This is a genomic window from Bacillus sp. 22483 (genome assembly GCF_052044605.1).
Classification (GTDB): domain Bacteria; phylum Bacillota; class Bacilli; order Bacillales; family Bacillaceae; genus Bacillus; species Bacillus altitudinis.
The window spans coordinates 230,687-288,357 of sequence record NZ_JBQENU010000002.1 but is presented as its reverse complement, the minus strand read 5'-3'; the positions used below and the strand labels follow the sequence as shown (position 1 = coordinate 288,357).

Genomic DNA, 57,671 nt, shown 5'->3' with positions numbered 1-57,671 from the left:
AAGATCCAGAGAGCTTTAAACCAGGTAATAAGATGACAGGGACGTACCCTAAACTAAATGACTCAGAAGCAGATGCACTCTACGAGTATTTAAAAGGTCTTAAAATACAGTAAATGCCTTGAGCAGCTTGAAGTTGCGCACATTCAAAAGGGTATACGATCTATGTGAAGTTTTTGTTAAGAGCTCCCGAATAAGTCTCTACATCCAAGAATAAGTCATCTGTCAGATATAGTCTGTTTTTAGAACGTGAAGATAGACATTGATATGAAAAGGGGCAAATGGGAGATAAGAGGGGGATTTCATGGTGAGTACAATAGCTAAAAAGCGGGGGTTTGGCGCTGTCTTATGGGATTACTTAACGACGGTTGACCACAAAAAAATTGCCATACTATATTTAGTGGCAGGGGGATTTTTCTTTTTAATTGGTGGCCTGGAAGCGATGATTATCCGTATTCAGCTAGCCATCCCTGAAAATGATTTTGTGAGTGCAGGGTTTTACAATGAAGTCATGACGATGCATGGAACAACGATGATTTTCCTTGCAGCAATGCCGCTTTTATTTGCATTAATGAATGCGGTTGTACCCATTCAAATTGGTGCACGTGACGTAGCGTTTCCATTTGTGAATTCACTTGGTTTTTGGCTGTTCTTTTTCGGTGGTATTTTCTTAAACCTTGGATGGTTTATGGGCGGGGCACCTGATGCAGGCTGGACTGCCTATGCGTCGCTCACGCTGAATTCAGAAGGGCACGGCATGGATTTCTATATTTTAGGGTTGCAGATAGCGGGTATTGGTACGCTAATTGCCGGAATCAACTTTCTTGCAACGATTATTAATATGAGAGCGCCAGGTATGACGTATATGAGAATGCCGCTCTTTACCTGGACGACGTTTGTGGCATCTGCACTAATTTTATTCGCATTCCCGCCGCTGACAGCAGGACTTGCGATGCTGATGCTTGATCGAATGTTTGATACGAGCTTTTTTAATCCAGAGCTCGGCGGAAATACAATCATCTGGGAGCATTTGTTCTGGATTTTTGGACACCCAGAAGTGTATATCTTGATTTTGCCGGCATTTGGGATTTTCTCTGAGATCATTCCGGTGTTTGCAAGAAAAAGATTGTTTGGTTATTCGTCCATGGTGTTTGCGACTGTATTAATTGGTTTCCTTGGATTCATGGTGTGGGCGCATCACATGTTCACAACAGGACTTGGTCCAATTGCCAATGCGATCTTTGCCGTAGCCACAATGGCGATTGCGGTGCCAACTGGAATTAAAGTATTTAACTGGTTGCTCACCATATGGGGCGGTAATGTGAAGTTTACAACGCCGATGTTATATTCAGTTGCGTTCATTCCGTCATTCTTACTTGGCGGTGTAACCGGCGTCATGCTTGCAGCAGCAGCAGCGGATTATCAGTTCCATGACACGTACTTTGTTGTGGCGCATTTCCACTATGTCATTATCGGTGGTGTGGTCTTCGGTATTTTAGCTGGTGTGCATTATTGGTGGCCGAAGATGTTTGGGAAAATACTGAATGAGAAGCTTGGGAAAATTGGCTTTGTGCTGTTTTTCGTCGGTTTCCATTTAACGTTCTTTATCCAGCATTTTCTCGGTCTTTGGGGCATGCCGCGCCGAGTCTTTACATTCTTGCCAGGTCAGGGTCTAGACCTTGGGAACTTGGTCAGTACGATTGGGGCACTGTTCATGTTTGTAGCAGTTGTGATCATGCTGATTAATATCATCTGGACGACAGCAAAAGGAGAGCGTGTATCGGGCGATCCTTGGGGAGATGGAAGAACGCTTGAATGGGCAGTATCTTCACCTCCGCCAGAATATAACTTTAAGCAGCTGCCTCTTGTACGGGGACTTGATCCATTATGGATTGAGAAAATGGATGGTAAAAAAGGAATGACAGCATCTGAACCGCTCGATGATATTCACATGCCGAATAATTCCATCTTGCCTATCATTATCTCATTCGGTCTATTTGTGTCAGCGTTTGGTTTTATGTATCGTCAAGAACACAGCTGGGGTCTACCGGTGATCTTCATTGGTCTTGGGATCACGTTTGCGACCATGCTCGTTCGCTCTCTTAAAGATGATCATGGATACCATATTCACAAAGAAGATTTGACGGATGACGATGACAAAGGGGTGAAAGCATAATGGAACCACAAAAAATGACAGCGGAAACCTTTCCGGCTTCTCCTGAGAAAGCCACGTTAGAAGGAAAGAATAAGTTCGTCGGGTTCTGGTTGTTTCTTGGGGGAGAAACGGTCCTGTTTGCATCTTTGTTTGCCACTTATTTGGCGCTGAAAAATTCAAATGCAGGCGGCGCAACAACAACTGAAATGTTTGACCTCACACTTGTCTTTATTGCCACAATGCTTCTGTTAACGAGCAGTTTAACGAGTGTGTATGCTATGTATCATATGAAAAACTTTGCCTTTAAAAAAATGCAGCTTTGGCTAGGTGTAACCGTTCTTTTAGGTGCTGGATTTTTAGGGGTAGAAATTTATGAGTTTTATCATTATGTGCATGCGTATGAATTTACCATTACGAGCTCTGCACTTGGCTCTTCCTTCTATACGCTTGTTGGAACACACGGGGCTCACGTCGCATTTGGACTCTGCTGGATCACCGCTCTGATGATTCGGAATATGAGACGCGGACTCGATTTATACAATGCACCAAAATATTATGTGGCAAGCCTTTATTGGCACTTCATTGATGTTGTGTGGGTCTTCATCTTTACCGTTGTATATTTAATGGGAATGGTGGGATAAGAATGGGAAATAAAAACACAAATCAGTCCAAAGTCGATCTTGTCTATCGGAAAAAGAAAAATGCCGAAGAAATGAAGCATCAGCTCATTTCTTTCGGCTTGATGATTGGTTTAACGTTTGTTGCCTTTTTAACAATCGCCTCTGAAGACGTCGGAAATTGGTTCGCTGTCCCTTTTATTTTACTGCTTGCAGTGATTCAGGTCGCTTTTCAGCTTTATTATTTTATGCACATGAACCAAAAAGGGCATGAAACACCCGCGTTGTTTCTTTACTCAGGTGTGTTTGTCGCGTTTATTACCGTTTTAGCCTTTTTGACCATTATTTGGTGGTAAGCTCGCTTTGCCCTTGAAGGAGGCGCAGCAATGGAAAACTTAGAGATATTTGGATTTCGTGCATTATGGAGTCCTTACTATTTGACATGTATTGTAGCAGCAGCCGCTTTTTATCTGCTTCTCGTGACGAAGGGTAAGCACCGTGCGACGGTGAAAGAGAAAACGCTGTTTCTCACGGGGCTTGTGTTGCTTTATGCAGTGAAGGGGAGCCCGATTGATTTAATGGGGCATATTATGTTCAGTGCGCATATGGCGCAAATGGCAGTGCTCTATTTGGTCATCCCGCCCCTTCTTATTACAGGTTTACCTGCGGCGATTTGGGAGCGGATCATTCAAACACGGGGTATTCAGCCGATTTTCCGCTTGTTTTCTAAGCCGTTGATTGCCTTACTCGGTTTTAACGGGTTGTTTTCGCTGTATCATATTCCGCTTGTGTTCGATTTTGTCAAAACAGATCCGTTTTATCACGCATTGATGACGGTTGTCATTTTTATCGCTGCCTTTTTCATGTGGTGGCCGCTTGTCCATAAAGTGCAAAGTCAGCCGCAGATTACAGGCATTTTAAAGCTTGGATATATTATGGCAGATGGGATTTTAATGACACCTGCCTGCGCACTCATTATGTTTAGTGAAGCGCCTATCTATGCCACTTATTCAGATGCCGGCGCATGGATACAAGCACTGCACCTATGCGTACCGAGTGATATGCTTGCTGGTCTTGCGCTTACGGGACCTGACATGTTTCATACATTGCCGCTGCTAGAAGATCAGCAGCTAGGTGCTATTTTGATGAAAATCATTCAGGAGATTGTATACGGATCGATTCTTGCTGTTGTCTTCTTTGACTGGGCGAGAAAAGAAAGAGCGAAAGATGCCGTACCAGATGCGCTCATTCCGAAATATGAATAAATGAAAAGCACAGCCGTAGGGCTGTGCTTCCAGATTGTTGGCAAAGGGCTAAAATGAACTTTATTTTAGCCCTTTGTCTTCTTTTTTTCAGCGTGATAGAAAACCTTTGCAGTCCTAGGAAGGACGAGCACTGGAGCGGAGCGAATTTGGCATTCGTGAGCACCAGCGCACAGGACTGACAACGAATGCGAGGGTTTGTCTACACGCTGAAAGCACAGCCGTAGGGGCTGTGCTTCTTTTATGCTTCAGCAGTTATCGCTTCTAGTTTTTCTTTCAATTGGTTCAGCGTTTTTTTGCTGGATTGAATAAGAGATTTAGGGAAATCTTCGCCTTCTCCATATTCAACACCATGCGGATAATAGTGTTTTCCAAGTAAAGGTGTCAGCAGCTGGATGTGGGCTTTTTTGGAGCCGACATCTCCCTCAGTGGCGTAGCCAGAGATCCGTAAGTAAAACGTCCCCTCTACCATGTTATACTTCCTGTCGTACGTCACACGCTCATAATCCCATTGATCGGCTCGTACAAATCCTTCACTTTCCATAATGAAATCCAATTTATTTAAGTCAGCTGATACCTTTTCAATCCCCGTACCTTCAAACTTCACCCAAAACCCCTCCTTATAAAAATTCCCTTTACTGACAATCATAGTATGAAAGCGTTAAACTTTCAACTGTGAAGGGTATGTTCTTTTATAAGCTGGTTACAGTAATAAAGAAAATAACGGATGGAGGAATCAACGTGAAAACGAAAAAAATCAAAGATATCATGACGAAAAAAGTAGTGACGTTGCAAAAGGACGACAATGCATATGAAGCGGCAGTCAAAATGAAAGATGCTGACATTGGTGCCATTCCAGTAGTCGACGGAGATCAGCTTGTTGGTATTGTCACAGACCGCGACCTTGTACTTAGAGGTATTGCTGAGAAAAAGCCGAACTCACAAGAGGTTGGTGCCCTCATGACGAAGGAAGTTTTGACAGCTGAAGAAGATGCAACCCTAGAAGAAATTGTCCGGTTGATGTCAGAACATCAGCTCCGCCGTATCCCGGTTGTCAAAAACGGGGCACTCACAGGAATCGTAGCCCTTGGGGATTTATCAGTTGAAGATTTATCAAACGATCGTGCAGGTGATGCTCTGACGGAAATCTCTCAACAAGACCAGGATCATGGCCAAGGATTTCTTCATTAGGAGGGGCATATTTTAAATTCGTGTTAAATAGGCTGTATTGTCGTTGATAAATGGAGCAAGTTTTGTTTAAATGACAGTAGAAGGTACTTTTTGTACCTTGCCAATTTAACGGAGGTGTTTATTTGAAAACTGTGCTGAAAACACTCTTCATCCTCCTGATTATATCTGGAACGTACGTTCTGTTTATTCAATATGGATCTTCACCAGAAAAAGAAAACAGCAATGAGCCGAAGGTGTCTAATGAAGAAACATCTAGCGATAAGCCGATCAACATTCCGAAAAAAGGTCTCATGTCCTTTATGGGGAAGTCTTCAAACGAAGTGCTTAAACAGCTAGGGGAACCAGATCGCATTGATCCTTCCGCATATGATTATGACTGGTGGATATACAATCAATCGAAGAAACACTATATTCAAGTAGGGGTAAAGGACAGTAAAGTGGTGACCTTGTTTGCAACAGGGGATGGGCTGAATGTTGAGCCGTTTAAAATCGGTCAAGCCACAAGTGAAGTGTTTAAAAAAACACAAATCGCTCCTTACATTCATGTAGAGGACGAGGGAAATTCATATCGCTTTGAATTCTCAGAAGATGATATGAATACCAGGCCGACGGTGAAAGTGGGAGATGATGTGTATGTCCAGCTCTACATGGATAAGTTTGAAAGCACTCTTTCGAGCATTCGAGCCTTTAACGCAGATACATTTGTCAAACAAAAGCCGTATGAAGTCGTTTATCGAGGTCAATTAATTGAACCTGAGGCGATATCAGGCGAAAAGTGGAAGGATATTGAAGCGTCGAGTCAAAAACAAATTTTTGATATGACCAATATTATCCGCCATAAGTACAAACTGCCGACCTTAAAGTGGGACGATGAAACCTCTGAAGTGGCATTCATGCATAGTGAGGACATGAAGGATCATCATTATTTCTCCCATGAATCTAAAAAATACGGCACGCTGAAAGACCGGTTAGAAAGAGGCGAGGTCGCATTTCAGCTTGCGGGGGAAAACATTGCGTATAATTATGTTGATGGCCCTGCAGCTGTAGAAGGTTGGCTGAATAGCGAAGGTCACCGGAAGGCATTGTTAAATCAAGATTACACGCACCTTGGCGTTGGTGTGAAAGAAAAGTATTATACACAAAACTTCATTAAGAAAACGTCTTAATCCTCTAAACAGCTGCGCACAGATGGCGGCTGTTTTTTTATGAAAAGGGCTCACCAAAATAGACCCAGATGTATATAGTATAGTAGGCATTTGTATGGGGGGTGAGGATATGACAAATAAGCAAAAGCAAACATCCATTGATGAATTTAAACAGTTCGTCAGACGCCATCCGAAATTAATTCAAGAAGTGCAGACGCAAGAAAAAAGCTGGCAAAGTTTATACGAGAATTGGGTCATGTTTGGTGAGGAAGATGACATGTGGTCTCCTTACCGGCAAACACAAACGGAAGAAGCAAAAGAAGAAAAAGCCGCTAAGCAAAGTGAACCGGGAAAAGCAGATTTTATGTCTAAAATGGTTTCTGCAGTGAAAAAAATGGACGCTGATCAAATGAATGAACAAATTAATAAAATGAGCCAGTCTATTTCCTCTTTACAAAGCTTACTCGGTCAATTTTCATCAAATGGCTCAAAGAAGGGTTCATCTGGAGGCAGCCAGCACCCATTCTCCTTCAGGAAAGATTAATTGAAAGGGGATGCTTTTGGTGCGGAGAGAAGTACAAGAGTTTGTCATGGCCGAAGAGGATCGAATCAAATTCATCAGGCAGCGCCCACTCTGGTATAGACAGTTAACGCGGCATCCTGAAAATGTCACTTCGTTTGAATTAGATAAAATGAACTTTTACGAAAAAACCATTCCTCATCGTGTGAGCCAGTTGAGCAATAGTGTCCAAATGGCTGAAATGATGATCCAGATGTTCCAAGCAATGCGCAATCAAAATGGAGCCGGCTGAGGCTTTTTTTGAGTTGATTAAGATGTCTATTTCATGAGCATCCTATGAAAGTAGACGAAAGGAGAATCAGAACATGAAATGGATGCTGTCAATATGCGCATTGCTTTTTCTTCTCACCGGATGTCAAAGTCAACATGATCAAGAGCAAGTAACTAGGCAAGAACCAGCAGTACCAGTCATGCAGCAGACGCAAAGTGAAATGAAGCAGCAAGGCTTTTTAAAATACAAAGTGCAGGGATCTGTTGTGTATATAGAAAGTACACTTCAAGATTTTCACCTTGAACCTTCACCCCTCAAAAAGGATAAGAAGGCGGGGTATTTTACTGTGTATGTAGACGGGAAACGGGCAGGCAATGAGTATACTGCGGCGTTTGTGGTCAAGCACCTTTCAAAAGGAAAGCATAAAATGACCGTTGTGCTAAATTCTCGTCACCCTGAATATAAGCAGAAAAGAGAGACGTGGGATGTATTTGTCACGTAAAAGCATTTTCTGATCCATAGGTTTCGTGGTAAACTATGAATTGGAGGTGCAACATTTATGTATGCGACAATCGAATTCGTGGAGCTCCAAGAGGAAGCAAATCAATTGGCTGCCATGATTCTTCAGTCGGAGGAGGCTGAACATTACCGCAACTGCTTTAAGCGTCTCCAGCAAGACGAAGAAGCCCAACAAATTATTGCCCATTTTACAAAAGTAAAAGAGCAATATGAAGATGTGCAGCGGTTCGGCAAATACCATCCGGACTATAGAACGATCTCAAAAGAAATGCGTGAGGTCAAAAGAAAGCTAGATCTTCACGATACAGTGGTTGATTTCAAAAAAGCAGAAACAGCGATTCAATCCATCTTAGATGAGATTAGTATTGAAATCGGTCAAGCTGTATCAGCATATATTAAAGTTCCAACAGGGAACCCATATTTTGATGGTCTATCATCATGCGGCGGTGGCTGTGGATCAGGAGGCAGCTGTGGCTGTAAAGTATCTTGACGAGACTTGAACGTCTCGTCTTTTACATAATGAACGGAAAGAATTGAAAAGCGGCAGGTGAAAAGATGGATACTAAACGTCAAGGGATGGTCGTTTGGCTGCATTCGTTAAAGCAGTCAAAAGCGCTAAGGAAATTTGGGAATGTTCACTATATTTCAAGGAAAATGAAATATGCAGTGATTTATTGTGATATGAATGATCTTGAGCGCCACATGGCAAAGCTCAGTTCATTGCCATTTGTAAAACGTGTTGAGCCTTCCTATAAACCTTTTATTAAATTAGAGTACGAATCGAAATTGGACAAAGCAAAAGAGTATGATTATAAGGTGGGCTTTTAAAGACACAAAAAAACCCCCGCGGCATCACCCGCGGGGTCCTTCTATTCTTAATGATTCATTAAGGAGAAGGCAAAGGGAGAGGAGAAACCGGAGGAAGAACTTATGGGGAAACGTAAGTCTTCTCCGCGGTTGGCAACAGCACCACATCAGATGCTGTTAACAGTAGTATGACCCTCTCTTTTGTGATCTATACATAGAAAATGAATGGAATTCAGTGCATTGTCCCATGTGGAGTGGATATGGTAAGATAATGTTGAATTTTTTGTCATCAAACAATATTCAATAGATGCAAGCAGAAAAAGTGGTGGAAAAATGAGAGTGATTTCTGGAACAAAAAAAGGCCGCACGCTGAAAGCCGTACCCGGCCAATCAACAAGACCAACAACAGATAAAGTAAAAGAATCCATTTTTAATATGATTGGACCGTATTTTGATGGGGGATGGGCCCTTGATTTATTTGCTGGAAGTGGTGGTTTAGGAATTGAAGCGCTTTCTAGAGGATTCGATCATTGTATATTTGTGGATCGAGATATGAAGGCGATTCAGACGATTAAAGGCAACTTGAATCAATTGTCGCTGATGGATCAAAGTGAAGTGTTTCGAAATGATGCAAACCGTGCACTCGCCGCTGTAGTGAAGCGAGAAGAATCTTTTCAAGCCATCTTCCTTGATCCGCCGTATAAAGATCAAAAGTTGAAAGCACTTCTTGATACGATTGATGAGCATTCCTTATTAGCAGATGATGGCGTCATTGTGTGTGAGCATGATAAAGATGTGACACTGCCAGAGGAAGCAGGACAGCTGCATATCTCAAGGCAGGAAATGTACGGAATGACTGGCATTACGATCTATAGAAAGCGGGGAAATTAAAGCATGGGGAATATAGCCGTTTGTCCGGGTAGCTTCGATCCAGTCACATTGGGCCATTTGGATATTATCAAAAGAGGGGCAAAGATTTTTGATGAAGTATATGTGTGCGTCCTCAATAACTCGTCAAAAAAGCCGTTGTTTACTGTTGAAGAGCGATGTGAACTCATTCGTCAAGCAACAAAGGAGCTACCAAATATCAAAGTGGAATCCTTTCATGGACTGCTCGTTGATTATGCGAAACAAAAAGAGGCGAAAGTCATTTTGCGCGGACTTAGAGCGGTGACGGACTTTGAATACGAAATGCAAGGGACATCAATGAACAAAGTGTTGAATGATGACATTGAAACGTTCTTTATGATGACAAATAATCAATACTCCTTCTTAAGTTCAAGTATTGTTAAAGAAGTAGCGAAGTATCATGGATCAGTCAAAGAGCTTGTACCGCAAGAGGTCGAAGCTGCGCTGAAAGAAAAATTTAATGGATGAGTGCATTGTGCACTCATCCATTTTTTAATTTCTGATAATAGAGCGCAATATACACGATCAGACTGAACAAGGTGATGAGAGGACCAACAGATACAAGTTGATTCCATAAAACGCTGCTAAACATCACGACTTGCTCGCTTGATTCAAATGCCCCTGCTGGAAGCGCCATGTCTGCTTTAGAGACATAAAGGGGTTTGAATAACAAAAAGGCAAAGACGGCTGCGTAAATACCGTGAAGTAAACGGGCGAAGAAAAACGGTTTAAAGCGTATATCGGTTGCTGCCAAAATGCCAGCTACCTGAGCTTGAACGGAGAATCCGCTAAATCCTAAAATAAAGCTGACCACAATTGTTTTAGCGAGCAGGGAAACCTCTTGTGACCCTGTGAGCTGACTTCCTAATGTGATTTCAAATAGACCCGCAATCATGGCTAGATCTAATTCCGGCGGAAGGTGCATCGTTTTCAGTATAGAGCCGATCCCGATAGAGAGAAGATCTGTTACATGAACGACAGCGAGCATTTTACTAAAGACAGAAAATAAAATGATAAAGCCGCCAATCATAAAGAGCGTTTGAACAGATGACATGACAGCGTCACTTAATATTTGGCCAAGTGGTCTTTTTTCTGCGAGTCTTGCCATATGAAGAGCGCTGAATGCTTCTCGAATTGGAGGCAATAAAAATCCTTTTCGGCTTCTGAGGTGCGCATCATGACGTGCTTTATATCCGCGCATCGTCACCCCAACCGCGAGATTTCCTAAATAATGTGCACAGGCTAACACAATGCCTAAAGCTGGATGATGAAAAAATCCTACAGCCACTGCTCCAAAAATGAACAAAGGGTTTGAAGAATTGGTAAACGACACAAGGCGTTCTGCTTCAATTCTTGTCAGCTGTCCTTCCTGCCGAAGTCTTGTCGTCAATTTAGCGCCAGAAGGAAAACCAGAGGCCATTCCCATCGCCAGCACAAATCCGCCGACACCAGGCACCCGAAAGATAGGCCGCATAAATGGCTCTAATAATACGCCGACAAATCTGACAATTCCGAAACTGATTAATAGCTCGGACAAAATAAAAAAAGGTAGCAGCGATGGAAAAACCACTTCCCACCACATTGCAAGTCCATTTTTCGATGCTTGCAAAGAGGCTTGTGGATGTGTAATCACAGTGGCTGTTAAAAAGATAAAAAAAGCAGCGATGAACAGAGTGTTCCATTTTTTCATGGAGATGTCGCCCCTTGCCGTTATAATCTATTGGCGAGCTCGTGATTAAAGAAAAAGAGATGCTAGCCGAGCCTGTCTTCTATTACTATACGATGAGAAGGGGCATGTTTAGACCTATAGATTCGTATATATGCATAGAAAGAGGAGGGTGGATTCATGAAACGACCGATTATCGGGCTTGCGCTGGGCTCCGGGGGTGCCAGAGGGATGGCGCATATCGGGGTTTTATCTAGTCTTGAGAAACAAGGAATTCAGGTGGATATGATCGCAGGAAGCAGTATTGGTGCTCTTGTGGGGAGCTTTTATGCAGCAGGACAAGACGTAGAAAAAATGAAAAAACTTGCACTTGTCTTCAGAAGAAAGTATTATGCTGACTATACACTGCCAAAAATCGGTCTGTTAAAAGGAAATCGAATTTTGCAGCTGATTCACACGTTTACATATGGGAAGAATATTGAAGAAATGCGCATGCCTCTTGCGATTGTCGCCTGTGACCTTCAGACAGGGGAGAAGGTTGTGTTCAAAGAAGGGTCTGTCTCACAAGCAGTCAGGGCAAGCATTAGCATTCCGGGTGTGTTTGTTCCGCATGAAATAGGCGGCAGGCAATTGGTGGATGGAGCGGTAGTGGACCGCATTCCTGTCTCTGTTCTCAAAGAAATGGGGGCAGATCTCATTATCGCCTCTGATGTATCAAGGGTGAAAAAAACAGAAAAGGCAACGAGATTATCGGATGTCATTATGCAAAGTTTGGACATCCTTCAAAATGAATTGGTTCGTCACCAAACCATTCATGCAGATCTCATGATTCGGCCGAAGCTCGAGACCTTTAGCTCTAGTGCGTTTACACAGGTTCAAGAAATGATTGAAGCAGGTGAACTCGCCGCCGACCAACTAAAAGGAAAACTGAAAGATGTCATTGATAAATGGGAGTGTTAATCGAATGAAAAAATTAAATATTCGCTGGCTCAGCTTTTTTGCTGTTGTTCTAGTCTTATTTGGCTTAACTTTTGTGAAACTGCCCTATTACGTCACAAAGCCAGGTGATGCAACAGAAATTGCGCCACACATTCAAGTAGACGGAGGATATGGCGAGAAGGGCAGCTTTTCTCTTATGACCATTAAAGTAGGTCCAGCCAATCCATATACGTATTTGCTTGCAAAAATGAACAAGTATGACGAAATCGTTCCAGAAGAAAATATTAAAGCGGACGGAGAGTCTGATGAGGATTATATGAAACGGCAGCTGCAGCTCATGAAAAGTTCTCAAGAAAATGCGATGATTGCCGCTTATACAAAAGCGGGAAAAAAAGTAGATTATACGTTTAATGGGGTATATGCGAGCTATGTGATGAAAGGAATGCCTGCATATGGGAAGATTGAAGTTGGCGATAAGATCAAAAGCGTCGACGGCCATACATATGAGTCAGCAGATAAAATGGTTTCGTATATCAGCAGTAAAAAAGCAGGCACGACTGTCCGTTTTGTACTTGAACGTAATGGCAAAGAAATCACGCAGAACGTGACGTTAAAACCATTTAAAGAAGAGCCAAAACGCGTGGGAATTGGCGTATCATTATTTACAGACCGTCATGTGAAAGTGTCTCCTTCTGTGAAAGTGGATATTGAAAACATCGGCGGTCCATCGGCTGGTTTAATGATGTCACTTGAAATTTACAATCAGCTGACAAAAGAAGATGAAACACACGGCTATGCGATCGCAGGAACTGGAACGATTGATGCAGATGGTACAGTCGGACCGATTGGCGGAATTGATCAAAAGGTTGTTGCAGCAGACAAAGCAGGAAAAGACATCTTCTTTGCACCGAATGATAAAGGTGACCCAAACTCTGACTACAAAAATGCAGTCAAAACAGCAAAAGATATTAAAAGTGATATGAAAATCGTTCCTGTGGATACCATGCAGGACGCACTAAACTATTTAAACAAATTAAAAGAGAAAGCATCATAAAAAAGAGCAGCCTGCAAATCAGGCTGCTTTTTTTCTATCGAGATGAAAAGAGTCCGCTCTCTTCATCATATCGAATCGGTGATGTTTTAAACTCTGCTTTTGTTAACTCTGTTTGCATGGGTTCAGAGATGGGAAGGCTAAACACCCTTGAAGCGCGAATATCAAGATCAAGGGCGGGATGTGAAAAGGAAGACAGTTTACTCACAAGTGGTACATCCAACTCTTTTTTTACAAGAGACAAGTACTGTTGTCCTTTCCTTGTCATTCCAAGTAAACGAATATAGGGCGCTTTTTTCTCTTCAAGCAGCTCGTGCATCGTCTTTTTCTTCACGTTCATTAATAGATGCGTATTCATCCGCTGTAACCTTGTCCACGTATATCGTTTTGTTTTGACAAGTGATAGATACTCCTCGTAGGAAGATGCATGTGTCATGGCTTTTTGCATGCGGTGTTCAATGCCTTCTTCAATTTCATAGATGCCCTCTAATTCACTCGTATCCATTGTATGAAAAACATGTTTCAGAAAGCGAAAATAGGCTTCTTGCGTATGTAAAAGACCATATGAAGAATGATAGTCGTGTAATTGCTTTAAAGTAGCGTCCGGGAGGTAGGGCGTGACTGCTTGAAATGAGCTCTGTTCTTTTAATGCTTTTCGGATACTTGTGGCGCTTGCGATTTTTTGGTTGTCAGGCAGTTCTTCATCATGATAATCAGATGCAATTCTTTGAGACGTAAAAGGCTGCATGTGAGGAGCTCTCTCTAAGATGGCTTTAACATAATGAAAGCCTAAAATGTTATTTGGTTTGGACAAATCCAGTAAGTGTTCAGAATGAATGGCCTCTTGAAACGCACCTGCTGCTGCTGCGGGATAACTAAGACCTTCTTTCACCTTTTCTTTTGTTAAAAGATCAATCTCTGCCTTTTTTTCATGCCAAGCGTGTGCTGTGCGCTCAAATGCGTTGATCTCTCCATCCTCACTGCCGAAAAAAAGAGAATGGCATTTTAATGCATCGAGGATGGACACAGCGCCATTGGCGAAGGTTTCTGCCTTTTGTACGGCATATATGTATGGAAGCTCACACACAATGTCTACGCCGTTTTGCAGTGCCATTTTTGTACGTGCCCATTTTGAGACGATGGCAGGCTCCCCGCGCTGGAGGAAAGAACCGCTCATGACGGCAATGGCAACATCTGAGGAGGTTTGTTTTTTCGCCTGATTCACATGATAGGCATGCCCATAATGAAATGGATTGTACTCGACAACGACTCCCACTGCTTTCAATAGATGTTCCGCCTTTCTTGCTATGGTTAAATGGTCTGTGCTACAGTAGCATAAGGGAAAAATGAAGACCATTTTTTTCAGTGTAGGCATTCCGAGAACTGATGTCAAACAGCCCTTTGACATCATGAAGGACTGTAAAGAAAAAATATTGACAAATAGCATGATGAAAGCTATAATCATGTTTGTTGCTCTTAGAGGTGATACAATTGAAATGGACAGTTTATCAGTTACATCAAAAAGCTAAAAACAGCTTCGATTTTCATGAGACGGTTGACTTAAATGAACTTACTAGCCTTCATTCAGATATACGTCGTATTTCACCAGTAGAGGTGAAAGGGACTGGAGTGATCGAATCAAAGCAAGTCGCATTTGATTTAACCATCACAGGTGAAATGACATTGCCTTGTTCAAGAACGCTTGTTGATGTAAATTATCCATTTGCGATTTCAACAAAAGAACTATTTGTACTTCATAAGACAGACGACATAGAAGATGAAGACGTATCTGTTGTAGAAGACGATATCATCGACTTAACGCCTATAGTCAAGGAAGAAATTCTTCTTGAAGTGCCCATGCAAATCTTTTGCGACCAAGCTGACGTAAAAGGTGCTGCACCACAGGAAGGGAATGACTGGGCGGTCATTTCGGAAGATGCACATCAAAACCGAATTGATCCTCGTCTAGAAGGCTTGAAAAAGCTCTTAGAAGAAAATAATGAATCTTAACTCTTTAAGGAGGTGGGAATAATGGCTGTACCTTTTAGAAGAACTTCTAAAATGAAAAAAAGATTGCGTCGTACGCATTTCAAACTACAAGTACCTGGTATGGTAGCTTGCCCAGAATGCGGTGAAATGAAAATTTCTCATCGTGTCTGCAAATCTTGCGGAACATACAAAGGCAAAGACGTAAAAAGCAACTAATGCTTGATAAAAAAACGTGAGGGAATCTTCCCTTGCGTTTTTTTATTGATCTATTTTTTAGGTTTCTCTCCTGCAAATAGTCTATCTACTCTAGTAAGCGCATATGATGTGGTATTCAGATTCAGGGGGGATGATGAGTTGACGATTACACGGCAGGACGCATGGACACAAGATGAAGATTTACTTTTAGCAGAAGTTGTCTTAAGGCATATCCGAGATGGCGGTACCCAGCTTTCAGCATTTGAAGAGGTTGGAAAAGCATTGTCAAGAACAGCAGCAGCATGTGGATTCAGGTGGAATTCTTACGTCAGAAAGCAGTACCAGGCAGGCATTGAGCTTGCCAAAAAACAGCGAAAAGAACTGCGTAAAAAAATTGGTATCCATTCTTCGGGTTTACCGCAGCATGCGTTCACCATAGAGGAGAAGGCATCTTCTGATCAGACTGAACTGACGCTTCGAGAAGTAATTCGGTTTCTAGAGCAGCTTGAGAAAGAACCATCTGGTCCAGCTTATTTACGGGAGGAGCTTAAAGATGCACAGCATCAATTAAAATCACTCACCGAAGAAAATGAACAGCTGAAGCGTCAATTAAAAATGACAGAAGAAGATTACCGGGCACTTATTGGTATTGTTGAAAGAGTCAAACAGAATATCAGCTTAAAAGATTACGCAAAATAAGAAAACGCCCCTCACAGATGGAAAGAGGGGCGTTTTCTTATTGATTAAAATGATTAAGCGGACTCACCTGTGTTCTTTTGAATATGTGCAGGCTCCCAAATGAGTGGGTTTTCTCCTTTATCGCGTTCCATATCATATTTCACCGCTTCAAAGCCCATTTTATCCCAAAAACCGGCAGATTTGACGCGTGGATTCGTTCGAATTGGAAGGCCGAAAGATTTTGCGAAATCAACAAGCGCTTCGCCGTATCCTTTACGCTGATATCCTGGCAGCACTTCTAGCTTCCACAGCTCTAGATAATCATGATTATGGTCAAAATACGTCGTCGTCGAGCCATCTACTTGATAGAGGCTCATACGTGCCACAAGCTTATCTCCAAAGTAAATCCCATAAAATGGAGAGTTGCTGTCATTTTCAATCATATTACTTTCTAGGTCTTCAAGCATGGAAAGTTCTTGTATGCCATATTCCTTAAATTGTTTAAATTCTTCTAATGTTTTGTAGTTAATCAGAAGACGTTTTACTTGTGTCATGTGATCTTCCCCCTTACACACATAATGTCGACAGTGATGTCATTGAAGGCGTTTTCATCCCATCCGCCTAAAAAAGTTTTTACACTTATTATTATAGTTTTTTAATTAAAAAAATTCAATCATAGCGCGTTATCTGCTTTTTGCATCGTAGCACGAAACTGGTAAAATAGTTGATAACATGAAGTAAACAGAAAAAGGGAAGTGCGGCAATTGAAAATTGGAATCATTGGCGGTGGTGCGATTGGTCTGCTTTGTGCCAGTTATTTATCAGAGCATCATGACATCACCCTCTTTACAAGAAGAAAACAGCAGGCAGAAGAAATTCGAGCATTAGGCATTGAACGAATGGTAAGAGGGGAAACCATTCAATCAGCTGTTTGGGCCGATACGGGAGTCAAAGGAATATTTGATTTGCTGATTGTGACAGTGAAGTATCATCACCTGCAAGATGTTCTAAGTGAATTATCAGGACTGCCTCGTCAGCGGATCTTATTTTTGCAGAACGGAATGGCCCACTTATTCGATTTAAAGAACTGGAAAGCGGCACATCAGTTATATATTGGTGTAGTAGAGCATGGCGCAATGAAGGTGTCTGATCGCGCAGTAAATCATACAGGAATTGGTGTCATCAAGTGGGGAGCATTTCTGCATGAGGAAAAAGGACCTATGAGTAGTGAACTGTCAACGGGCGATTTTCAAATGGTTTATACAGATGAATGGAAGAAAGTACTGGAGGAAAAACTGCTCGTCAATGTGTGTATTAATCCGTTGACGGCTTTATTACATGTGAATAATGGGGAATTGGTATCGAACCCGTCATATGAACATATGATGACATGTGCATTTGAAGAAGCGGTTTCCATTCTAGGGTTGCTTGAGAAAGATCGTCTATGGGCTCATGTGAAATCAATTTGTCATCAAACGGCTGCCAATCAATCGTCGATGCTGCAAGATATCGTCAAAGGCCGCCAAACTGAAAGAAAAGCAATCATTGGCTACCTTTTAAAAAAAGCTCAAGGTCAAGGGATGACGCCGCCATTCCTCACTTTCTTGAATAGAAGCTTGGAAGTATTGGAAAAAAAGCAAACAAAATCTTTTGAGTGAGCTCATTTACATGCTATACTTTTTCGGGAAACTAACTATTTATTGAAGAAAGGAAGTTCTAAACATGCAATTGACTGAACTTTCCATCCGAAGTCAGAATTTATTCATACGTGATTATATAGAAGAAAAAAAAGAGATGACTGCTTTTTTTGATTATGATATACATTCTGAGCACACATGGAAAAAGAGATACGACGATCTCATGGAAAGGAGCTTCCCGCGCGAGGCTTTAGCGGATTATATGAGCGCATATCATGCGAAATTTGATTCGGCTGCGATGCGTGAGAATATTGAGAAGATCCGTGATGAACGGAGCGTCATGGTGGTTGGAGGACAGCAGGCAGGCTTACTGGCAGGTCCGCTTTATACCATACATAAAATCATTTCCATTATTCAGTTTGCCAAAGAAAAAGAATCAGCGCTTGGCGTTCCTGTTATTCCGGTCTTTTGGGTAGCGGGTGAAGATCACGACGTAGACGAAATTAACTTTGTGTACACGTCTGGCGAAAAAGGCCCAGTCAAACAAAAGCTTCCATTACATCATGTGAAAAAAACAGCTGCGAAAAGAACACCTCTTCACCAAGAGAAAACAGAGAGATGGCTTCGTGATGTATTTTCAACCTATGAGGAATCTGCTTACACCAATGACTTGTTTGATCAGCTTCTTCGATGTTTACGCAAATCAGAAACGTTTACTGATTTCTTTGAGTGGATTGTTTGCGATCTATTTGAAGAAGATGGACTCCTGTTATTGAATTCAGGAGACTTCGGCGTGAAGCCACTTGAACGTACGTTATTCAAGCAAATTGTGGAGTCGAGTGATGCGATCGTGGCTCGCTTAGATAACACGCAGGCTGCCATGAAACAAGCGGGGTATCAGCCGATTATTGAAGCTGGTGACCATCAAGCCAACTTGTTTTACGAATATGATGATGAACGTTTCCTCATTGAACAAGAGAATGGCCAATTTTCTATATCTGAAGTGGGGCTTACTTGGACAAAAGATGAGCTTTTGCAGGAAGTCGAGGAGCACCCAGAGCGGTTTAGCAATAATGTGGTGACCCGTCCATTGATGCAGGAAGCCCTTCTTCCAACGCTTGCTTTTATGGCTGGACACGGTGAAGTGAACTATTGGGGTGAGCTGAAAGGCATCTTCGAGTACTTCGATGTCAAAATGGCACCCGTTCTTCCAAGACTGCACGTCACCATTCTTGAAAGGCATATTGATAAGAAGCTGCCAATAAGAGAATTGTCGGTTGAAGAGGTGCTGACAAAAGGCGTGAAAGAAAAGAAGGATGCGCACTTTCAGCAAAGTCTTCCAGACAGCTTCGTTCAATCAGTTCAACATGCCAAACGTGAATTAGCGAATGTTCACGAGGCAATGAGACAAGAAGCGCTAGAGATCGAACCAAGCTTTGAACAGCTATTAGATAAAAATGCCAAATTTATAGAAGACCAGCTTCAATTTGTTTATCAAAAGGTTGCAAAGCGTGTGGAAGAGAAGGAAGGATACATCCTTCGAGATTTTGAAAGGATTGAAAATAGTTTAAAACCACTCGAAGCACCACAAGAAAGAATTTGGAATATCATGTACTTTTTAAACAAATATGGTCCAGAATTCTTCAAAACGTTCAAAAATCTGCCATTTTCATTTCAAAACAAGCAACAAATTGTCAAACTTTGAAATAAAGTTTTAATGAACCCTGACTAGTTCAGGGTTTTTTTTTATGTGGAAACAGTGTAAAATAAGTTTTGTGGAGAGAAGTGGTGGATAGTGGAGAGTATGGGTGAGAAAGTGGGGCTCTAATATCATGTTCATGGGTGAATACCAACATACGATTGATACAAAAGGGCGCATGATCATCCCTGCTAAATTTAGAGACGGTCTCGGAGAACAGTTTGTGCTGACGAGAGGGCTTGATCAATGTTTATTTGGCTACCCTATGAGTGAGTGGAAACTAATTGAAGAGAAACTCAAAGCACTGCCGCTAACGAAAAAAGATGCACGTGCGTTTACTCGGTTCTTCTTCTCCGGCGCAGTTGAATGTGATCTGGACAAGCAGGGGCGTATTAACATCGCATCCAACCTACTCCAATATGCAAAACTCGAAAAAGAATGTGTGGTCATCGGCGTTTCAAATCGAATTGAGTTGTGGAGTAAGTCGATCTGGGAACAATATACAGAAGAGCAAGAAGATTCTTTTGCTGAAATTGCTGAAAACATGATTGGATTTGATATATAATAATCCCTTGTGCAGCAAGCTTTCTACACATTCATTTCTATTTGAAAAAGGTGGGACCATATCATCATGTTTCAACATGAGACAGTATTATTAAAAGAAACAGTTGACGGTTTAAACGTCAAAGAAGACGGTACATATGTGGACTGCACGCTAGGCGGCGCAGGTCATAGCTCATATTTACTATCTCAATTATCAGAAAAAGGTACATTGATTGGGTTTGACCAAGACGATGCTGCACTGGATCATGCACGAGAGAAGCTCGCACATGTTAAAGCGAACATTCTTTTCATAAAAAGCAACTTCCGATATTTAAAAGAACGTCTGAATGAACAAGGAATTACAAGCGTAGACGGTGTGATTTTTGATCTTGGGGTTTCATCACCTCAGCTTGACACACCAGAGAGAGGCTTTAGTTATCACCATGATGCACCTCTTGACATGCGAATGGATCAAACCGCTGCTTTGTCAGCAAAACAAGTGGTGAATGAATGGCCATTTGAAGATCTAGTTCGGATTTTCTACAAATATGGGGAAGAAAAATTCAGCAAGCAAATCGCACGCAAAATTGAAGAAGCCAGAAAAAAAGCGCCAATTGAAACAACAGGTGAGCTTGTCGACATTATTAAAGAAGGAATTCCCGCACCTGCAAGACGAAAAGGCGGACATCCAGCGAAAAGAGTGTTTCAAGCGATCCGAATTGCCGTAAATGACGAATTGAAAGTATTTGAAGAAGCACTAGAACAAGCAATAGAGTTACTCAATCCGAAGGGGAGAATTTCTGTCATTACATTCCATTCACTTGAAGATCGGATTTGTAAAAGTACATTTAAAGAAATGTCTTCTCTTCCAGAACTTCCGCACGGACTACCAGTGATTCCAGAAGGACTTGAACCAAAACTGAAGCTGATCACGAGAAAACCAATCGTTGCATCAGAACAAGAGCTGGAATATAACAACCGTGCCCGTTCAGCGAAGCTCCGAATTGCAGAAAAAAAGTAAACGACACCATAGATGATGATAAAAAGGAGGTTTCTTATGAGTAATTTGGCTTACCAAAGAGAAGTAAAGCAACATCAAACCGAGCAACAAGGTCAATCGGTTGTGATTAGAAGAAGAGGTTCTATTACACTTGGTGAAAAAATCTTACTTGTCATGTTTGTCATGGCTCTCATGTGCAGCTCGATCCTCATCATTTCTAAAGCCTTTGCTGTTTATCACGCAAATATCGAAGTGCAGAAGCTAGAACAGCAAGTGTCTTTAGAATCGAAAAAGATCACTGAACTGCAAAAGCAAAAAGATTTACTAAGTGAACCAGAGAGAATCATTGAAGCCGCTAAAAAAGCAGGCTTAAGCATGTCGAAAGATGTTAAGAAGGTCGATTAACATGGCGATGCCTAAAAAGAATAAAATGATGAACAGAGGCGCGGCAATTGCGAGTATTTGCTTCGCCCTGTTTTTCTTTATCATCCTTGCACGTTTTATTTATATTCAGATTACGGGAACCGTCGATGGACAAGTGTTAGCTGCAAAAGCCAATGAACAATATCAATCGAAAAAAACACTTGAAGCCAAAAGAGGGTCCATTTTAGACAGAAACGGAAATGTGATTGCAGAAGATACATCTGTGTATAAGCTGATTGCGATCATGAGCAAGAAAATGACGGTCGATCCAAAGCATCCGATGCATGTCGTTGACAAAGAAAAGACAGCAAAAGAGCTGTCAAAAGTCATTGATATGAGTGAGAGTGAAATTTTAAAGCGTCTGAATACAAAAGATGCGTTCCAAGTCGAGTTTGGTAAAGCCGGAAAGGATATTAGTTTTTCAACTAAGGAAAAAATTGAAAAGCTAAAACTTCCTGGGATCGCCTTTGAAAAAGATACAAAGAGGTATTATCCAAACGGCATGTTTGCTTCGAACTTAATCGGTTATGCTAGATTAGATGAAGCCACCAAGGACATGTCAGGCGCAATGGGTCTAGAAAAGGCTCTGAATAAATATTTAAAAGAAAAAGATGGCTATGTAACGTATAACAGCGACAGAAGCGGATGGGCACTTCCGAATAGTAAAGAAGACATCGTTGCCCCGAAAGACGGGAAAAACGTCACACTGACCATCGACCAAAAAATTCAAGCATTTCTTGAAGAAAGTATGACGCAGGTCGCTAAAAAATATAAGCCGAAGAAAATCATTGCGACAGTCGTTGATCCGAAAACTGGAAGAGTTCTTGCGATGGGACAGCGGCCAAGCTTTAATTTAAATGAACTCGACATTACGAATTATAACAACGATGTCATTTCTTACGCATTTGAACCAGGTTCAACGATGAAAATTTTCACACTCGCTGCTGCTATCCAAGAAGGAGTGTACCAAGGCAGTGACAAGTATCAGTCTGGTACTTATAAAGTAGGCGGCGGTCTTGTAAGAGACCATAACAACGGAAATGGCTGGGGAAAAATTGATTTTCATGAAGGTGTTCTACGTTCTTCAAACGTAGCTTTTGCGAAATTGGCAAAAGAAAAATTAGGTTTCACACGCTACGAACAATACTTGCAAAAATTCCATTTCTATGACAAAACAGGCATAGACTTGCCGAACGAAGCGTCTAGTAAAATCAATTTCAGATACGAATATGACAAAGCATCGACTGCTTATGGTCAAGCGTCAGCGATTACCCCGATTCAGCAAATTGAAGCGGCGACAGCCATTGCAAACGGTGGAACGATGATGAAGCCATATGTAATCGATCATATTACAGATCCGAACACAAACAAAACAATTTTACAGCACGAACCAACAGTAGCAGGAAAACCAATTTCTTCTGATACAGCGAAGCAAGTCCGTGACATTTTAGGTGAGGTCGTTTCCTCAAAAATTGGCACAGGACAGCCATACCAAATCAAAGGTTTTGATGTCGCTGGGAAAACGGGTACAGGACAAATTGGCGGTGCTGGCGGCTACCTTCAAGGGAGAAACGATTACGTCTTTTCATTTATGGGAATGGCACCAAAAGATGATCCGAAGCTACTCGTTTATGTGGCTGTCCAACAGCCTCAGCTATCTGAAACACAGACAGGCTCTGCCCCTGTTTCAGAAATCTTTAACCCTGTGATGAAAAATAGTTTGCTCTATTTAAATATCGCACCAACAAAAACAGACGATAAAAAATCTGGCAAACAGAAAATAAAACAAGAAACAATGCCGTCATTCCTAGATTTAGAAGTGAAACAGGCAGAAACAGAAGCAAAAAACAAAAAGTTATCACCTGTTGTCATTGGTGACGGTTTATCCATTAAACGCCAATGGCCAAATGCGGGCTCTGAATTCTCTGAAAGCCAGAAAGTCTTTTTGAAAACAGCAGGGAAAACCATTAAAATGCCTGATATGACAGGCTGGTCCAGAAGGGAAGTTCTTCAATATGCGTCTATTTCAGGTGTGCATATTGAAACAAATGGACAGGGATATGCTGTCAAACAAAGCGTGAAAAGTGGAGCAGAGATTTCAGATAAAGTCGTCACAGTGACCTTCAAAAGTCCAAATTAACTTGAAAACCTAGCAAATCATTTGCTGGGTTTTTTTCTTTTGCTTGAGCGATGGACGAGATCGTTCTATAAAAAGACGAGCCTGCATATGATGAAAACAAGCCATATGTAAGGAGTGAACCGGGCGTGCGAGTGTCAAGTGTAACAGTGAGAAAACGATTGCTTTTCGTGCTGCTGTTTGGGGTGATCATTTTTTTCATCATAGATACTAGATTAGGATATGTGCAGTTTATTATGGGCGAGAAGCTGACAAGTTTAGCGAAAGATTCATGGAGCCGTAACCTTCCATTTGAACCAGAACGAGGAGATATTTTGGATCGAAATGGGGTGGAGCTTGCGACGAACAAAAGTGCTCCCTCTATTTTAGTCGTGCCGCGGCAGGTGAAAGACCCAGCAGAAACAAGCAAAAAATTAGCTGCAGTACTGAATATGTCTGAGGAGAAAGCGTACAAGCATGTCACCAAGAAAACGTCTATAGAGCGGATTTCTCCAGAGGGGAGAAAAGTATCTCATGAAAAAGCAAAAGAAGTCAGAGAGCTTGATTTAGATGGAGTCTATGTAGCAGAGGACAGCATCAGACATTACCCGTTTGGAAGTTTCTTATCTCATGTATTAGGTTTTGCTGGAATTGATAATCAGGGCTTACTTGGGCTAGAAGCGTACTATGATGATGACCTAAAAGGTGAAAAAGGCTCTGTGAAATTTTATTCTGATGCAAAAGGGCAGAAAATGCCAGATGAAGCAGATGATTATACACCGCCTAAAGATGGGCTTGATATGAAATTAACCGTTGATTCAAAAGTGCAAACCATCATCGAACGAGAACTAGACAATGCTCAGGCAAAATATAACCCAGATGGCATGATTGCCATTGCCATGAATCCGAAAAATGGTGAGGTGCTGGGAATGTCGAGTAGACCTGACTTTGATCCGGCTGACTATCAATCAGTTGATTCAAAAGTATTTAACCGAAACTTACCGGTGTGGAGCACATATGAGCCAGGATCGACGTTTAAAATCATTACACTGGCAGCTGCCCTGGAAGAAAATAAAGTAAATTTAAAACGTGATCATTTTTTTGACAGCGGATCTGTGACAGTGGATGGCGCAAGGCTCAGATGCTGGAAAAAGGGAGGACATGGATCACAGTCGTTTCTAGAAGTGGTACAAAACTCTTGTAACCCAGGATTTGTCGAGCTAGGCGACCGTCTTGGAAAAGATAAACTATTTTCTTATATTAAAAATTTCGGCTTTGGTCAAAAGACAGGAATCGACCTTCAAGGAGAAGGTAGAGGAATTTTGTTCCCGCTTGATCGTGTTGGTCCTGTAGAACAGGCAACAACAGCATTTGGTCAAGGTGTATCTGTTACGCCGATTCAACAAGTAGCTGCAGTGGCAGCCGCAGTAAATGGAGGAACGCTTTACACGCCGTATATTGCAAAAGAATGGATCGATCCAATTACAAAAGAGGTAGTGAAAAAGCAATCACCAATTGCCAAGAAGAAAGTCATTTCAGCGGAGACGTCTAAAGAAATCAGGTATGCCCTTGAAAGTGTAGTCGCTCAAGGAACTGGTCGGAATGCATTCGTTGAAGGATATCGGGTGGGCGGAAAAACAGGAACAGCACAGAAAGTAAAAGACGGAAAGTACATGGAAAATAACCACATTGTGTCATTTATCGGGTTTGCACCTGCGGATGATCCAAGCATTGTTGTATATGTAGCAGTAGATAACCCAAAAGGCACGATTCAATTTGGTGGGACAGTAGCGGCACCTATTGTGGGCCATATTATGCGAGACAGTCTGCCTGAAATGGGCGTGAAAAAAAGAAAAGGACAAATTGAAAAGAAGTATCAATGGCTGGACACAAAAACCATTGAGGTACCGAATCTTGTAGGAGGATCTGTTTCTGACCTTGAATCACTCCTGATTAATCTAAAGATTGATGCTTCAGGAACTGGCAGTAAAGTGGTGAAGCAATCGCCTGCTGCCGGCACAAAGGTCAAAGAAGGTTCCACGATCCGATTATACTTAAATGATGAATAATAAAGAATGAACAGAGGGTAGCCGCACTCATTCGGCTGCCTCTTTTTGTTGAAAGAGAAGGGTCGCTTTAAAAAAAGAGCATAAAGTGTGTTTTTTCCAAGAGAAACTTAAGGAATACGCTGGATGTATCCTTTTTTTTACGATAAAATATAGACTGTGTGTTTTTTTCACAAGACATGCACGTGAACGAATTTGAGAGGTTTGATATGAAATGAAATTACAAGAACTCCTTACATACTTTAAAAGTGAAAACAATGAACTGATAAACGAAAATCCGGAGATTACTTCCATTGAAATGGATTCAAGAGAAGTGAAAAAAGGGAGTCTTTTTGTCTGTATAAAAGGCTATACAGTAGATGGACATGATTACGCTGAAAAAGCAGTGAGAAGCGGGGCTGCAGCGATTGTAGCAGAACACCCACTTCACATAACAGATGTACCAGTCATTATTGTAAAACACTCTCAAAGAGCACTTGCAAGAATAGCAGATGCTTTTTACGAACAGCCAACTCATCAACTCAATCTAATTGGTATTACAGGAACGAACGGGAAAACGTCCACAACACACATGATTGAGCAAATCATGAGAAAAGCCGATAAAAAAACAGGTTTAATCGGTACGATGTATATGAAGGTAAACGATGAAATTCTCGAAGTGAAAAACACAACACCTGAGAGTGTCACCCTTCAGAAGACCTTTAAGCAGATGCTTAATCAAGATGTAGATACGGCCATTATGGAAGTATCATCACATGCTTTGCATCTTGGGCGTGTTCATGGATGTGATTATGATATTGCCGTCTTTACAAATCTTACCCAAGATCATCTGGACTACCACAACACAATGGAAGAATATAAACATGCAAAAAGCTTGCTCTTTTCCCAGCTTGGAAGTGCCTTTCAGCACGATAAGCCGAAGCATGCCATTTTAAATGCAGATGATGAAGCGTCTAGTGATTTTGAAAAAGTCACAGCTGCTGAAATTATGACGTATGGCTTAGAGCAAGAAGCAGATGTAATGGCAAAGAACATTCAAATCAAACCAAAGGGAACACAATTTGATTTGATCACCCCAATCGGCACAAAAAATGTGACGGTTGCCCTTATTGGGAAATTCAATGTGTATAACATTTTAGCAGCTGTATCAGTAGGAATTGTATCAGGCTTAACGTTTGAAACGATCGTTAGTGCCATTGAAGAACTTGAGGGAGTCAAAGGAAGATTCGAACTTGTGAATTTTGATCAAGACTTCCCAGTCATCGTTGATTATGCGCACACACCTGACAGTTTAGAAAATGTACTGACTACGTGTAGAGAATTAACAGAAGGTAGAATTTTCTGTGTAGTTGGCTGCGGGGGCGACCGTGATAAAACCAAGCGCCCTCAGATGGCCCAAATCGCTGTGAAATATGCAGATGAGCCTGTTTTCACATCAGATAATCCAAGAAGTGAAGATCCATCAGCCATTTTGAAAGACATGGAAAATGGCGTGCCAAACGCCTATTATCACAGCTTTGTGAACCGGAAACAGGCCATCTTTTTTGCCATTGCTAATGCAAAAAAGGGCGATACAGTCTTAATAGCTGGAAAAGGCCATGAGACGTACCAAATCATTGGTGATCAAGTCTATGACTTTGATGATGCCAAGGTGGCAGCGGACGCTATTTTAGATCTAAACAAATCTTAAAAATGATGAAAAGAGTGTAATGAAATGAAGCATTTTGTACAAAAACAACATACGAAAGACACGAATGAATATCATAATAATGAATGCTATTTTCTAATGGAAAACGGCTTTGGAAATTCGGAAGGAGTAAAGAACAATGCTTGAACAGGTGATATTGTTTACAATCATAATGGGATTTTTAATCAGTGTTCTTTTATCCCCGATTTTTATTCCGTTTTTAAGAAGGCTTAAATTTGGTCAAAGTATTAGAGAAGAAGGACCTCAGTCTCACCAAAAGAAATCTGGTACCCCAACAATGGGTGGAATTATGATTATCTTTTCTATTACAATTACAACGATCGTGATGATTAACAAATTCTCTGAGATTAGTCCAGAAATGTTTTTATTGTTATTTGTCACCCTTGGCTACGGATTATTAGGATTTTTAGATGATTATATTAAAGTAGCGATGAAGCGAAATCTTGGCTTAACATCGAAACAAAAACTGATCGGGCAAATTGTGATTGCTGTGATTTTCTATGCAGTCTTCCATTATTATGAGTTTGCAACGACTATTCGCATTCCAGGAACAGATGTCAGCTTTGACTTAGGATGGGCATACTTTATCCTCGTCGTTTTCATGCTTGTCGGTGGTTCTAATGCGGTAAACCTTACGGATGGACTTGATGGTTTATTATCTGGAACAGCTGCTATTGCATTCGGAGCTTTTGCCATATTGGCTTGGAATCAATCTCAGTATGATGTGGCGATCTTTTCGGTAGCAGTAGCAGGCGCTGTCCTTGGGTTCCTTGTCTTTAATGCGCATCCTGCAAAAGTATTTATGGGTGATACGGGATCGCTTGCTTTAGGCGGTGCCATAGTGGCCATTGCCATTTTAACAAAACTTGAGATTTTACTCGTCATTATTGGAGGAGTATTTGTTGTTGAAACGTTATCCGTTATCCTTCAAGTCATCTCCTTTAAAACAACTGGAAAAAGAATCTTTAAGATGAGCCCGCTTCACCACCACTATGAGTTAGTTGGCTGGTCTGAGTGGAGAGTAGTTGTCACCTTCTGGACAGCTGGTTTATTGCTTGCTGTTTTAGGAATTTACATCGAGGTGTGGTTATAATTGAATAGGATGCAAATGTTAAAAGACGAACATGTACTAGTACTAGGCCTTGCAAAAAGCGGATATGCGGCAGCCTCAATTCTTCACGAGCACGGAATAAACGTGACGGTCAATGACCAAAAAGCTTTTGAAGAAAACGAGCCTGCTCAGCTACTTTCTGAAAAGGGGATTGATGTCATTTGTGGCAGTCATCCTCTTCGTATGTTCGACGATAAAGAAATTACGATTTTAATTAAGAACCCTGGAATTCCTTATGAGAATGTGATGGTTCAAGAGGCGCTTCGCCGAAAAATTCCAGTTTGGACTGAAATAGAATTGGCGTATCATTTGACCTCGTCTCCTTTTATTGGGATTACCGGATCAAATGGAAAAACGACCACGACCACTTTGATTTATGAAATGTTGAAAAAAGACAGCCAAAAAACATTGGTAGCAGGTAATATCGGAACGGTCGCAAGTGAAGTTGCCGCGCGTGCAGCGGGCGATGAATGGATCGTAACTGAGCTCTCTTCATTTCAGTTAATGGGAACCGTTGAATTCAGACCTAAAATCAGCTTAATATTAAATATTTTTGACGCACATTTAGACTATCATCACACGCGTGAAGAATACGAAAAAGCAAAACAGAAAGTGTATGCACATCAACAAGAAGATGACATAGCTGTGGTTAACCTAGATGATCCTTCTGTTGTCAAACTAGCAGAAGATTCGAAAGCGCAAAAAGTGTTTTTCTCAGTTAAAAAGCCGGTAGCACATGGAGCGTTTATTAAAGATGGTGCCATTTACTATATGAATGAACATGTCATTGACCTCAAGGATGTTGTTCTTCCTGGTGAGCATAACCAAGAAAATATTCTAGCAGCTATTTGTGTTGTAAAAAATGCAGGCTGCTCAAACGAAGCGATTGCGCAAGTTCTTACTACATTTAGTGGAGTGAAGCATCGTTTGCAATTTGTGGAGACGATTCAAAATAGAAAATTTTATAATGACAGTAAAGCGACCAATATACTGGCAACAAGTAAAGCTTTGTCTGCCTTCAAGCAGCCGACCATTTTACTAGCAGGTGGACTGGATCGTGGCAATGAATTTGATGAATTAAAACCTTTTATGAAGAATGTAAAAGGAATGATTACATTTGGTGAGACTGCGCCTAAGTTTGTGAAGCTTGGTGAAGAGCTGGGAATACATCACGTAAAACATGTCGATAATGTTGAACAAGCAGTACCTGCGGCGTTTAGCATATCTGAAGAAGAAGACGTGATTTTATTGTCTCCAGCTTGTGCAAGCTGGGATCAGCATAAAACATTTGAAGAACGTGGAGACATGTTTGTAAACGCCGTGCATATGCTTAAATAAGGGCTTGTCTCTCATAAGACTGACAGCCCAAATGAAATTATGCTTGGGGTGTCGGTCTCTTGACGAATAAGAAAACTTCTCCGGATTTTTTGCTTGTTGTCATTACGTTACTTTTATTGACGATTGGTTTAATTATGGTGTACAGCGCAAGTGCTGTGTGGGCATCGTATAAATTTGATGATTCGTTTTATTTTGCAAAAAGACAGCTTTTGTTTGCCGGAATCGGAGTTATCGCAATGTTTTTCATTATGCGGGTCGATTATTGGACGTGGCGGACTTGGTCAAAGATACTGATTGCAGTGTGTTTTCTCCTCCTCGTGCTTGTCTTGATTCCTGGTATCGGTATGGAGAGAAATGGTTCAAGAAGCTGGATTGGTGTCGGTGCGTTTAGTATTCAGCCCTCTGAATTTATGAAGCTTGCGATGATTGCGTTTCTTGCAAAATTCTTATCTGAAAAGCAAAAGAATATCACATCCTTTCGTAAAGGTTTCGCCCCAGCACTAGGTATTGTGTTTTCTGCATTTGCCATCATTATGCTGCAGCCGGACCTAGGTACAGGAACGGTTATGGTTGGAACCTGTATTATTATGATATTTGTTTCAGGTGCGAGAATCGCTCACTTTATCTTTCTCGGTCTTTTAGGGCTTAGCGGATTTGCCGCACTTGTCTTATCAGCACCCTATCGAATAAAACGAATTACATCTTATTTAAATCCTTGGGAGGATCCACTTGGCAGCGGGTTTCAAATTATTCAATCCTTATACGCTGTCGGTCCAGGCGGTCTGTTTGGAATGGGGCTAGGTCAGAGTAGACAAAAATTCTTCTATTTGCCTGAGCCTCAAACAGACTTTATCTTTGCTATATTGTCTGAAGAACTTGGATTTATAGGTGGATCACTCATTTTGCTGCTCTTTAGTGTTCTATTGTGGAGAGGCATTAGAATAGCCCTCGGGGCACCAGATTTATATGGAAGTTTCTTGGCAGTGGGTATCATCTCAATGGTTGCCATTCAAGTAATGATTAATATCGCAGTTGTCACTGGTCTCATCCCTGTGACGGGCATCACACTCCCATTCTTAAGTTATGGCGGTTCATCACTGACATTAATGCTGATGGCAATTGGCGTACTTTTGAATGTAAGCAGATATGCTAGATATTAATGTGCTGATAGTCCATGAAACCATATAGACTTTTATTTTGCAAAAGTATGAAAAAATGATTTGAAGAGTGAAAATGGCAGTTTCTGTTTCGAAAACATGATGATTGACTCTTCTTTACAGGTTTTGACGGAGCCCTGTTGTTTAAAACAGGGTTTATACTTTGTTCAGAGCAGAAAAAAATTGAGGGGAAATGGTATAATGCGTATAGTTATTAGTGGAGGCGGAACAGGCGGGCATATTTATCCTGCTCTAGCTTTTATTAAAGAAGTGAAAAGACTGCATCCTGATGTGGAATTTTTATATATTGGCACTGAGAATGGGCTTGAAAAGAAAATTGTAGAAAGAGAAAATATCCCTTTTAAATCAATTGAAATTTCAGGTTTTAAAAGAAAGCTTTCCTTTGATAATGTAAAAACAGTGATGAGGTTTCTAAAGGGCGTCCAAAAAAGTAAATCTTATTTAAAAGAATTTAAGCCGGATGCTGTTATTGGAACAGGTGGTTATGTGTGTGGTCCAGTTGTTTATGCTGCGTCTACGCTAAAAATCCCAACGATCATTCACGAACAAAATAGCCTGCCAGGCATCACAAATAAGTTTCTGGCACGGTATGTGAATAAAGTAGCCATCTGTTTTGAAGAAGCAAAGGAACACTTTCCTTCAGAAAAGGTTGTTTTTACGGGAAACCCAAGAGCCTCTGAAGTCGTCTCTATTAAAGAGGGAAAATCTCTTAAAGAGTTTGGGCTGGATGAGAAGAAAAAAACGGTTCTTATTTTTGGCGGGAGCAGAGGTGCAGCTCCAATCAATCGAGCAGTGATTGACATGCAAGATGAATTAAAGGCAAAGAACTATCAGCTTTTATATATTACAGGTGAGGTTCATTATGAAAAAGTGCTGAACGAATTAAAAGAAAAAGGTGAAGCACCGAATATGATCACAAAGCCTTTCTTGCATCAAATGCCGGAGTATTTAAAATCAATTGATGTCATTGTTGCAAGAGCGGGAGCCACAACGATTGCTGAAGTGACGGCACTTGGAATTCCGACTATCTTCATTCCAAGTCCATACGTGACCGCAAATCATCAGGAAATTAACGCTAGATCACTTGAAAAACATGATGCTGCGATCGTTTTAAGAGAATCAGAGCTTTCTGGAGATCGCTTGCTTCATGCAATTGATGAAATTGCTGGTAATGACGAGAAACTACATCAAATGAGCCGTTTAACAAAAGAACTTGGAGTACCAGATGCGGCCACACGTTTATATAATGTGTTAAAAGAAATTACGACTTCATGATGAATGATATGAGGTAAGGCGGAGGGTAATATGGAGAACTTGAAGAATGAATTATTAGAAGCGCAAGTTGGTAAAGTACTTGAAAATGAACCGCTTGCAAATCATACGACAATGAAAATAGGCGGACCGGCCGATCTATTAGTCATCCCTAAAGATGTCGATGCTGTCAAAACAATTATGGATCAGGTGAAAAAACATGATACTCAATGGACGGTCATTGGGAGAGGATCCAATTTACTTGTCCTTGATAAAGGAATTCGCGGGGTCGTTTTAAAGCTGGGCGCTGGGCTTGATCACTTAACTGTCAATGATGAAGAAATTACAGTTGGTGGAGGCTATTCAGTTGTAAGACTCGCGACGTCTCTTAGTAAGCAGGGGCTGTCAGGATTGGAATTCGCAGCTGGTATTCCAGGATCTATTGGTGGCGCTGTTTATATGAACGCAGGGGCACATGGATCTGACATTAGCAAGATTCTTGTGAAAGCGAGAGTCTTATTTGAAGATGGAACGATCGAGTGGTTAACTAATGAGCAAATGAATTTTAGCTATCGAACTTCTGTGCTTCAAAAGGAACGCCCTGGAATTGTTCTCGAAGCAGTGTTCAAGCTTAAACAGGATGAACGTGAGAAAATCACAAAGAAAATGCAGCAAAATAAAGATTATCGTAAGGAAACACAACCGTATAATAAACCATGCGCCGGCAGTATTTTCCGAAATCCATTACCTGAGTATGCAGGACAGCTTGTAGAAAAGGCGAATTTAAAAGGATATCAGATTGGCGGCGCTAGAATTTCTGATATGCACGGAAACTTTATTGTCAATGCTGGTGGGGCGAAGGCTCAAGATGTGCTCGACTTAATTCAGTACATTCAAAAGAAAATCAAAGATGACTACAATGTAGAGATGCATACAGAAGTAGAAATTATTGGTGAAGCAAATTAAAGGCTACTACTTATGAATGATGGTATCACAGGAAAACAAACGGCATTTTTTCATGCCGTTTGTTTTCTAATCAATATGAGATAAAGAATGATCCAAAGGTGCGGACAAGCAGCTTTGAATGAGGTGAAGAGTATATATGCGGCCTGATCATGAAAATGAAAAGATCGTCAATATAGAAGAGCGAATCCCTAAAATTAAAGAACAAAGGAAGCAGAAAGCGAATCGGAGATTAATCTCTTTTATTTTGCTGTTTTTTATCATGGTTTTAATTATTGTCTATTTGCAAACACCAATCAGTAAAATTTCTTCTTTGACCATTAGTGGTAATGAACATGTACCAACAAAACAGCTCGTTAAACTTTCGCAAATTAAAGAAGGCGAGACAGAGTTTTGGAATTTAAATAAAGATATGACAGCAGACCATATAAAGCAAAATAAATTGATTAAAAGTGTCAGTATCAAAAAACATTTCCCTAATAAGGTCAGTATTGCTGTCAAAGAGTATGCAAATATTGCGTATCTGCAAAAGGGACATTTTTATTATGAGCTTCTTGAAAACGGGACGGCTTTGCCAGATGAAGTAACGCCAAGTCACGCAGGACCTATTTTTGTCGATTGGGACAATAAAGAGAAATTGAAGCAAACAGTGAGAGCTCTGAATCAACTGCCGGCTTCTATTCAGGAACTAATCTCAGAAGTATATTACGTACCGACTAGCTCCAATCAGTGGCTCGTTAAATTTTATATGAATGATGGAAACACCGTTATTGCATCAATTAAAACATTCGCAGATAAAATGACGACGTACCCTGCCATTGTCAAAGAGCTTTCGTCCTCTGAGAAAGGTACGATTCATATGGAAGTAGCTACGTATTTTGAAGCTTTTAAATCTAAGAAAAAGGAAGATGAACGTTGAGAGGCAAAACCGTCATATTCTCAATTGTAATGCTTGTTCTTGGATTTCTGATTTCTTTTTCATACCAATATACGAAGCAGCATCGAGCAGATGTCAATCGAACAGAACAATGGAAAAAAGAATATTCTTTGAAAAGTCAGCTAACAAAGCAAGAAAAGGCGAATCAAAAACTTGAAAAAGAACTTTATCGTCTTCAATCAAAAGTCCAAGAAACAGAGTTTGGTTTGAAAAATGAAAAAGAGCAGTATTTTAATGTTTTGGAAGATGTTGAGAAATACAGAATGTTTACAGGAGAAATAGGTGTAAAAGGGAAAGGGGTAAAAGTATCTCTTGAAGATGCATCTTATATCCCGAGTGGACAAAATGTCAATAATTACATTGTGCATGAGAGCCACATTTTCCATGTGATAAACGAACTATTTATATCAGGGGCATCTGCTGTAGCTATAAACGGACAAAGAATCACACACCAATCATACATACATTGTAACGGTCCAGTCGTCACGGTTGATGGTGTTCAACATCCAGCACCATTTGTCATTTCTGCTATTGGAGATCCAGCTGTTTTAATTCCTGCATTAAACATTGCAGGCGGGGTGGTTGATCAGCTGACAAGTGATCATATTTCCATGACGATTGAAAAGAAGGATATTCGTATGAATCCTCTTCTAAGAAACAAAGATTAAATGTGAAAAGGTGAGTGGTGTTGAGGAAAAAGAAGCCATTACTTAGTTTGACAGTCCTGATGGTCATATTTGGCATCATGGTCTCCATCCAGTTTAACTCTCTACAAAAGCCTAAAGTTCGCGATACTCGAGACGTTTGGGAATTAAGAGAGGATTTATCTGCATCTAAAAGTAAAGAACTGGATTTATTGAAAGAAATTGATAAATATGATGAAATGCTAAAAAAGTATGGCAACCAAGAAGATCAATCAAAAGAAGCACAATTAACAAAAACGTTGAAGGATTTGAAAGAAAAGGCTGGTTTTACAGAGGTAACGGGTGAAGGAGTTGAAATAGAAATTACTCAGCTTTTTTCTAAGGAACTTACCGGAGAAGAAGTCAAAAATATACCACCTGATCTTCTAAAAAAACTAATCAACGAAGCCAATATGTTTGGGGCAAAACATATTTCCATTAATGAACACCGGGTGATTAACACCAGTGTTATTCGAGATATTAATGGTACGACGAAAATGGATGGTTACAGCATAGATGGTGATACAGTCACGATTAAGATGGTCAGCGAGCAGGCCGATAAATTATACAGCCGTTTAAATGTATCAGATATTGGTGATTTGTTTGCTCAGGAAAATTTCAGTTTGAGTATTAGACCGCCGAAGAAAAAAATTCATTTAAAAGCATTCGACGGTACAATTCAATTAAATGAATTGAAGCCTCTTGACGATGTAAAGGAGGGAAAATCTTAATGTGGCTTCCTGTACTTGGTTTAATCATAGGAGTTGCGATCGGTTTCTTAACGAATTTTACGATACCGAATGAGTATTCTAACTATCTTTCCCTCGCTGTACTTGCTGCGCTTGATACATTGATTGGTGGAATCAGAGCACATCTGCAAGGGGCATACGATGAACTAGTGTTTGTATCAGGTTTCTTCTTTAATATTATACTCGCAATAAGTTTAGCTTTTCTGGGCGTCCATCTTGGTGTAGACTTGTATTTAGTCGGAATGTTTGCATTCGGTGTTAGATTGTTTCAAAATATCGCCGTTATTCGAAGAATTCTACTAACAAAATGGACAATTTCTAGAGAAAAAAAGAAAAAAAGTGAGTCATAAAAAAGGATATACATATGATGTAACGAATATTTTCAGTAATCCTAATAAAAAATGTTGATTTTTTAAGTTTTGTTACACACTTGTAAAAACACATTCATTGTATTGTTGTTCAGCAAATAATAGAATAGAAAGTATTGATATGTGAGGAGGTGCCATAGAATGAACAACAATGAAATTTACGTCAGCCTTGACATCGGTACATCCAATATAAAAGTCATCGTCGGAGAAATGGCGGATGATTCGCTTAACATTATAGGTGTTGGAAATGTCCCTTCAGAGGGGTTAAAAAAAGGATCGATTGTTGATATAGATGAAACAGTTCATTCTATTAGACAAGCATTTGAACAGGCTGAGAGAATGGTAGGTTTTCCTTTACAAAAGGCGATAGTCGGAATTAACGGAAACCACATTCATATTCAAAATACGAGCGGCGTGGTCGCAGTGTCTAGTGAAAATAAAGAAATACATGCTGAAGATGTGAGACGTGTCTTGGATGCTGCACAGGTAGTATCTATTCCGCAAGAACATCTCGTAGTAGACGTAATTCCGAGACAATTTATCGTCGACGGAAGAGATGAGATCACAGATCCGAAAAAAATGCTAGGTGTACGGCTAGAAGTGGATGGATCGTTAATCACAGGTTCTAAAACGATTCTACATAACTGGCTCCGATGTGTAGAGCGGGCTGGTATTGAAATTATGGATATTTGCTTGCAGCCACTCGCATCGGGTTCAGCGGCGTTATCGAAAGATGAAAAAAATCTAGGGGTAGCTCTTGTCGATATTGGCGGCGGCTCTACTACGATATCCGTATTTGAAAACGGGCATCTCTATTCTACTCACAGTATCCCATTGGGCGGAGAGAACATTACAAAAGATTTGTCTATAGGACTTAGAACTTCCACTGAAGAAGCTGAACGAATCAAAAAGCAATTTGGGCATGCATTCTATGATGAGGCATCGTCTGAGGAGACATTTGAAGTTTCCGTCATCGGTACGGACCAAAAACAGACGTATACACAACTTGAAGCAGCCAATATCATCGAAGCGCGATTGGAAGAGATTCTGCTTTTTGTGGCAGAGGAATTACGCAATATGGGTGTCCATGATTTGCCTGGCGGATTCGTTCTAACAGGTGGACAGGCAGCTATACCAGGTATCCTTTCTCTGGCACAAACGGTCTTACAAAACAATGTAAGAATCGCAAGTCCTAATTATATTGGGGTCAGGGAACCTCAATATATGACAGGAGTGGGCCTGATCCATTTTGCTTATCGCAATGCAAAGATTCAGGGCAGACAGGTTGGATTCCAAATGCCGGATGAAGCATTTCATGAAGTAGGCGCGTCCATGGAGCCGGTTTCTTCTACACCACAAGTAAAAGAAGCTCAGCCAAGACCGAAAGTGAAACAAAAAGCGCAACAAGAGACAAATAAAAAACCGGGCAAAATGAAAAAACTATTTAATATGTTCTGGGAATAGAACTAGATTTTCGACGGATTAGGAGGATTCAGCATGTTGGAGTTTGAAACAAATATAGACGGCCTAGCATCAATTAAAGTAATCGGTGTAGGTGGCGGCGGAAATAACGCTGTCAACCGAATGATTGAAAATGACGTACAGGGTGTCGATTTTATTGCAGTGAATACAGATGCACAGGCGTTAAACTTATCAAAAGCAGAAACAAAAATGCAAATCGGTGCTAAGCTGACAAGAGGGCTTGGAGCAGGTGCGAATCCTGAAGTCGGTAAAAAAGCTGCTGAAGAAAGCAAAGAACAAATTGAAGAAGTCCTAAAAGGCGCTGACATGGTCTTTGTGACAGCAGGTATGGGCGGTGGAACTGGTACGGGTGCTGCACCTGTCATTGCGAAAATCGCAAAAGATTCTGGAGCCTTGACAGTTGGAGTTGTGACTCGTCCTTTCACATTTGAAGGAAGAAAGCGTCAGCTTCAAGCAGTTGAAGGGATTGCTTCTATGAAAGAAGCAGTTGATACGTTAATCGTGATTCCAAACGATCGCCTGCTTGAAATTGTCGATAAAAACACGCCAATGCTTGAAGCATTCCGTGCAGCAGATAACGTGTTAAGACAAGGTGTTCAAGGGATCTCAGATCTCATTGCAACACCAGGTTTAATTAACCTTGACTTTGCTGACGTGAAAACGATCATGTCTAACAAAGGTTCAGCTCTTATGGGAATTGGTGTCGCAACAGGCGAAAACCGTGCTGCTGAAGCAGCGAAAAAAGCCATTTCTTCACCACTTCTTGAAACAGCGATTGATGGAGCACAAGGTGTTATCATGAATATTACTGGTGGTACGAACCTTAGTCTTTATGAGGTACAAGAAGCAGCGGATATTGTTGCATCAGCCTCTGATGAAGATGTCAACATGATCTTTGGATCTGTCATTAATGATAACTTGAAGGATGAAATTGTGGTCACAGTCATCGCAACCGGTTTTATTGAGCAAGAGCCGGAAGTGACAAAACCTCAAAGAAATCCATTAGGACAAGGATTAAAGCAAAATCAATCCATTCCACAAAAGCGTGAAGTAAAACGTGAGGAACATCAGCAAACATCATCACAACCAAGACAAAATACACAGTCAAGTGATGATACATTGGATATCCCAACGTTCTTACGTAACCGCAACAAACGATAAGCAAGCACGATTCATCCCCTTCCTTTGGAAGGGGTTTTTTTATGTCTGCATGGTGAGAAGATCCTGAGCCTGATTGATATAAAAGTCTTGTTTCCGACGTGTTATTTGGAACTATCGTATGTGTTTTGGTTTGAGCCTTTTAAGTCAAAAGAATCATTTTTAATTCCCTTTACAAAAAACGACAAAATGTTGAACTTTATTTGACTACATTAATGAGAACACCATGAAACTTGTCATGATCAAAAAGAAGGGGGAGGGCCAGGATACACACTGTTTGACCATTTGAGGAGGAGGGATTTTATTGAAAGTGAAGTTTCGCAAAACCGCCGTCTATCGTTTCATGAGTCTTTTGGTGATAGGTACTTTAACGATGACAAGCTTTGGGATGGTTCAAGCAAAATCGACTTCTACCTCATATCAGGAGGAAGCCGTTTCCTCTAAGACAACAAAAGCCAAGATTTCTTCGAGATTAAAGAAGCAGTTTCAAAAGGAAGATAAGGTGACCTTCTTAGTCAAAATGAAGGAACAAACGAATGTACAAAAAGTAGCAAAAGAAGCTATATCAAAAGCAAAAAAACAAAAATTAACTGCGGCTAAAACGCAGTACACAAAAAGATCAGCCGTTGTATCTGAGCTGAGAGCAACATCTGATGAAACGCAGCAAGCGCTCCTAGCGTATTTACAAAAGGAAAAAAAGAATAAGCAAGTGAAAGATATTCATTCCTACTATATTGTGAATGGTCTAGCTGTGACGGCAACAAAAGAAGTGATGGAAAAGGTTGCTTCTTTTCCAGAAGTAGCTCAAGTGCTGCCGAATGAAACTCGTCAACTTCATCGTCCTGTTGATTTGAAGCATGCTAAGCCAAACAAACAAATCAAAGCAGTAGATGGAGTCGAATGGAATATTGCTCAGGTGCATGCACCAGAAGCGTGGGATTTAGGCTATGACGGGACCGGAACCGTTGTGGCAAGTATTGATACAGGTGTCGAATGGGATCATCCTGCGCTAAAAGAAAAATACCGCGGGTTTGATCCTGCTCGTCCGAACGAACCATCTCATGAACTGAATTGGTATGATGCTACGGCAGGCTCTGAAGTCCCTTATGATGACTTGGAGCATGGGACCCATGTGACAGGCACAATGGTTGGTTCTGAGCCAGATGGAAAAAATCAAATTGGGGTCGCACCGGGAGCAGAATGGATTGCAGTGAAAGCTTTTTCAGAAGATGGCGGTACAGATGCTGATCTGTTAGATGCCGGTGAGTGGGTTTTAGCCCCGAAAGATCAAAACGGAAACCCTCACCCAGAAAAGGCACCTGATGTTGTGAATAATTCGTGGGGCGGTGGGCCAGGTCTTGATGATTGGTATAAAGATGTAGTGAATGCTTGGAGAGCAGCAGACATCTTTCCAGAATTTTCAGCCGGTAATACCGATTTATTCAATCCAGGCGGCGCGGGTTCGATTGCAAATCCCGCTAACTATCAGGAAGCCTTTGCTACAGGCGCAACAGATCATGACAACAAGTTAGGGTCTTTCTCCCTTCAGGGTCCATCTCCATATGGCGTAATGAAACCAGATATTGCTGCTCCGGGAGTAAACATTCGTTCTTCGATCCCGGGAAAAGGATATGAGGATGGGTGGAATGGTACATCGATGGCAGGTCCGCATGTCTCAGCTGTTGTTCTTCTTCTTCGCCAAGTGCAATCAGACCTTTCTGTTGATGAAATTCAGCAAATTCTCATTGAGACAGCGAAACCACTGACAGATCAGCAATTTCCTGAATCCCCTAACAACGGCTATGGGGCAGGGTTAGTTGATGCAAGAGAGGCGATTATGGCTTTAACCAATGGCATCGGTACGATTGAAGGTCAGGTGACAAAAGAGGGAGAAGATACAGAACCACCTGTTTTTTCACATAAAGGTCCGAATGAAATTTTTGCTGCAACGCCAACCCCATTGACCATCACTGCAGAAGATGGGATAGCAGTGGCAAATGTTTCTTTGACTTACCGAGTAGATCAAGGTGAATGGGAGACATTGCAAGCCAACCGCACGGATGGAAATCATTTGAAAGGAACCTATACGGTGCAGCTCCCTGAACTTGAGGGGGAAAACGTGACGTACCGATGGATTGTGAAAGATTTTGGAGAAAATGAAGCGGCATCAGATTCTTATACACTTCCAATTAAAACATCCATCACCACTGGCTACTCACAAGATTTTGAAGCATGGCCAAGTGGATGGTTCAGTGGTGGAACAAAAGATCCGTGGCAGTGGGGAAAACCGTCCACAGGTCCAAAACAAGCATTTAGCGGGGAACATGTCTATGCCACCAATTTAGACAGTCCTTATGAAAATAAAACGGACGCCAATTTGTCTATGCCGCTCATTGCTGTACCAGATTCAGGTTCTTCCTACCTGCAATATCAATACTGGCATGATCTCGAAGCCAATTATGATTATGTGCATGTCTATGTACAGCCAGAGGGGGAAGACGCCGTTCAAGTGACAGCTTATACGGGGAAAACAAATGCGTGGACAGCAGGCGAGGTTGATTTATCTGCTTATAAAGGTCAAAAAGTGAGAGTCCTGTTTCAGATAAGAACAGATGGCAGTGTCACAAAAGATGGCTTTTATTTAGATGATGTGAAAATCACAGATGAGGCTTTGTCTCAACAAGCTAAGAACCAGCTAGGTGTGATCAAAAAAGAAAAATCCACAAGCCAGAATAAGAAATCAGTTGATCCAAAAAAGGCAAAGCCTGCTAAAGTAAAAAATAAACATGTACACATTCAAAAGCAAAACAGTCATGATGCTCCGTCTATTCAAGCTCTTCCAATGAAAGCACAAATCAGTGTTCTAGAAAGCGGAAAATCAACTTCCACCGATGAAGCGACAGGGAAATATCAGCTGTCTCAAGGAGCAGGAGAATGGACAGTGAAAGCGGAAGCTTACGGCTTTGAATCACGGTCCCAAAAAGTCAAAGTGGCATCAAAAGAAACAGCAGAAGCGAATTTCTCCTTACAGCCGCTAGAGAAACGAACGATCTCCGGCACGGTCGTCAATGAAACAACTGGTGAAAAGGTGAAGAATGCAACTGTTTATCTTGTGGAGGACGCAAAAATTGAGCCGGTGAAAACAGATGAATCCGGTGAATTTTCTCTAGAGGCATTAAGCGGTGTCTATACAGTCAAAATTTTTGCAAAGGGGTTTAAAGGCTATACGTTTACAGCGGATGTGACGGAAAAGCCACTTGAAAAGTCAGTGAAACTTGAGCCTTTTATCGGCTTTCCGGGAGAGATTGGCTACGATGATGGCACGGCTGAAAATGCGCGGGCTTTCTACGATCCTGGCAATGGCTGGGCTGTGAAGTTTTCATTAGAAAAAGGAAAAAAACAAGCACAAGTCACAGGTGGTCTTTTCCGGTTTTGGACATCAGAATGGCCAGCTCCTGGAGGCGATGAATTTGCTGTTGAAGTATATGATGCTTCTGGGAAGGGTGGCGCTCCAGGTGAGAAAATCGCAGGACCTTTAAAAGCAAATGCGCTGCGTAATGGTGAATGGACAAAAGTAGATTTAGAAGATCAAGCCATTACAGTGGATGGAGATTTCTATCTTGTTTATATTCAAACGAAAAAGAATACCGAATCTCCGGGACTTGCCACAGATGAAGATGGCCCTAATGCTGAAAGAAGCTGGCAGCTGACGAGCGGTGCTTTTTCTCCTTCTCCGAAAGAAGAGGGGAATTATATGATTCGTGCGCTCGTAAACTATGAAGCAGATGTACCAGAAATCACTTCTCCAAAGGAAGGAACCATTACAAATCAAGGTGAATTGACGATTGAAGGCACAGCCTCTCCGGGTCTCGATGTGGCCATTTATCAGAATGATGAAGAGGTGGCCAACGTCAAATCAGATGAGTCGGGTACTTTCAAAGAAAATGTATCTGTTCCAAGTGGAGAGCATGTCTTCACGGCGGCGACTGTAACGGATAAAGGCTCAACAAAACATTCCAAGCCAGTCAATGTGATCATCGATCAAACAGCACCGACATTGACCATTGATACACCGAAAAAAGGCGACAAGTTTAATAGAGAATCACTCACGGTGGAAGGGAAAGTAGCGGATGATTATCTAGATCAAGTCACAGTCAATGGAAAAAAAGCGACCGTAAAGGATGGGGCATATTCTGCAAGGGTGCTTCTTGAGAATGGGAAAAATACAATCAAAGTGACAGCAAAAGATGCGGCAGGAAACAAAACGACTAAAAAGGTCGACATCGATGTACAATATGATGCACCTGTCATTTCTGAATTAACGCCAAAAGACAATATGAATCTATCATCAGGTGAATCGGTTAAGATTTCATTTAAAAGCAGGGAAAAGCTAGATGCCACCTTTGTTCTTCATATGCCGCTGACAAATGCTAGATCAAAGCTTCAAAACACAACCGAACTGCCGATTCGTGAAGTAGCACCGGGAACGTATGAAGGCTACTGGACGGCGACATCTATTGCAAAAGCAAAAGGTGCGGTGATTGAAGTCATTGTCAAAGATGATTATGGAAATGTCACAAGACAGAAGGCAGAAGGAACACTCACCATCAATGAGAAAGAATGACAGCGAAAAAGACACGACTCTTCGGAGCGTGTCTTTTTTTGTGCAATGGATTGAGGAGACACTTGTCCAACAAATCATTCGGATGTTCTTTCTGTCTCATACGTCGACAAAAACGATAACAATCCACCAAAAGTTCTCTATCATCCCCTACAAGAATTGACAGACTTCCATCCGATGACTGTTTTATACTGGTACAAACAAGTGCAAGTACTGCTTTTGATTCTTTGTTTCAGATGAAAGGAGCAGAAGGTGGTCATTTATTTAGATGTCATTTGGCTGTTAAACTTTTGTTTTGATCTATTGCTGCTCTTACTCACGGCATTTATTCTCAAACGACAAGTGAAAAAAAGGCGATATATGTTAGGAGCTCTCATTGGGTCGAGCATTGTTCTCTTGCTCTTTACGCCATTTGCAATGATTGTGTCGCACCCTTTAGGTAAACTGCTTTTTTCTGTCTTGATCGTGCTTGGAACCTTTGGCTTTCAAAGATTTCGTTCCTTTTTTCAAAACCTGTTTGCTTTTTACTTTGTCACATTTTTGATGGGAGGGGGCATGATCGGGGTTCATTCGTTTTTGCAGACAAATACAGTCATTCAAGATGGACTGCTTATTTCACAAAATGATGGATTTGGTGATCCCATTAGCTGGCTTTTTGTTCTCACTGGCTTTCCGGCCATTTGGCTGTTTTCAAAGAAACGATTAGGAGAGGTTGGTGCGAAAAAAAGACAATATGACGAACAAGTACTTGTGGAGATACACATTCAAGGAGAAACAATCCGCTTAAATGGTCTGGTCGATTCTGGAAATCAGCTGTATGATCCATTGACGAAAACACCTGTCATGATCGTCCAGCTCGATCAGCTCACATCTATTTTCGGAGAGCCATTTATAGAAAAAATGAAACAGTTTCATCCTGTTGAAGTGATGCAAAAGCTCGATGACCATTTTCCGCTGCTCGATCGTTTAAGACTCGTTCCGTATCGCGCAGTCGGTCATGATCACGGGTTTCTACTATGCTTTAAACCAGATACGGTCGTCCTTTATACAAGAACGCATATGATCCAGCCAGCGAAGTGTTTTGTTGGGATGAGTCTAAGTGGATTATCAGCAGATCAGGAATTTCAATCCATCATTCATCCAGAGATGTTAGACGGAAAAATGATACAAGGGGTGTCGTAGTTTTTTGTGATGTCTTTTATCTTACGAAGTCAACTGGACATTTAGAAGGGAGAAGAAGATGAAAAAATTAAAATTTAAACTCACTTACTACTGGTATAAACTCCTCATGAAGCTAGGGCTAAAGAGTGATGAGATTTATTATATTGGTGGAAGTGAGGCACTGCCTCCGCCATTATCAAAGGATGAAGAACAAGAATTGCTCGTTAAATTACCAAAAGGGGATCAAACAGCAAGAGCCATTTTGATCGAAAGAAACTTGCGATTGGTCGTTTATATCGCAAGAAAATTTGAAAACACAGGCATTAACATTGAGGATTTGATTAGTATCGGAACGATAGGCCTCATCAAGGCAGTAAATACGTTTAATCCAGAAAAAAAGATCAAACTGGCCACATATGCGTCTAGATGTATTGAAAATGAAATTTTGATGTATTTGCGCCGAAATAATAAAATCCGTTCAGAAGTATCCTTTGATGAACCGCTTAACATCGACTGGGACGGAAATGAATTGCTTTTATCAGATGTACTTGGGACAGATGATGATATTATCACCCGGGATATTGAAGCAAATGTCGATAAAAAATTACTGAAAAAAGCGTTAGAACAATTAAACGATCGTGAAAAACAGATCATGGAACTGAGGTTCGGTTTAGTTGGCGGTGAAGAAAAAACCCAAAAAGATGTTGCCGACATGCTTGGTATTTCTCAGTCCTATATTTCAAGGCTCGAAAAAAGAATTATTAAACGATTGCAAAAAGAATTTAATAAGATGGTCTAAAAAAATTTTTTTGAAAGCTTTATCCCTGCACTGTCAAAGGGATCACCATTTTTTCACATCTTTCTCGTCGTAGGCCGTGCATATTTTTCCATCCCACGGAGATACTGAACTTTGTACAACAGCTCCTGTAGGGAGGGAAAAAAGTGTCCAGAAATAAAGTGGAAATCTGCGGAGTCGACACCTCCAAACTGCCTGTTCTGAAAAACGACGAGATGAGAAAATTATTCAGACAGCTGCAAGATGAAGGTGATGATACAGCAAGAGAAAAGCTAGTCAATGGCAATTTGCGGTTGGTTTTAAGTGTGATTCAGCGTTTTAACAACAGAGGCGAGTATGTTGATGATCTCTTCCAAGTAGGCTGTATCGGATTAATGAAATCAATTGATAATTTTGATTTAAGCCACAATGTCAGATTTTCAACTTATGCGGTCCCTATGATCATAGGAGAAATCCGTCGATACTTGCGCGATAACAACCCCATCCGGGTGTCTCGTTCACTAAGAGATATTGCCTATAAGGCGCTTCAAGTCCGTGAGAGACTGATTAGTGAGACAAGCAAGGAACCAACGGCAGAAGACATTGCCAAAGTGTTAGAAGTCCCTCATGAGGAAATTGTTTTTGCCCTAGATGCCATTCAAGATCCTGTTTCTTTGTTTGAACCGATTTATAATGACGGAGGAGATCCGATTTATGTGATGGATCAAATTAGTGATGAACGGAACAAAGATACACAATGGGTAGAAGAATTGGCCTTAAAAGAGGGAATGCGCAGATTGAATGATCGAGAAAAAATGATTCTTCGTAAACGCTTTTTCCAAGGCAAAACACAAATGGAAGTGGCAGAAGAAATCGGCATTTCTCAAGCACAAGTATCAAGGCTTGAAAAAGCAGCAATCAAACAAATGAATAAAAATATTTTTTAAAGCCGCCGCTGATGTGCGGCTTTTTTCATTCTTTTTAGAGAACCCATCTGTAGTATTGACTCTGTTATTTTTTTCATTTAATCTGTTTTTAACAAATGTTATTTAAAATATCATTTGTGAGGGAATAGAGAAGCGGAAAGAAGGGTTATTATGACATTCCATGATGAAAGAAGGCTGCTCATTAAGGTTGCGCATATGTACTATGAAGAAGGCGCCACTCAATCTAAAATTGCAGAAGCTGTTGGGGTTAGCCGTTCGCTCATATCGAAATATTTGGCAAAAGCACGTGAAGCAGGAATCGTGGAAATCATTATTCATGATGAAGTAAATCAACAATATGGTTCGTTAGAAAGAAAAATAGAGCGAAAATATGGGCTGCGAGAAGTCGTGTGTGTGGAATCTCTCAGTCAAGAAACAACAAAAAGTCGAATAGGAGCTGCGGCTGCGGGCTTTTTATTAAAAGTCATGAAGGATGGACAAGTCATCGGTTTTTCATCAGGGACAACCTTGCATGAAATGGCGAAAGCGCTTACGTCTGTTCAGCATTTTCCATCTGTGACATTTGTTCCGCTTGTCGGAGGCGTCGGAAATGAAGATGTTGATATTCATGCCAACTATATTATTGGAAGATGCTCAGAAGCACTCAAATCCAAATGTGAGTTTTTACATGTGCCTGTCATGCTTGATACGAAAGAAGCGAAAGATGTACTCATTAGACAGCCGTCGATCAAAAAAGTCATTGAATTAGGAGAATCATCAAATATCGCGGTCGTAGGAATAGGCGGGGTTCCGCAACATTCAACGATGGTGAAATCCTATATGACAAGTGGTGAGGAAGATATCCTGCAAGCGAAAGATGTCGTGGGTGACATTTGTTATAACTTTATTGATCATAAAGGTGAAGTGTATCCGCATCCGTGGAACGACCGGGTGATGGGGATCAGTCCTCTAAAACTGAAAGAGATCCCTCTTGTGATTGGTGTCGCTGGAGGAGAAGAAAAAATTGAAGCGATCAGGGCAGCGTTAGAAGGTGGATTAATTCATGTGTTAATTACAGATGAACAAACCGGAGATGCCCTATTAAAGTAACTACCTAAGCCGATTAGGTAGTTTTTTTGAGTCTTTAGACTCAAAAAGATTGAGAATTTTATCGATTTTATCTTGACACAAAGTTGACACATCATATAAACTAAGTTCATAACAAATGATAAATAAAATAACAAATGTTACAGTAAACAGATTTTTGTTAATTTTTATAACATTTGTTAAAAGTTTCAGATTATTTTTCTAGCAATCTATTGTGAAGCAAGAAAACCTGAAAGGATGATTTAGATGTCAATTTATCAACAATTGTTAGCACGAGAACGCAGCGGAGATCCAATCAAAGTTGGGATTATCGGGGCAGGTCAAATGGGGTTTGGACTCATTTCACAAATTTCTAAAATTCCAGGCATGATTGTCGCAGGTGTTTGTGATATTCATCTTAGTGCAGCTGAGAAAGCAGCGAATTTTTACAAGCAACATGCGAAACCACATCAAATGGTCGTCACAAATGATTACAGAGAAGTGATTCAATCAGATTCTGTGGAAGTCGTTGTGGATGCAACAGGTGTTCCAGAGGTCGGAGCAAACATTTCTTTGGAAGCGCTTAATTCAAAAAAACATCTCGTTCTTTTAAATGTAGAAGTCGATATTACGATCGGCTTGGTCATGCATAAATTATTCACGAATGCAGGACTTGTTTACTCTGGATCAGCTGGAGATGAACCAGCAGCAACGCTAGAACTATACGAATTTGCAAAAACAATGGGGCTTGAAGTATTGGTTGCTGGGAAAGGTAAGAACAACCCATTCTTCCCAGAAGCAAACCCAGATACGTGTAAAGCTGAAGCAGATAGTAAACATATGAGTGCCCACATGCTGGCAGCATTCCAAGACGGAACAAAAACGATGGCAGAAATGAACCTATTAAGTAATGCAACAGGACTTTTGCCTGATAAAGTCGGCATGCATGGAGTAGAAGCGAATTTAGAAAATGTAGCAGATAAATTAAATCAAAAACAGCAAGGCGGCGTACTGGATAACTTCGGAGTCGTTGAATATGTAAACGGACTGGCACCAGGTGTCTTTGTCATCGTCAAGAGTGATCTTGAGCCAGTAGATGAAGAACTTCGCTACTTAAAAGTTGGAAAAGGTCCTCACTACACACTGTATCGTCCTTTCCACTTAGCAAGTCTTGAAACACCAGTGACGATCGCAAAAGCAGTCTTACAACACGATTCTTCAATCCATCCAATTGGTGTACCAGTATCAGAAACTGTCGCTGTGGCGAAAAGAGATATTAAAGCAGGAGAAACACTTGATGGTATTGGCGGATACTCCGTAAGAGGTGTACTTGAAACACATCAAGACATGAAAGCGAACGGCCACATCCCAATTGGCTTAATCAGCGGAAAAGTGGTAGCGAAAAAAGATATCAAATTGGGGCAATTCCTATCTCATGATGATGTAGAACTTGATGCAAGCACAACGGTCTGGAAGCTGCGTTCATTACAAGATCACTTATTTCAATCATAAGGACGTGAGGCTATGGAAAAATTAGCAATCGTACTTTGTATCATTTTGATTGTGCAGTATGGTTTATCGTTTATTCAAATCAAGTACTACCGCAAGAGCATGGATTCACTGATTGACGACTATAAAGGGAAACAAGGCTATCACTTGTTTTCAGGAATGGAGCGGCGCAAATTTGGTCCTGGAGCCATTGCGCTCATCATTGTCGATGAATCATACATCATTCAAAAGTGTCATGTGCTGGGTGGCGTCTCGATTTTGTCTAAATTTAAGGAACTGCCTTCCTATGAAGGAAAACATGTGGGGGCTGTGCTTGATGAGCATCACATGATGAAACAAACATTGAAAAAGCGCAAAAGGGGACCAGCTGTCATGCAAGCACTCTCCATGGCAGCGGAGCAGGCGCTTGTCTCGATTTCTAAAAAAAATATAACAAATGTGAACTAAGAAAGGGGAGATGAAACATGGAATGGATTCAATGGTTTGGAGAGCACTTTATCGGGATGTTTGAAGCCGGCGGAAAGCAGTTCATGGGTCTTGTGACAGGTATCGTTCCAACGCTTGTTGTGTTACTTACTTTCACTTATGCTGTCATGAAGTTTATTGGAGAAGAGCGAGTGAATAGAGCGATTCAGTTTGCAGCGAAATATACCATTTTGCGCTATACGTTAATGCCGATCTTATCCGTTCTTATTTTGACAAACCCAATGGCTTATACGTTTGGCCGCTTCTTACCTGAAAAACAAAAACCAGCATTCTATGATTCAGCTGTTTCATTTGTTCATCCGGTGACATCGCTGTTCCCGTATGCCAACGCAGGAGAACTGTTTGTCTACTTAGGAATTGCGAACGGGATTAAAGAAGCTGGATACTCTATGTCAGAGCTGGCTGTTCGTTACTTCTTAGTCGGGATCGTTGTCATTTTACTTCGCGGAATCATTACGGAATGGATCACAAAGTACTTAGCAGGAAAAATGAAAGCGAATTCACAATAGGGGAGGGTTAGACATGACAAACCACAAAGTATTTGTTGCAAAAGGTGCTGGCGGATGGGGAAAAGGATTAGAGCTTGAACCAACCGGTAAAAGAAGAAAGGTCGTTTCCATTACAGGAGGAGGCATTCACCCAGTTGCACGAAAAATTGCAGAAATGACAGGGACAGAAGCATGTGATGGCTTTAAAAATTCTATACCAGAAGATGAAATGATGTGTGTTGTCATTGACTGCGGAGGAACAGCGCGAATCGGACTTTATCCAATGAAACGCATTCCTACTGTCGATGTGCTGGCATCCTCTCCTTCTGGACCGCTTGCAAAACACATTACAGAGGATATCTTCGTATCAGGTGTCACAGAAAAAGATATTTCCTTTGCTGAAGCATCTGATAGTGAAGGGAATGTAGAAGGTCAAGAAAGCAGCGGCTCAATTGACAAAGAGAATTTCAAAGAAACCTATTCAAAACTGAAAGAGGAAAATATCGAGCGTCAAGAAAAAGGGAATTTCCTCATGAGATTCTCAAGAGGAATCGGAAAAGTAACCGGCACATTCTATCAAGCTGGTCGTGATTCTGTTGATATGCTCCTTAAAAACATTATTCCATTCATGGCCTTTGTCAGTATGTTAATTGGAATTATCAATTATACAAAAATCGGTGATCTGATTGCCCATTTCCTTTCACCTTTGGCAGGATCTTTATGGGGGCTCTTACTGCTCGTTGTTGTCTGTACCTTACCGTTCCTGTCGCCTGTCTTAGGACCTGGGGCAGTCATCGCACAAGTCATCGGTGTACTGATTGGTAGTCAAATTGCACTAGGAAACATTCCGCCTCAATTTGCTCTTCCAGCACTGTTTGCGATCAACGGTCAAGTAGGGTGTGACTTTATCCCGGTTGGGCTATCACTTGGTGAAGCAAAGCCGGAAACGGTACAATATGGGGTACCAGCTGTTTTGTATAGCCGTCTCATTACAGGCGTTCTATCTGTTGTGATCGCATACGTTGCCAGCTTCGGTATGTATTAAACGTATTAAAGGAGGAATCGAGATACATGGTAACACAATCTGTCGTAAAAGAAATTGGGATCTTAGTCCCGCAGTTTAAAGAAGATAAGCTGATTGTTTTATTTGGACCAGCAGCGCCGCAGGAATTAAGAGATATGTCTGTCATTCATGAGTTTGAACACTTAGAAGAAGAGCCGCTGAAATTAGGCGGAACGATTCAAGTGGGCGACCAAACGTATACCATTACTGCTTTAGGCAATAAAGCAAATGACAACTTTAAGGAACTCGGCCATATTTCGATCTACTTCCAAGAGCCGTTTGATGATGTATTACCGGGAGCTGTCTTTGCATCCCCGCATACGTTTCCTGATATTAAAGAAGGCGTGCGAATTGAAATTTCGTAACCATGCAAAAAAGCTGTTCCTTTTAGGGAGCAGCTTTTTTGCGTTAGGTTTACTGATTGAAACATTTGCGATATGCTGTAGACGTTATTATTTGTATATTCAGAATTTTTATTCAGGGGGAAAAGATCGTGTCGCTTGACTTGAAGGATGTTTCTTTAAAACGAAATGGAAAATGGCTGCTTCGTTCTATTGACTGGCAGGTGAAAGACCAGGAACACTGGGTGCTTTATGGTTTAAATGGTGCTGGGAAAACGGCTTTATTAAATATGCTTTGCTCATATTATTTTCCAACGTCAGGTGAGATGACGGTGTTAGGCCATGTGTTTGGCAAGGAAGCGCTTGGTGAAAAACTAAGGAAGAAAATTGGTCTCATCTCTGCTGGTCTTGAAAAGAAGCTGCACAGAGATGACAATGCATTTGAAATTGTTTTGAGCGGGGCATTTGCTTCCATCGGACTTTATGAAACACCGACAGATGAGATAAGAGAGAAGGCGATTGATTTATTAAAAACATTTGGCTCGTTTCAATATGCCAATCGCACGTATGAAACCCTCTCGCAAGGGGAGAAACAAAAAGTGCTGATCGCAAGAGCTTTAATGAATGATCCGAAGCTTCTAATATTAGATGAACCTGTGACGGGTCTTGATTTCTTAGCAAGAGAACAAGTGCTGGAGACGATCTCATTGATTGCATCAAAACCAGATGCGCCCACATTGCTTTATACGACCCACCATGCAGAAGAGATTCTCCCGATTTTTCAGCACACCTTATTATTAAAAGAAGGTACTGTTTTTCATAAAGGGGAGACAAAGCAGATGATGACAAGTGACTTGCTTTCTTCCTTCTTTGAATGTCCAGTCGAAGTCATGTGGCAAAACGGCCGTCCTCACTTAAGTAAATTGTAGATAAGAGAAACTATTGGTCTGCTTCCCTGCTTTTCCATCATACATATTATAGTAGAAAACGAAAGGCGGGGAAGGACAGATGATCAGTATTTCTGAATTCCAAATCAAAGATGTCGTCGATGTGTCCAGCGGAAAAAAATTAGGTACTATTGGAGACATCGATATCAATGTCACGAGCGGTAAAATACAAGCGATTATCATAGGCGGTACAGGTAAAATGATGGGATTTTTCGGAAAAGAAGAGGAAATGATTGTCCCGTGGCGAAATATAGTAAAAATTGGCGAAGATGTGATACTTGTCCGTTTGTCTTCTTAATTTGTGTAAATTCCTCAACTAATAGATCAAATTTTCCTTAAAAACAACCTCTCCATTCTCAGCAATCAATGTCTTTTTCGGGTAAAAAGATTACGTTTTCATATCAATTTGAAAAAAAACCTGTAGAAAGGGCACATTTGAGTGTAATATTTAATGAATCCCACTAACTGTCTTAGCAGGTCTTGTGGTAAAATAGGAGCGATATAAAGAGAGATGAATGAAAGGTGGGAGGCAGCTTTGATAGACAAATATGACCCCTTTCAGCAGAAATCACCTTATGCAATGCTGATTCATGATTGGACGAACATGACATGTTCTGGAAAAGAGATATTGGCCGGTTTTACGACAAAAAATGGCGGCTTTAGTCTTTCTCCATATCAATCAATGAACACTGGACTCCATGTAGGAGATGATGCTTCTAGTGTCCAAATGAATCGTCAAGTCATTGCAGATGCTACTGCTGTGCCGCTCTCTAATTGGGTGTTTGCTGACCAAACACACGAGGATCGCATCATGAAAGTCACGAAGGAACAAAAGGGAAGAGGAAGTCTTCAGTATGATGAAGCGCTCTCTAGAACAGATGGTTTATACACCTCTGAACCAAACATCATGCTCGCTCTTTGTTTCGCTGACTGTGTTCCGCTTTATTTTCTAGCTCCGCAATCTGGGCTGATTGGAACAGCTCATGCCGGCTGGAAAGGAACCGTCAAACAAATCGGCGCTAACATGGTTGATGCATGGGTTCGCCTAGAAGGCGCTGATGCCGATCATATACAAGTCGTCATTGGACCATCCATTGGCAGCTGCTGCTACATAGTAGATGATGTTGTCATAGATCAAGTGAAACAGCTTCCTTTTTCAACAGAGGATGTGTATTCCGAGATTTCACAAGGACAATACAAAATTGACTTAAAAACACTAAACAAAAACGTATTACTTCATGCAGGATTAAAAGAAGAAAACATACATGTCAGTTCGATGTGCACAAGTTGCAATGAGCAGCATTTCTTCTCACACCGGCGTGATCAAGGGAAAACAGGACGTATGATGTCTTTTGTCGGGTTTAAGGAGGCATAAGTGCAATTGAATGTACGAGAGAATCTCAGACAAATAAATGAACAAATCAACGAAGCATGTAAAAGAGCAGGTAGACATCCAGACGATGTATCGGTTGTCGCTGTCACAAAGTATGTCTCGATTGAACGAGCATTAGAAGCAAAGGATGCCGGAATTTTGCACTTTGGTGAAAATCGTGACCAAGGGTTACTTGAAAAACAGGCAGCCATAACCGATGAAAACATTAGCTGGCACTTCATCGGCAGTTTACAGACGCGAAAAGTGAAATCTGTCATTCAGACCATTGACTACTTACATTCGCTAGACAGAATGTCCCTTGCGAATGAAATTGAAAAAAGAGCGGATCACACGGTTCGCTGTTTTGTACAGGTGAACACATCACTTGAGGAGTCAAAACACGGCTTACAAAGCGAAGACGTGATTCCATTTGTCAAACAGCTCGCTGATTTCAAACATATTGAAATTGCTGGACTCATGACAATGGCTCCATTTACAGATGATCATACTGTGATACGAAACTGTTTTAAAACATTAAAAAGCCTTCAACAAGAGGTAAAACAACTGAACCAAGTAAATGCACCTTGTCAGCATTTATCGATGGGCATGTCAAACGATTTTGAAATCGCAATTGAAGAAGGTGCGACATTTGTTCGGATTGGCTCTTCACTTGTTGGAAATGAAACAGGAGGTGCGTGACATGAGCATAAAAAATAAGTTTAAAAGCTTCTTCACACTCGATGATGAAGAGTATGAGTACGAATATATTGATGAAGAAAGAGAACCAGCACAAGAAGAAAAAAACACAAAAGATAAAACAGCATTTCAAGAGCGTCCTCAGGCAGGAAAACAAAATGTCGTCAGCTTGCAAAGCGTGCAAAAATCCTCTAAAGTGGTGTTAAGTGAGCCACGTGTTTATGCAGAGGCTCAAGAGATTGCAGATCATATTAAAAATCGGCGTGCAGTCGTCGTCAATTTGCAGCGCATTCAGCACGATCAAGCAAAGCGAATCATCGACTTCTTAAGCGGAACGGTTTATGCAATCGGTGGAGACATTCAGCGTATTGGCTCGAATATATTCCTCTGCACACCTGATAATGTGGATGTATCTGGCACAATATCAGAGCTATTGACAGAGGAAGAACCTCAGAGGTGGTAAATCATAGTTATTCTAAATTTCATTTTTAATATTTTGGGTACGGTATTAACGATTTACTCATTCGCGATCATTATTTACATCTTTATGTCATGGGTGCCATCTGCAAGAGAAACAGCGATTGGCCGCTTCTTGACAAACATTTGCGAACCGTATTTAGAACCATTCCGTAAAATTATTCCGCCAATTGGCATGATTGACATCTCGCCGATTGTGGCATTGCTTGTGATTCGTTTCGCATCATCGTATGGACTAACTGGTCTTTATAATATGATTGTACGATTCATGTAAACAGGCTGCCGGGCTTGGCATCTGCCAGGCTCTTTTACATAAAAGGGGAACAAAATGAGCGATATTTATCAACATTTTAGAAAAGACGAACAGCCATTTGTCGACCAAGTATTAGGCTGGAAAAACATCGCACTCGATCAATATCGAATGAAATTAACAGACTTTCTTGATCCGCGTGAGCAGTTCATTACCCAGTCCGTGATTCAGCATTCTGATGAACTGGGTCTCATGTTTTTTGGCGGGTATGAGGAAGCGGAGCGAAAAAGGGCTTTGATCTATCCTGACTATTTAGCACCGACCATACAGGATTTTGAACTGACTTATTTTCAGGTGAACTATGCGAAAAAGTTTATTTCTATAGAACACCCCAACCTTCTCGGTTCGCTCATTGGGACAGGCCTGAAGCGTCAAAAATTCGGTGATTTGTTATTTTCAGAGGACAACGTGCAATTTATTTGTACAAGCGATGTTGCCGATTTTGTTCGGGCTCAGCTGACGCATGTCGGCAGAGCATCTGTTTCATTAGAGGAAATCAGCAAGGCAGATCTTCAGCCAGTCATCAGCAAAACCGATATCAAAGAAGATACGATTTCTTCACTGCGGCTTGACGCTGTATGTGCTGCTGTCAGCCGTCAGTCTCGGCAAAAAGCACAGCTTTTGGTCAAAAATGGTCTTGTCAAAGTAAACTGGAAAGTCACTGAAGACCCTTCCTTTACAATTGGTGAAGGTGATCAGCTCTCTGTCAGGGGATTTGGCCGCTTTAGCTTAAAAACAATTGATGGGAAGACGAAAAAAGATAAATTCAAAGTAACATTTGAGCTTCTGACATAACGAATTTGAATCTGGAGGTGGCAAAATTGCCATTAACACCTAATGATATTCATAATAAAACGTTCACAAAAAGTTTTCGCGGCTATGACGAAGATGAAGTAAATGAGTTTTTAAGCCAAGTACGTAAAGATTACGAGATCGTACTTCGCAAAAAGAACGAGCTTGAAGACAAAGTCAACGAGCTTGATGAAAGACTAGGCCATTTTGCAACAATTGAAGAAACATTAAACAAATCCATTCTTGTGGCGCAAGAAGCAGCAGAAGACGTGAAGCGTCATTCTGATAAAGAAGCGAAATTGATCATTCGTGAAGCTGAGAAAAATGCAGACCGTATTATCAACGAAGCGTTATCAAAATCAAGAAAGATTGCAATGGAAATCGAAGAGCTCAAGAAACAGTCGAAAGTCTTTAGAACTCGTTTCCAAATGCTCATCGAAGCTCAGCTTGATCTTCTGAAAAATGATGATTGGGATCATTTGCTGGAATATGAAGTTGACGCTGTCTTTGACGAAAAAGAATAAGCGCATCACCTTGACATGACGTGCTCATGTTGCATATAATACCATCATAAATTAACAAGAGATAAACGTTTGAAAGGGACACTCGCAGCGGTTACATGCGTAATAAAGCGAATCAGGGACGGTGGAAGCCTGACATTACGAAACGCTGCAATGAGATCACCCCTTTAGTTCCTTTTCTGAAATGAATGAGTAAGAAAAGGCGTCAGATCACGTTACGATTTTAGAGTGGATAAGCGGCAATTTCAAAGCGCTTGTCTAAAAGGGTGGTACCGCGAGACAAGCCTTCTCGTCCCTTATGGGATGAGAGGGCTTTTTTTATTGTTTTTTAATACGAATTTGCATGTGGAGGAATAGGTATGAACTACAAAGACACCTTATTAATGCCAAAAACAGAATTCCCGATGAGAGGGAACTTGCCGAACAAAGAGCCTGAAATCCAAGAGGAATGGGCAGAAAAAGACATCTATCAAATGGTTTTAGAGCGGACAAAAGGACGCCCAACCTTTATTTTGCATGATGGACCTCCATATGCGAATGGTGACATTCATATGGGGCACGCACTCAATAAAATCCTCAAAGATTTTATTGTCCGTTTTAAATCAATGAATGGATTCCATGCACCGTACGTACCGGGCTGGGATACACATGGCTTACCGATTGAAACAGCCCTTACGAAAAATAAAAAAGTCAAACGCAAAGAAATGTCGACAGCAGAATTCCGTAAACTATGTGAGGAGTATGCTTGGAAACAAATCGAAGGTCAACGCAATCAGTTTAAACGTTTGGGCGTAAGAGCAGACTGGGACAATCCATATGTGACATTAAAGCCTGAATACGAAGCGCAGCAAATTCTTGTCTTTGGTGAAATGGCGAAAAGAGGCTATATTTACAAAGGTCTTAAGCCTGTTAACTGGTCTCCATCAAGTGAATCAGCACTTGCTGAAGCAGAAATTGAATACAAGGACAAACGTTCACCATCAATTTACGTATCATTTAAAGTGAAAGATGGCAAAGGCGTACTTGAAAACGGCGAGCAGTTCATCATCTGGACAACAACACCTTGGACACTTCCTGCAAACCTTGGCATTTGTGTACATCCAAACCTAGAGTACAGTGTGCTTCAAGTGGGTGCTGAGCGATATGTCATCGCATCTGAGCTAGTTGAACAAGTGGCAAAAACACTTGGCTTTGAAGAGTACGAAGTTGTGAAAACCTTAAAAGGTAAAGAATTAGATAAGGTCGTTGCAGCACATCCAATTTACGATAGAGATTCTCTTGTGATGCTTGGCGATCACGTCACAACAGATGCAGGAACAGGCTGTGTTCACACAGCGCCAGGTCACGGGGAAGATGACTTTATCGTAAGTATGAAGTACGGTCTTGATGTGTTATGTCCAGTAGATGAAAAAGGTGTGATGACAGAAGAAGCACCTGGTTTTGAAGGACTATTCTACGAGGATGCCAATAAAGCCATCACAGAACAGCTTGAAGCAAAAGGCGCATTGAAAAAGCTCGACTTTATCACGCACTCCTATCCGCATGACTGGAGAACGAAAAAACCAACAATTTATCGTGCAACTGCTCAGTGGTTTGCTTCGATTAAAGATTTCAGAGAAGCACTATTAGATAATATTAAAGAAACGAAATGGGTTCCTGCTTGGGGCGAAACGCGCCTGTTCAATATGGTGCGTGACAGAGGTGACTGGTGCATTTCAAGACAGCGTGTATGGGGCGTTCCAATCCCAGTCTTCTATGCTGAAAATGGTGAGCCAATCA

General features: G+C 41.1%; 61 protein-coding genes and 1 other annotated feature (2 of these 62 running past the window's edge). Of the genes, 57 read left to right on the top strand and 4 right to left on the bottom strand.

Annotated features, from left to right (window positions below):
* From coxB to ctaG, 5 genes are all read left to right on the top strand, one after another.
* Positions 1-113: the 3' portion of a cytochrome c oxidase subunit II gene (gene coxB / locus ACTJJQ_RS04395; protein WP_440599983.1), read on the top strand. 955 nt of this gene lie to the left of the window's left edge; the window shows 113 of its 1,068 coding nt (coding positions 956-1,068); its start codon lies beyond the left edge, outside the window; its stop codon occupies positions 111-113.
* 188 nt (positions 114-301) lie between these two features.
* Positions 302-2,173: a cytochrome c oxidase subunit I gene (ctaD, locus tag ACTJJQ_RS04390; RefSeq protein WP_007499823.1), complete on the top strand. Its 1,872-nt coding sequence runs from the start codon at positions 302-304 to the stop codon at positions 2,171-2,173.
* Positions 2,173-2,793, top strand: a complete 621-nt coding sequence (gene ctaE / locus ACTJJQ_RS04385; protein WP_007499822.1) for a cytochrome c oxidase subunit III — start codon at positions 2,173-2,175, stop codon at positions 2,791-2,793. The genes ctaD and ctaE overlap by 1 nt, the downstream gene beginning before the upstream one ends.
* Before the next feature lie 2 nt (positions 2,794-2,795).
* Positions 2,796-3,125: a cytochrome c oxidase subunit IVB gene (gene ctaF, locus ACTJJQ_RS04380; RefSeq protein ID WP_003211520.1), complete on the top strand. Its 330-nt coding sequence runs from the start codon at positions 2,796-2,798 to the stop codon at positions 3,123-3,125.
* A gap of 30 nt (positions 3,126-3,155) precedes the next feature.
* Entirely contained in the window at positions 3,156-4,034 is an 879-nt protein-coding gene (gene ctaG, locus ACTJJQ_RS04375; protein WP_017367183.1) for a cytochrome c oxidase assembly factor CtaG, read from the top strand.
* A 238-nt stretch (positions 4,035-4,272) separates the two neighbouring features.
* Here ctaG and ACTJJQ_RS04370 read toward each other — a convergent pair whose 3' ends face one another.
* Positions 4,273-4,638 (bottom strand): YugN family protein, encoded by a 366-nt coding sequence (locus ACTJJQ_RS04370; RefSeq protein ID WP_008345035.1) that lies wholly within the window; start codon positions 4,636-4,638, stop codon positions 4,273-4,275.
* A gap of 161 nt (positions 4,639-4,799) precedes the next feature.
* Between ACTJJQ_RS04370 and ACTJJQ_RS04365 the strand changes: the two genes are divergently transcribed.
* The 9 genes from ACTJJQ_RS04365 (at position 4,800) to coaD (ending at position 9,861) form a co-directional block, all read left to right on the top strand.
* Positions 4,800-5,222, top strand: a complete 423-nt coding sequence (locus ACTJJQ_RS04365) for a CBS domain-containing protein (RefSeq protein WP_045034299.1) — start codon at positions 4,800-4,802, stop codon at positions 5,220-5,222.
* A 122-nt stretch (positions 5,223-5,344) separates the two neighbouring features.
* Positions 5,345-6,388, top strand: coding sequence for a CAP domain-containing protein (locus ACTJJQ_RS04360; protein WP_008345031.1), 1,044 nt, complete (start codon positions 5,345-5,347; stop codon positions 6,386-6,388).
* Between the two features lie 109 nt (positions 6,389-6,497).
* A complete protein-coding gene (locus tag ACTJJQ_RS04355; protein WP_024720298.1) occupies positions 6,498-6,911 on the top strand; it encodes a YlbD family protein in 414 nt (137 codons plus the stop codon).
* A gap of 19 nt (positions 6,912-6,930) precedes the next feature.
* The gene (locus ACTJJQ_RS04350) at positions 6,931-7,179 is read left to right on the top strand and encodes a YlbE-like family protein (protein WP_017359376.1); all 249 of its coding nucleotides are present in this window, start codon (positions 6,931-6,933) and stop codon (positions 7,177-7,179) included.
* 73 nt (positions 7,180-7,252) lie between these two features.
* Entirely contained in the window at positions 7,253-7,660 is a 408-nt protein-coding gene (locus tag ACTJJQ_RS04345) for a hypothetical protein (protein ID WP_007499810.1), read from the top strand.
* Positions 7,661-7,717: 57 nt separating this feature from the next.
* Positions 7,718-8,167: a YlbF family regulator gene (locus tag ACTJJQ_RS04340; protein ID WP_017359375.1), complete on the top strand. Its 450-nt coding sequence runs from the start codon at positions 7,718-7,720 to the stop codon at positions 8,165-8,167.
* 65 nt (positions 8,168-8,232) lie between these two features.
* Positions 8,233-8,505 carry a YlbG family protein gene (locus tag ACTJJQ_RS04335; RefSeq protein ID WP_008345023.1) on the top strand — a complete coding sequence of 91 codons (273 nt, stop codon included), beginning with the start codon at positions 8,233-8,235 and terminating at the stop codon, positions 8,503-8,505.
* Positions 8,506-8,817: 312 nt separating this feature from the next.
* Positions 8,818-9,375, top strand: a complete 558-nt coding sequence (gene rsmD, locus ACTJJQ_RS04330; RefSeq protein ID WP_007499805.1) for a 16S rRNA (guanine(966)-N(2))-methyltransferase RsmD — start codon at positions 8,818-8,820, stop codon at positions 9,373-9,375.
* 3 nt (positions 9,376-9,378) lie between these two features.
* Positions 9,379-9,861, top strand: coding sequence for a pantetheine-phosphate adenylyltransferase (gene coaD / locus ACTJJQ_RS04325; protein WP_007499803.1), 483 nt, complete (start codon positions 9,379-9,381; stop codon positions 9,859-9,861).
* A 13-nt stretch (positions 9,862-9,874) separates the two neighbouring features.
* Here the strand turns inward: coaD and ylbJ are convergent, their stop codons facing one another.
* The gene (ylbJ, locus tag ACTJJQ_RS04320; protein ID WP_440599982.1) at positions 9,875-11,083 is read right to left on the bottom strand and encodes a sporulation integral membrane protein YlbJ; all 1,209 of its coding nucleotides are present in this window, start codon (positions 11,081-11,083) and stop codon (positions 9,875-9,877) included.
* A 156-nt stretch (positions 11,084-11,239) separates the two neighbouring features.
* On the opposite strand from ylbJ, the gene ACTJJQ_RS04315 reads away from it, so the two are divergent.
* Both ACTJJQ_RS04315 and ACTJJQ_RS04310 read left to right on the top strand, forming a co-directional pair.
* Positions 11,240-12,019, top strand: a complete 780-nt coding sequence (locus ACTJJQ_RS04315) for a patatin-like phospholipase family protein (RefSeq protein ID WP_025207288.1) — start codon at positions 11,240-11,242, stop codon at positions 12,017-12,019.
* A 4-nt stretch (positions 12,020-12,023) separates the two neighbouring features.
* Complete coding sequence (locus tag ACTJJQ_RS04310) at positions 12,024-13,052, top strand: SepM family pheromone-processing serine protease (protein ID WP_017359372.1); 1,029 nt, start codon at positions 12,024-12,026, stop codon at positions 13,050-13,052.
* Between the two features lie 34 nt (positions 13,053-13,086).
* On the opposite strand, the gene ACTJJQ_RS04305 is transcribed toward ACTJJQ_RS04310, so the two are convergent.
* Positions 13,087-14,334: a nucleotidyltransferase gene (locus tag ACTJJQ_RS04305; RefSeq protein ID WP_349497111.1), complete on the bottom strand. Its 1,248-nt coding sequence runs from the start codon at positions 14,332-14,334 to the stop codon at positions 13,087-13,089.
* Positions 14,335-14,540: 206 nt separating this feature from the next.
* On the opposite strand from ACTJJQ_RS04305, the gene ACTJJQ_RS04300 reads away from it, so the two are divergent.
* The 3 genes from ACTJJQ_RS04300 to gerR all read left to right on the top strand — a co-directional run bounded on the left by ACTJJQ_RS04300 (position 14,541) and on the right by gerR (position 15,932).
* Entirely contained in the window at positions 14,541-15,059 is a 519-nt protein-coding gene (locus tag ACTJJQ_RS04300; RefSeq protein ID WP_008345010.1) for a YceD family protein, read from the top strand.
* Between the two features lie 21 nt (positions 15,060-15,080).
* Complete coding sequence (rpmF, locus tag ACTJJQ_RS04295) at positions 15,081-15,254, top strand: 50S ribosomal protein L32 (RefSeq protein WP_008354700.1); 174 nt, start codon at positions 15,081-15,083, stop codon at positions 15,252-15,254.
* Positions 15,255-15,392: 138 nt separating this feature from the next.
* Positions 15,393-15,932 (top strand): sporulation-specific transcriptional regulator GerR, encoded by a 540-nt coding sequence (gene gerR, locus ACTJJQ_RS04290; RefSeq protein WP_017359370.1) that lies wholly within the window; start codon positions 15,393-15,395, stop codon positions 15,930-15,932.
* A gap of 53 nt (positions 15,933-15,985) precedes the next feature.
* Here the strand turns inward: gerR and ACTJJQ_RS04285 are convergent, their stop codons facing one another.
* On the bottom strand, positions 15,986-16,465 hold the full coding sequence (locus tag ACTJJQ_RS04285) for an N-acetyltransferase (RefSeq protein WP_007499784.1): 480 nt from the start codon (positions 16,463-16,465) through the stop codon (positions 15,986-15,988).
* Positions 16,466-16,675: 210 nt separating this feature from the next.
* Between ACTJJQ_RS04285 and ACTJJQ_RS04280 the strand changes: the two genes are divergently transcribed.
* The 38 genes from ACTJJQ_RS04280 to ileS all read left to right on the top strand — a co-directional run.
* On the top strand, positions 16,676-17,569 hold the full coding sequence (locus tag ACTJJQ_RS04280) for a 2-dehydropantoate 2-reductase (protein ID WP_440599981.1): 894 nt from the start codon (positions 16,676-16,678) through the stop codon (positions 17,567-17,569).
* A gap of 64 nt (positions 17,570-17,633) precedes the next feature.
* Positions 17,634-19,253, top strand: a complete 1,620-nt coding sequence (gene bshC, locus ACTJJQ_RS04275; protein ID WP_440599980.1) for a bacillithiol biosynthesis cysteine-adding enzyme BshC — start codon at positions 17,634-17,636, stop codon at positions 19,251-19,253.
* A 127-nt stretch (positions 19,254-19,380) separates the two neighbouring features.
* Positions 19,381-19,812 carry a division/cell wall cluster transcriptional repressor MraZ gene (gene mraZ, locus ACTJJQ_RS04270; RefSeq protein ID WP_003211163.1) on the top strand — a complete coding sequence of 144 codons (432 nt, stop codon included), beginning with the start codon at positions 19,381-19,383 and terminating at the stop codon, positions 19,810-19,812.
* 66 nt (positions 19,813-19,878) lie between these two features.
* Positions 19,879-20,811 carry a 16S rRNA (cytosine(1402)-N(4))-methyltransferase RsmH gene (rsmH, locus tag ACTJJQ_RS04265; protein WP_007499781.1) on the top strand — a complete coding sequence of 311 codons (933 nt, stop codon included), beginning with the start codon at positions 19,879-19,881 and terminating at the stop codon, positions 20,809-20,811.
* A gap of 36 nt (positions 20,812-20,847) precedes the next feature.
* The gene (gene ftsL / locus ACTJJQ_RS04260; protein WP_025207292.1) at positions 20,848-21,195 is read left to right on the top strand and encodes a cell division protein FtsL; all 348 of its coding nucleotides are present in this window, start codon (positions 20,848-20,850) and stop codon (positions 21,193-21,195) included.
* A 7-nt stretch (positions 21,196-21,202) separates the two neighbouring features.
* Positions 21,203-23,353, top strand: coding sequence for a penicillin-binding protein (locus ACTJJQ_RS04255; protein WP_024720306.1), 2,151 nt, complete (start codon positions 21,203-21,205; stop codon positions 23,351-23,353).
* Between the two features lie 125 nt (positions 23,354-23,478).
* Positions 23,479-25,398, top strand: coding sequence for a stage V sporulation protein D (locus ACTJJQ_RS04250; protein WP_017359366.1), 1,920 nt, complete (start codon positions 23,479-23,481; stop codon positions 25,396-25,398).
* Between the two features lie 211 nt (positions 25,399-25,609).
* Complete coding sequence (locus tag ACTJJQ_RS04245) at positions 25,610-27,085, top strand: UDP-N-acetylmuramoyl-L-alanyl-D-glutamate--2,6-diaminopimelate ligase (RefSeq protein WP_440599979.1); 1,476 nt, start codon at positions 25,610-25,612, stop codon at positions 27,083-27,085.
* Between the two features lie 136 nt (positions 27,086-27,221).
* Positions 27,222-28,196, top strand: coding sequence for a phospho-N-acetylmuramoyl-pentapeptide-transferase (mraY, locus tag ACTJJQ_RS04240; protein ID WP_007499771.1), 975 nt, complete (start codon positions 27,222-27,224; stop codon positions 28,194-28,196).
* Positions 28,197-28,205: 9 nt separating this feature from the next.
* The gene (gene murD / locus ACTJJQ_RS04235; RefSeq protein ID WP_440600000.1) at positions 28,206-29,552 is read left to right on the top strand and encodes a UDP-N-acetylmuramoyl-L-alanine--D-glutamate ligase; all 1,347 of its coding nucleotides are present in this window, start codon (positions 28,206-28,208) and stop codon (positions 29,550-29,552) included.
* A gap of 59 nt (positions 29,553-29,611) precedes the next feature.
* Positions 29,612-30,712: a stage V sporulation protein E gene (gene spoVE / locus ACTJJQ_RS04230; protein ID WP_007499768.1), complete on the top strand. Its 1,101-nt coding sequence runs from the start codon at positions 29,612-29,614 to the stop codon at positions 30,710-30,712.
* 198 nt (positions 30,713-30,910) lie between these two features.
* On the top strand, positions 30,911-32,005 hold the full coding sequence (gene murG, locus ACTJJQ_RS04225) for an undecaprenyldiphospho-muramoylpentapeptide beta-N-acetylglucosaminyltransferase (RefSeq protein WP_440599978.1): 1,095 nt from the start codon (positions 30,911-30,913) through the stop codon (positions 32,003-32,005).
* A 30-nt stretch (positions 32,006-32,035) separates the two neighbouring features.
* Positions 32,036-32,947 carry a UDP-N-acetylmuramate dehydrogenase gene (murB, locus tag ACTJJQ_RS04220; protein ID WP_007499764.1) on the top strand — a complete coding sequence of 304 codons (912 nt, stop codon included), beginning with the start codon at positions 32,036-32,038 and terminating at the stop codon, positions 32,945-32,947.
* Between the two features lie 136 nt (positions 32,948-33,083).
* On the top strand, positions 33,084-33,863 hold the full coding sequence (locus ACTJJQ_RS04215) for a cell division protein FtsQ/DivIB (protein WP_268416686.1): 780 nt from the start codon (positions 33,084-33,086) through the stop codon (positions 33,861-33,863).
* Entirely contained in the window at positions 33,860-34,549 is a 690-nt protein-coding gene (locus ACTJJQ_RS04210; protein ID WP_007499760.1) for a DUF881 domain-containing protein, read from the top strand. The genes ACTJJQ_RS04215 and ACTJJQ_RS04210 overlap by 4 nt, the downstream gene beginning before the upstream one ends.
* Before the next feature lie 20 nt (positions 34,550-34,569).
* The gene (locus ACTJJQ_RS04205; protein ID WP_007499758.1) at positions 34,570-35,295 is read left to right on the top strand and encodes a DUF881 domain-containing protein; all 726 of its coding nucleotides are present in this window, start codon (positions 34,570-34,572) and stop codon (positions 35,293-35,295) included.
* On the top strand, positions 35,295-35,663 hold the full coding sequence (locus ACTJJQ_RS04200; RefSeq protein WP_003210988.1) for a small basic family protein: 369 nt from the start codon (positions 35,295-35,297) through the stop codon (positions 35,661-35,663). Before ACTJJQ_RS04205 ends, ACTJJQ_RS04200 begins: the two co-directional genes overlap by 1 nt.
* 159 nt (positions 35,664-35,822) lie before the next feature.
* Positions 35,823-37,145, top strand: coding sequence for a cell division protein FtsA (ftsA, locus tag ACTJJQ_RS04195; protein ID WP_007499754.1), 1,323 nt, complete (start codon positions 35,823-35,825; stop codon positions 37,143-37,145).
* Between the two features lie 33 nt (positions 37,146-37,178).
* On the top strand, positions 37,179-38,324 hold the full coding sequence (gene ftsZ, locus ACTJJQ_RS04190) for a cell division protein FtsZ (RefSeq protein ID WP_007499752.1): 1,146 nt from the start codon (positions 37,179-37,181) through the stop codon (positions 38,322-38,324).
* Between the two features lie 301 nt (positions 38,325-38,625).
* A complete protein-coding gene (locus ACTJJQ_RS04185) occupies positions 38,626-42,945 on the top strand; it encodes a S8 family serine peptidase (RefSeq protein WP_440599977.1) in 4,320 nt (1,439 codons plus the stop codon).
* 249 nt (positions 42,946-43,194) lie between these two features.
* A complete protein-coding gene (spoIIGA, locus tag ACTJJQ_RS04180; RefSeq protein ID WP_440599976.1) occupies positions 43,195-44,124 on the top strand; it encodes a sigma-E processing peptidase SpoIIGA in 930 nt (309 codons plus the stop codon).
* 58 nt (positions 44,125-44,182) lie between these two features.
* The gene (gene sigE / locus ACTJJQ_RS04175) at positions 44,183-44,902 is read left to right on the top strand and encodes an RNA polymerase sporulation sigma factor SigE (protein ID WP_007499746.1); all 720 of its coding nucleotides are present in this window, start codon (positions 44,183-44,185) and stop codon (positions 44,900-44,902) included.
* Between the two features lie 143 nt (positions 44,903-45,045).
* A complete protein-coding gene (sigG, locus tag ACTJJQ_RS04170) occupies positions 45,046-45,825 on the top strand; it encodes an RNA polymerase sporulation sigma factor SigG (protein WP_003211879.1) in 780 nt (259 codons plus the stop codon).
* Between the two features lie 150 nt (positions 45,826-45,975).
* Positions 45,976-46,914, top strand: a complete 939-nt coding sequence (locus ACTJJQ_RS04165) for a sugar-binding transcriptional regulator (protein WP_440599975.1) — start codon at positions 45,976-45,978, stop codon at positions 46,912-46,914.
* A gap of 243 nt (positions 46,915-47,157) precedes the next feature.
* The gene (locus tag ACTJJQ_RS04160; protein WP_007499740.1) at positions 47,158-48,402 is read left to right on the top strand and encodes an NAD(P)H-dependent oxidoreductase; all 1,245 of its coding nucleotides are present in this window, start codon (positions 47,158-47,160) and stop codon (positions 48,400-48,402) included.
* 12 nt (positions 48,403-48,414) lie between these two features.
* Positions 48,415-48,846 (top strand): transcriptional regulator GutM, encoded by a 432-nt coding sequence (locus ACTJJQ_RS04155; RefSeq protein ID WP_008354650.1) that lies wholly within the window; start codon positions 48,415-48,417, stop codon positions 48,844-48,846.
* Positions 48,847-48,863: 17 nt separating this feature from the next.
* A complete protein-coding gene (gene srlA, locus ACTJJQ_RS04150; RefSeq protein WP_003210918.1) occupies positions 48,864-49,394 on the top strand; it encodes a PTS glucitol/sorbitol transporter subunit IIC in 531 nt (176 codons plus the stop codon).
* A gap of 13 nt (positions 49,395-49,407) precedes the next feature.
* Positions 49,408-50,418: a PTS glucitol/sorbitol transporter subunit IIB gene (gene srlE, locus ACTJJQ_RS04145; protein WP_440599974.1), complete on the top strand. Its 1,011-nt coding sequence runs from the start codon at positions 49,408-49,410 to the stop codon at positions 50,416-50,418.
* A gap of 26 nt (positions 50,419-50,444) precedes the next feature.
* Positions 50,445-50,801: a PTS glucitol/sorbitol transporter subunit IIA gene (locus tag ACTJJQ_RS04140; RefSeq protein WP_007499733.1), complete on the top strand. Its 357-nt coding sequence runs from the start codon at positions 50,445-50,447 to the stop codon at positions 50,799-50,801.
* A 128-nt stretch (positions 50,802-50,929) separates the two neighbouring features.
* Complete coding sequence (locus ACTJJQ_RS04135; protein WP_017367201.1) at positions 50,930-51,706, top strand: ABC transporter ATP-binding protein; 777 nt, start codon at positions 50,930-50,932, stop codon at positions 51,704-51,706.
* Between the two features lie 79 nt (positions 51,707-51,785).
* Positions 51,786-52,022, top strand: a complete 237-nt coding sequence (locus ACTJJQ_RS04130; protein WP_008344958.1) for a YlmC/YmxH family sporulation protein — start codon at positions 51,786-51,788, stop codon at positions 52,020-52,022.
* A gap of 213 nt (positions 52,023-52,235) precedes the next feature.
* The gene (gene pgeF / locus ACTJJQ_RS04125) at positions 52,236-53,099 is read left to right on the top strand and encodes a peptidoglycan editing factor PgeF (protein ID WP_440599973.1); all 864 of its coding nucleotides are present in this window, start codon (positions 52,236-52,238) and stop codon (positions 53,097-53,099) included.
* Between the two features lie 6 nt (positions 53,100-53,105).
* Positions 53,106-53,795: a YggS family pyridoxal phosphate-dependent enzyme gene (locus ACTJJQ_RS04120; protein WP_026050091.1), complete on the top strand. Its 690-nt coding sequence runs from the start codon at positions 53,106-53,108 to the stop codon at positions 53,793-53,795.
* 1 nt (position 53,796) lies between these two features.
* Entirely contained in the window at positions 53,797-54,255 is a 459-nt protein-coding gene (gene sepF, locus ACTJJQ_RS04115; protein WP_216942286.1) for a cell division protein SepF, read from the top strand.
* A gap of 9 nt (positions 54,256-54,264) precedes the next feature.
* A complete protein-coding gene (locus ACTJJQ_RS04110; RefSeq protein ID WP_370539204.1) occupies positions 54,265-54,543 on the top strand; it encodes a YggT family protein in 279 nt (92 codons plus the stop codon).
* Positions 54,544-54,597: 54 nt separating this feature from the next.
* Positions 54,598-55,374: an RNA-binding protein gene (locus ACTJJQ_RS04105; protein ID WP_017367204.1), complete on the top strand. Its 777-nt coding sequence runs from the start codon at positions 54,598-54,600 to the stop codon at positions 55,372-55,374.
* Between the two features lie 26 nt (positions 55,375-55,400).
* Positions 55,401-55,895 (top strand): DivIVA domain-containing protein, encoded by a 495-nt coding sequence (locus ACTJJQ_RS04100; RefSeq protein WP_008344947.1) that lies wholly within the window; start codon positions 55,401-55,403, stop codon positions 55,893-55,895.
* 59 nt (positions 55,896-55,954) lie between these two features.
* Positions 55,955-56,192 (top strand) — a binding site (T-box leader).
* A 59-nt stretch (positions 56,193-56,251) separates the two neighbouring features.
* Positions 56,252-57,671, top strand: partial view of an isoleucine--tRNA ligase gene (gene ileS, locus ACTJJQ_RS04095; protein WP_047946970.1) — the 5' portion only. It continues 1,346 nt past the right edge of the window; only the first 1,420 of its 2,766 coding nucleotides appear in the window; its start codon is at positions 56,252-56,254; its stop codon lies beyond the right edge, outside the window.

Coding starts and splice junctions, on each gene's coding strand:
- ctaD (WP_007499823.1), top strand. CDS start 302: ATGGTGAGTACAATAGCTAAAAAGCGGGGGTTTGGCGCTGTCTTATGG.
- ctaE (WP_007499822.1), top strand. CDS start 2,173: ATGGAACCACAAAAAATGACAGCGGAAACCTTTCCGGCTTCTCCTGAG.
- ctaF (WP_003211520.1), top strand. CDS start 2,796: ATGGGAAATAAAAACACAAATCAGTCCAAAGTCGATCTTGTCTATCGG.
- ctaG (WP_017367183.1), top strand. CDS start 3,156: ATGGAAAACTTAGAGATATTTGGATTTCGTGCATTATGGAGTCCTTAC.
- ACTJJQ_RS04365 (WP_045034299.1), top strand. CDS start 4,800: ATGACGAAAAAAGTAGTGACGTTGCAAAAGGACGACAATGCATATGAA.
- ACTJJQ_RS04355 (WP_024720298.1), top strand. CDS start 6,498: ATGACAAATAAGCAAAAGCAAACATCCATTGATGAATTTAAACAGTTC.
- ACTJJQ_RS04345 (WP_007499810.1), top strand. CDS start 7,253: ATGAAATGGATGCTGTCAATATGCGCATTGCTTTTTCTTCTCACCGGA.
- ACTJJQ_RS04340 (WP_017359375.1), top strand. CDS start 7,718: ATGTATGCGACAATCGAATTCGTGGAGCTCCAAGAGGAAGCAAATCAA.
- ACTJJQ_RS04335 (WP_008345023.1), top strand. CDS start 8,233: ATGGATACTAAACGTCAAGGGATGGTCGTTTGGCTGCATTCGTTAAAG.
- rsmD (WP_007499805.1), top strand. CDS start 8,818: ATGAGAGTGATTTCTGGAACAAAAAAAGGCCGCACGCTGAAAGCCGTA.
- coaD (WP_007499803.1), top strand. CDS start 9,379: ATGGGGAATATAGCCGTTTGTCCGGGTAGCTTCGATCCAGTCACATTG.
- ylbJ (WP_440599982.1), bottom strand. CDS start 11,083: ATGAAAAAATGGAACACTCTGTTCATCGCTGCTTTTTTTATCTTTTTA.
- ACTJJQ_RS04315 (WP_025207288.1), top strand. CDS start 11,240: ATGAAACGACCGATTATCGGGCTTGCGCTGGGCTCCGGGGGTGCCAGA.
- ACTJJQ_RS04310 (WP_017359372.1), top strand. CDS start 12,024: ATGAAAAAATTAAATATTCGCTGGCTCAGCTTTTTTGCTGTTGTTCTA.
- rpmF (WP_008354700.1), top strand. CDS start 15,081: ATGGCTGTACCTTTTAGAAGAACTTCTAAAATGAAAAAAAGATTGCGT.
- ACTJJQ_RS04285 (WP_007499784.1), bottom strand. CDS start 16,465: ATGACACAAGTAAAACGTCTTCTGATTAACTACAAAACATTAGAAGAA.
- bshC (WP_440599980.1), top strand. CDS start 17,634: ATGCAATTGACTGAACTTTCCATCCGAAGTCAGAATTTATTCATACGT.
- mraZ (WP_003211163.1), top strand. CDS start 19,381: ATGTTCATGGGTGAATACCAACATACGATTGATACAAAAGGGCGCATG.
- rsmH (WP_007499781.1), top strand. CDS start 19,879: ATGTTTCAACATGAGACAGTATTATTAAAAGAAACAGTTGACGGTTTA.
- ftsL (WP_025207292.1), top strand. CDS start 20,848: ATGAGTAATTTGGCTTACCAAAGAGAAGTAAAGCAACATCAAACCGAG.
- ACTJJQ_RS04255 (WP_024720306.1), top strand. CDS start 21,203: ATGCCTAAAAAGAATAAAATGATGAACAGAGGCGCGGCAATTGCGAGT.
- ACTJJQ_RS04245 (WP_440599979.1), top strand. CDS start 25,610: ATGAAATTACAAGAACTCCTTACATACTTTAAAAGTGAAAACAATGAA.
- mraY (WP_007499771.1), top strand. CDS start 27,222: ATGCTTGAACAGGTGATATTGTTTACAATCATAATGGGATTTTTAATC.
- murD (WP_440600000.1), top strand. CDS start 28,206: ATGCAAATGTTAAAAGACGAACATGTACTAGTACTAGGCCTTGCAAAA.
- murG (WP_440599978.1), top strand. CDS start 30,911: ATGCGTATAGTTATTAGTGGAGGCGGAACAGGCGGGCATATTTATCCT.
- murB (WP_007499764.1), top strand. CDS start 32,036: ATGGAGAACTTGAAGAATGAATTATTAGAAGCGCAAGTTGGTAAAGTA.
- ACTJJQ_RS04215 (WP_268416686.1), top strand. CDS start 33,084: ATGCGGCCTGATCATGAAAATGAAAAGATCGTCAATATAGAAGAGCGA.
- ACTJJQ_RS04200 (WP_003210988.1), top strand. CDS start 35,295: ATGTGGCTTCCTGTACTTGGTTTAATCATAGGAGTTGCGATCGGTTTC.
- ftsA (WP_007499754.1), top strand. CDS start 35,823: ATGAACAACAATGAAATTTACGTCAGCCTTGACATCGGTACATCCAAT.
- ftsZ (WP_007499752.1), top strand. CDS start 37,179: ATGTTGGAGTTTGAAACAAATATAGACGGCCTAGCATCAATTAAAGTA.
- sigE (WP_007499746.1), top strand. CDS start 44,183: ATGAAAAAATTAAAATTTAAACTCACTTACTACTGGTATAAACTCCTC.
- ACTJJQ_RS04165 (WP_440599975.1), top strand. CDS start 45,976: ATGACATTCCATGATGAAAGAAGGCTGCTCATTAAGGTTGCGCATATG.
- ACTJJQ_RS04160 (WP_007499740.1), top strand. CDS start 47,158: ATGTCAATTTATCAACAATTGTTAGCACGAGAACGCAGCGGAGATCCA.
- ACTJJQ_RS04155 (WP_008354650.1), top strand. CDS start 48,415: ATGGAAAAATTAGCAATCGTACTTTGTATCATTTTGATTGTGCAGTAT.
- srlA (WP_003210918.1), top strand. CDS start 48,864: ATGGAATGGATTCAATGGTTTGGAGAGCACTTTATCGGGATGTTTGAA.
- srlE (WP_440599974.1), top strand. CDS start 49,408: ATGACAAACCACAAAGTATTTGTTGCAAAAGGTGCTGGCGGATGGGGA.
- ACTJJQ_RS04140 (WP_007499733.1), top strand. CDS start 50,445: ATGGTAACACAATCTGTCGTAAAAGAAATTGGGATCTTAGTCCCGCAG.
- ACTJJQ_RS04130 (WP_008344958.1), top strand. CDS start 51,786: ATGATCAGTATTTCTGAATTCCAAATCAAAGATGTCGTCGATGTGTCC.
- pgeF (WP_440599973.1), top strand. CDS start 52,236: ATGAATGAAAGGTGGGAGGCAGCTTTGATAGACAAATATGACCCCTTT.
- sepF (WP_216942286.1), top strand. CDS start 53,797: ATGAGCATAAAAAATAAGTTTAAAAGCTTCTTCACACTCGATGATGAA.
- ACTJJQ_RS04105 (WP_017367204.1), top strand. CDS start 54,598: ATGAGCGATATTTATCAACATTTTAGAAAAGACGAACAGCCATTTGTC.